Source organism: Streptomyces sp. NRRL S-31 (assembly GCF_000718775.1).
Taxonomy (GTDB): Bacteria; Actinomycetota; Actinomycetes; order Streptomycetales; family Streptomycetaceae; genus Streptomyces.
On the sequence record NZ_JOCB01000037.1, the window covers coordinates 1 to 55,133 of the forward strand.

53 protein-coding genes and 1 pseudogene (1 of these 54 running past the window's edge) are annotated in these 55,133 nt (G+C 73.0%); 34 read left to right on the forward strand and 20 right to left on the reverse strand.

The features are described 5' to 3' along the window. Positions 1 to 244: 244 nt before the first annotated feature. On the reverse strand, positions 245 to 1,132 hold the full coding sequence (locus IF37_RS0116500) for a LysR family transcriptional regulator (RefSeq protein WP_253915782.1): 888 nt from the start codon (positions 1,130 to 1,132) through the stop codon (positions 245 to 247). Between the two features lie 531 nt (positions 1,133 to 1,663). Between IF37_RS0116500 and IF37_RS0116505 the strand changes: the two genes are divergently transcribed. The 13 genes and pseudogenes from IF37_RS0116505 to IF37_RS0116560 all read left to right on the forward strand — a co-directional run bounded on the left by IF37_RS0116505 (position 1,664) and on the right by IF37_RS0116560 (position 13,658). Then, positions 1,664 to 2,218, forward strand: coding sequence for a hypothetical protein (locus tag IF37_RS0116505; RefSeq protein WP_030742683.1), 555 nt, complete (start codon positions 1,664 to 1,666; stop codon positions 2,216 to 2,218). After that, a complete protein-coding gene (locus tag IF37_RS0116510; RefSeq protein WP_030742685.1) occupies positions 2,218 to 2,550 on the forward strand; it encodes a carboxymuconolactone decarboxylase family protein in 333 nt (110 codons plus the stop codon). Before IF37_RS0116505 ends, IF37_RS0116510 begins: the two co-directional genes overlap by 1 nt. A 122-nt stretch (positions 2,551 to 2,672) precedes the next feature. Beyond that, positions 2,673 to 4,025 carry an MFS transporter gene (locus tag IF37_RS0116515; protein ID WP_063886392.1) on the forward strand — a complete coding sequence of 451 codons (1,353 nt, stop codon included), beginning with the start codon at positions 2,673 to 2,675 and terminating at the stop codon, positions 4,023 to 4,025. After that, a complete protein-coding gene (locus tag IF37_RS0116520) occupies positions 4,022 to 4,531 on the forward strand; it encodes a universal stress protein (RefSeq protein WP_063886393.1) in 510 nt (169 codons plus the stop codon). Before IF37_RS0116515 ends, IF37_RS0116520 begins: the two co-directional genes overlap by 4 nt. After that, a pseudogene (locus IF37_RS45810) lies at positions 4,528 to 4,722 on the forward strand (hypothetical protein); the annotation flags it as partial. The gene IF37_RS0116520 and the pseudogene IF37_RS45810, both read left to right, overlap by 4 nt. A 233-nt stretch (positions 4,723 to 4,955) precedes the next feature. After that, positions 4,956 to 6,818, forward strand: a complete 1,863-nt coding sequence (locus IF37_RS0116525) for a gamma-glutamyltransferase family protein (RefSeq protein ID WP_030742690.1) — start codon at positions 4,956 to 4,958, stop codon at positions 6,816 to 6,818. 95 nt (positions 6,819 to 6,913) lie between these two features. Next, complete coding sequence (locus tag IF37_RS0116530) at positions 6,914 to 7,759, forward strand: inositol monophosphatase family protein (protein WP_030742693.1); 846 nt, start codon at positions 6,914 to 6,916, stop codon at positions 7,757 to 7,759. A 94-nt stretch (positions 7,760 to 7,853) separates the two neighbouring features. Then, on the forward strand, positions 7,854 to 9,263 hold the full coding sequence (locus IF37_RS0116535; RefSeq protein ID WP_030742696.1) for an NAD(P)/FAD-dependent oxidoreductase: 1,410 nt from the start codon (positions 7,854 to 7,856) through the stop codon (positions 9,261 to 9,263). Then, positions 9,260 to 9,769 carry an O-acetyl-ADP-ribose deacetylase gene (locus IF37_RS0116540; protein WP_030742699.1) on the forward strand — a complete coding sequence of 170 codons (510 nt, stop codon included), beginning with the start codon at positions 9,260 to 9,262 and terminating at the stop codon, positions 9,767 to 9,769. The genes IF37_RS0116535 and IF37_RS0116540 overlap by 4 nt, the downstream gene beginning before the upstream one ends. A 190-nt stretch (positions 9,770 to 9,959) precedes the next feature. Next, positions 9,960 to 10,412 carry a hypothetical protein gene (locus IF37_RS0116545; RefSeq protein ID WP_030742701.1) on the forward strand — a complete coding sequence of 151 codons (453 nt, stop codon included), beginning with the start codon at positions 9,960 to 9,962 and terminating at the stop codon, positions 10,410 to 10,412. A 369-nt stretch (positions 10,413 to 10,781) separates the two neighbouring features. Further along, positions 10,782 to 11,603, forward strand: coding sequence for a methylenetetrahydrofolate reductase (locus tag IF37_RS0116550; RefSeq protein ID WP_052845220.1), 822 nt, complete (start codon positions 10,782 to 10,784; stop codon positions 11,601 to 11,603). Positions 11,604 to 11,685: 82 nt separating this feature from the next. Beyond that, positions 11,686 to 13,164, forward strand: coding sequence for an AlkA N-terminal domain-containing protein (locus IF37_RS0116555; protein WP_301540335.1), 1,479 nt, complete (start codon positions 11,686 to 11,688; stop codon positions 13,162 to 13,164). An 11-nt stretch (positions 13,165 to 13,175) separates the two neighbouring features. Further along, positions 13,176 to 13,658, forward strand: a complete 483-nt coding sequence (locus tag IF37_RS0116560) for a methylated-DNA--[protein]-cysteine S-methyltransferase (RefSeq protein ID WP_030742710.1) — start codon at positions 13,176 to 13,178, stop codon at positions 13,656 to 13,658. 16 nt (positions 13,659 to 13,674) lie between these two features. Here the strand turns inward: IF37_RS0116560 and IF37_RS0116565 are convergent, their stop codons facing one another. The 5 genes from IF37_RS0116565 to IF37_RS0116585 form a co-directional block, all read right to left on the reverse strand. Continuing rightward, positions 13,675 to 14,037 (reverse strand): hypothetical protein, encoded by a 363-nt coding sequence (locus IF37_RS0116565; RefSeq protein WP_158727348.1) that lies wholly within the window; start codon positions 14,035 to 14,037, stop codon positions 13,675 to 13,677. 2 nt (positions 14,038 to 14,039) lie between these two features. Next, on the reverse strand, positions 14,040 to 14,714 hold the full coding sequence (locus IF37_RS0116570; protein WP_253915783.1) for a DUF6313 family protein: 675 nt from the start codon (positions 14,712 to 14,714) through the stop codon (positions 14,040 to 14,042). Between the two features lie 132 nt (positions 14,715 to 14,846). Beyond that, complete coding sequence (locus IF37_RS0116575; RefSeq protein ID WP_030742718.1) at positions 14,847 to 15,596, reverse strand: NAD-dependent deacylase; 750 nt, start codon at positions 15,594 to 15,596, stop codon at positions 14,847 to 14,849. A gap of 100 nt (positions 15,597 to 15,696) precedes the next feature. Then, entirely contained in the window at positions 15,697 to 16,191 is a 495-nt protein-coding gene (locus tag IF37_RS0116580) for an NUDIX hydrolase (protein WP_030742721.1), read from the reverse strand. Positions 16,192 to 16,219: 28 nt separating this feature from the next. Continuing rightward, positions 16,220 to 17,293, reverse strand: a complete 1,074-nt coding sequence (locus tag IF37_RS0116585; RefSeq protein ID WP_030742723.1) for an ADP-ribosylglycohydrolase family protein — start codon at positions 17,291 to 17,293, stop codon at positions 16,220 to 16,222. A 150-nt stretch (positions 17,294 to 17,443) separates the two neighbouring features. Here IF37_RS0116585 and IF37_RS0116590 point away from each other — a divergent pair, with 150 nt between their 5' ends. Then, complete coding sequence (locus tag IF37_RS0116590) at positions 17,444 to 18,595, forward strand: glycerate kinase (protein WP_079165774.1); 1,152 nt, start codon at positions 17,444 to 17,446, stop codon at positions 18,593 to 18,595. 110 nt (positions 18,596 to 18,705) lie between these two features. Here IF37_RS0116590 and pssA read toward each other — a convergent pair whose 3' ends face one another. The 9 genes from pssA to IF37_RS0116635 all read right to left on the reverse strand — a co-directional run bounded on the left by pssA (position 18,706) and on the right by IF37_RS0116635 (position 29,748). After that, positions 18,706 to 19,524: a CDP-diacylglycerol--serine O-phosphatidyltransferase gene (gene pssA, locus IF37_RS0116595; protein WP_030742733.1), complete on the reverse strand. Its 819-nt coding sequence runs from the start codon at positions 19,522 to 19,524 to the stop codon at positions 18,706 to 18,708. Between the two features lie 22 nt (positions 19,525 to 19,546). Further along, complete coding sequence (locus tag IF37_RS0116600; protein WP_030742735.1) at positions 19,547 to 20,203, reverse strand: phosphatidylserine decarboxylase; 657 nt, start codon at positions 20,201 to 20,203, stop codon at positions 19,547 to 19,549. 170 nt (positions 20,204 to 20,373) lie between these two features. Next, a complete protein-coding gene (locus IF37_RS0116605) occupies positions 20,374 to 21,579 on the reverse strand; it encodes an acyl-CoA dehydrogenase family protein (RefSeq protein WP_030742737.1) in 1,206 nt (401 codons plus the stop codon). 3 nt (positions 21,580 to 21,582) lie between these two features. Beyond that, a complete protein-coding gene (locus tag IF37_RS0116610) occupies positions 21,583 to 22,110 on the reverse strand; it encodes a MaoC family dehydratase (protein WP_030742739.1) in 528 nt (175 codons plus the stop codon). Between the two features lie 5 nt (positions 22,111 to 22,115). Next, positions 22,116 to 23,141, reverse strand: a complete 1,026-nt coding sequence (locus IF37_RS0116615) for a CoA ester lyase (RefSeq protein ID WP_253915784.1) — start codon at positions 23,139 to 23,141, stop codon at positions 22,116 to 22,118. Next, positions 23,138 to 25,165, reverse strand: a complete 2,028-nt coding sequence (locus IF37_RS0116620; protein WP_030742745.1) for a protein meaA — start codon at positions 25,163 to 25,165, stop codon at positions 23,138 to 23,140. The genes IF37_RS0116615 and IF37_RS0116620 overlap by 4 nt, the downstream gene beginning before the upstream one ends. A 9-nt stretch (positions 25,166 to 25,174) precedes the next feature. Continuing rightward, a complete protein-coding gene (gene ccrA / locus IF37_RS0116625) occupies positions 25,175 to 26,512 on the reverse strand; it encodes a crotonyl-CoA carboxylase/reductase (protein ID WP_030742747.1) in 1,338 nt (445 codons plus the stop codon). Positions 26,513 to 26,951: 439 nt separating this feature from the next. Further along, positions 26,952 to 27,773, reverse strand: a complete 822-nt coding sequence (locus tag IF37_RS0116630; RefSeq protein WP_216725844.1) for a TetR family transcriptional regulator — start codon at positions 27,771 to 27,773, stop codon at positions 26,952 to 26,954. A gap of 136 nt (positions 27,774 to 27,909) precedes the next feature. After that, positions 27,910 to 29,748, reverse strand: a complete 1,839-nt coding sequence (locus IF37_RS0116635; RefSeq protein WP_030742751.1) for a 3-hydroxyacyl-CoA dehydrogenase family protein — start codon at positions 29,746 to 29,748, stop codon at positions 27,910 to 27,912. Between the two features lie 388 nt (positions 29,749 to 30,136). On the opposite strand from IF37_RS0116635, the gene IF37_RS0116640 reads away from it, so the two are divergent. Further along, on the forward strand, positions 30,137 to 30,715 hold the full coding sequence (locus tag IF37_RS0116640; RefSeq protein WP_030742752.1) for an adenylosuccinate lyase: 579 nt from the start codon (positions 30,137 to 30,139) through the stop codon (positions 30,713 to 30,715). 7 nt (positions 30,716 to 30,722) lie between these two features. On the opposite strand, the gene IF37_RS0116645 is transcribed toward IF37_RS0116640, so the two are convergent. The 3 genes from IF37_RS0116645 to IF37_RS0116655 all read right to left on the reverse strand — a co-directional run bounded on the left by IF37_RS0116645 (position 30,723) and on the right by IF37_RS0116655 (position 34,107). Continuing rightward, complete coding sequence (locus IF37_RS0116645; protein ID WP_030742755.1) at positions 30,723 to 31,247, reverse strand: GNAT family N-acetyltransferase; 525 nt, start codon at positions 31,245 to 31,247, stop codon at positions 30,723 to 30,725. Between the two features lie 91 nt (positions 31,248 to 31,338). Continuing rightward, positions 31,339 to 32,898 (reverse strand): alpha/beta hydrolase, encoded by a 1,560-nt coding sequence (locus IF37_RS0116650; protein ID WP_030742760.1) that lies wholly within the window; start codon positions 32,896 to 32,898, stop codon positions 31,339 to 31,341. A gap of 165 nt (positions 32,899 to 33,063) precedes the next feature. After that, entirely contained in the window at positions 33,064 to 34,107 is a 1,044-nt protein-coding gene (locus tag IF37_RS0116655) for an Rv2578c family radical SAM protein (RefSeq protein WP_030742763.1), read from the reverse strand. A 133-nt stretch (positions 34,108 to 34,240) separates the two neighbouring features. Here IF37_RS0116655 and IF37_RS0116660 point away from each other — a divergent pair, with 133 nt between their 5' ends. From IF37_RS0116660 to IF37_RS0116700, 9 genes are all read left to right on the forward strand, one after another. After that, positions 34,241 to 34,684: an SRPBCC family protein gene (locus IF37_RS0116660; RefSeq protein ID WP_030742764.1), complete on the forward strand. Its 444-nt coding sequence runs from the start codon at positions 34,241 to 34,243 to the stop codon at positions 34,682 to 34,684. Between the two features lie 160 nt (positions 34,685 to 34,844). After that, positions 34,845 to 37,364, forward strand: a complete 2,520-nt coding sequence (locus IF37_RS0116665; RefSeq protein ID WP_079165776.1) for an MFS transporter — start codon at positions 34,845 to 34,847, stop codon at positions 37,362 to 37,364. A gap of 142 nt (positions 37,365 to 37,506) precedes the next feature. After that, positions 37,507 to 39,996 (forward strand): SpoIIE family protein phosphatase, encoded by a 2,490-nt coding sequence (locus tag IF37_RS0116670; RefSeq protein ID WP_030742770.1) that lies wholly within the window; start codon positions 37,507 to 37,509, stop codon positions 39,994 to 39,996. A gap of 78 nt (positions 39,997 to 40,074) precedes the next feature. Further along, positions 40,075 to 40,794, forward strand: a complete 720-nt coding sequence (locus tag IF37_RS0116675) for a class I SAM-dependent methyltransferase (RefSeq protein WP_030742773.1) — start codon at positions 40,075 to 40,077, stop codon at positions 40,792 to 40,794. 65 nt (positions 40,795 to 40,859) lie between these two features. Next, positions 40,860 to 41,693 carry a M55 family metallopeptidase gene (locus IF37_RS0116680; RefSeq protein ID WP_030742774.1) on the forward strand — a complete coding sequence of 278 codons (834 nt, stop codon included), beginning with the start codon at positions 40,860 to 40,862 and terminating at the stop codon, positions 41,691 to 41,693. Beyond that, positions 41,686 to 42,990, forward strand: a complete 1,305-nt coding sequence (locus IF37_RS0116685; protein ID WP_030742775.1) for a M20/M25/M40 family metallo-hydrolase — start codon at positions 41,686 to 41,688, stop codon at positions 42,988 to 42,990. Before IF37_RS0116680 ends, IF37_RS0116685 begins: the two co-directional genes overlap by 8 nt. Positions 42,991 to 43,005: 15 nt before the next feature. Beyond that, on the forward strand, positions 43,006 to 44,961 hold the full coding sequence (locus tag IF37_RS0116690) for a prolyl oligopeptidase family serine peptidase (protein ID WP_173456847.1): 1,956 nt from the start codon (positions 43,006 to 43,008) through the stop codon (positions 44,959 to 44,961). Continuing rightward, entirely contained in the window at positions 44,958 to 45,881 is a 924-nt protein-coding gene (locus IF37_RS0116695) for an LD-carboxypeptidase (protein WP_030742778.1), read from the forward strand. Before IF37_RS0116690 ends, IF37_RS0116695 begins: the two co-directional genes overlap by 4 nt. A 62-nt stretch (positions 45,882 to 45,943) precedes the next feature. Further along, positions 45,944 to 46,489 carry a GNAT family N-acetyltransferase gene (locus IF37_RS0116700; protein WP_030742782.1) on the forward strand — a complete coding sequence of 182 codons (546 nt, stop codon included), beginning with the start codon at positions 45,944 to 45,946 and terminating at the stop codon, positions 46,487 to 46,489. 5 nt (positions 46,490 to 46,494) lie between these two features. Here IF37_RS0116700 and IF37_RS0116705 read toward each other — a convergent pair whose 3' ends face one another. After that, on the reverse strand, positions 46,495 to 46,842 hold the full coding sequence (locus tag IF37_RS0116705) for a VOC family protein (RefSeq protein ID WP_030742784.1): 348 nt from the start codon (positions 46,840 to 46,842) through the stop codon (positions 46,495 to 46,497). Between the two features lie 80 nt (positions 46,843 to 46,922). On the opposite strand from IF37_RS0116705, the gene IF37_RS0116710 reads away from it, so the two are divergent. Beyond that, the gene (locus IF37_RS0116710) at positions 46,923 to 47,342 is read left to right on the forward strand and encodes a phage holin family protein (protein WP_030742786.1); all 420 of its coding nucleotides are present in this window, start codon (positions 46,923 to 46,925) and stop codon (positions 47,340 to 47,342) included. Positions 47,343 to 47,370: 28 nt separating this feature from the next. Here IF37_RS0116710 and IF37_RS0116715 read toward each other — a convergent pair whose 3' ends face one another. Next, positions 47,371 to 48,327 carry an LLM class F420-dependent oxidoreductase gene (locus IF37_RS0116715; protein WP_030742787.1) on the reverse strand — a complete coding sequence of 319 codons (957 nt, stop codon included), beginning with the start codon at positions 48,325 to 48,327 and terminating at the stop codon, positions 47,371 to 47,373. A 396-nt stretch (positions 48,328 to 48,723) separates the two neighbouring features. Between IF37_RS0116715 and IF37_RS0116720 the strand changes: the two genes are divergently transcribed. From IF37_RS0116720 to IF37_RS0116760, 9 genes are all read left to right on the forward strand, one after another. Next, a complete protein-coding gene (locus IF37_RS0116720; protein WP_030742791.1) occupies positions 48,724 to 50,571 on the forward strand; it encodes a transketolase in 1,848 nt (615 codons plus the stop codon). 343 nt (positions 50,572 to 50,914) lie between these two features. Continuing rightward, positions 50,915 to 51,313 (forward strand): gas vesicle protein, encoded by a 399-nt coding sequence (locus IF37_RS42180; protein WP_079165777.1) that lies wholly within the window; start codon positions 50,915 to 50,917, stop codon positions 51,311 to 51,313. Positions 51,314 to 51,391: 78 nt separating this feature from the next. Next, positions 51,392 to 51,814, forward strand: coding sequence for a gas vesicle structural protein GvpA (locus IF37_RS0116730; RefSeq protein WP_030742793.1), 423 nt, complete (start codon positions 51,392 to 51,394; stop codon positions 51,812 to 51,814). Next, positions 51,811 to 52,581: a GvpL/GvpF family gas vesicle protein gene (locus tag IF37_RS0116735; RefSeq protein ID WP_030742794.1), complete on the forward strand. Its 771-nt coding sequence runs from the start codon at positions 51,811 to 51,813 to the stop codon at positions 52,579 to 52,581. The genes IF37_RS0116730 and IF37_RS0116735 overlap by 4 nt, the downstream gene beginning before the upstream one ends. A 40-nt stretch (positions 52,582 to 52,621) precedes the next feature. Beyond that, positions 52,622 to 52,879, forward strand: a complete 258-nt coding sequence (locus IF37_RS0116740; protein ID WP_030742797.1) for a gas vesicle protein GvpG — start codon at positions 52,622 to 52,624, stop codon at positions 52,877 to 52,879. A gap of 2 nt (positions 52,880 to 52,881) precedes the next feature. Next, the gene (locus IF37_RS0116745) at positions 52,882 to 53,535 is read left to right on the forward strand and encodes a hypothetical protein (protein WP_030742799.1); all 654 of its coding nucleotides are present in this window, start codon (positions 52,882 to 52,884) and stop codon (positions 53,533 to 53,535) included. Further along, a complete protein-coding gene (locus tag IF37_RS0116750) occupies positions 53,532 to 54,782 on the forward strand; it encodes an SRPBCC family protein (RefSeq protein WP_030742802.1) in 1,251 nt (416 codons plus the stop codon). The genes IF37_RS0116745 and IF37_RS0116750 overlap by 4 nt, the downstream gene beginning before the upstream one ends. Beyond that, entirely contained in the window at positions 54,779 to 55,126 is a 348-nt protein-coding gene (locus IF37_RS0116755) for a gas vesicle protein (RefSeq protein WP_030742805.1), read from the forward strand. Before IF37_RS0116750 ends, IF37_RS0116755 begins: the two co-directional genes overlap by 4 nt. Beyond that, a protein-coding gene (locus IF37_RS0116760) for a GvpL/GvpF family gas vesicle protein (protein WP_030742808.1) crosses the window boundary here: on the forward strand, positions 55,123 to 55,133 show its beginning. 781 nt of this gene lie beyond the right edge of the window; the window shows 11 of its 792 coding nt (coding positions 1–11); the start codon lies at positions 55,123 to 55,125; the stop codon falls past the right edge of the window. The genes IF37_RS0116755 and IF37_RS0116760 overlap by 4 nt, the downstream gene beginning before the upstream one ends.

Consider the following 55,133-nt stretch of genomic DNA (forward strand, 5'->3'; position numbering starts at 1 on the left):
GCAAGAACCAACCCGCATCTCCAGCGGCACGAGCACCACAAACCGGCGATCTAGAAATCGCTGGATACACGGGCAGTCCTGGCGAAAACGACCTCTGAGTGGCCGTTTGCGCGCTCCAATGATCGCGTTCACCCCCCGATCGGCCAGAGCCGCTGCCGATCGTCAGGAGTGTCGCCTGCGGGAGCCGCTGTTTCACCTGTGTGCTCTGCCGGGTCGGCACCGACTGTGCCGAGGGGATACGGCGTCACGGAGCTGCGGGACCGAGGGCCAGGAGGGCCCGCAGTGGTCGGGTGGGCTGCGGTGTACCCCGCCAGATCAGTGCCTTGCGGTAGGTGAGGGAGGGGCTGACCGGGACAGCACTGACGCGGGGGTTGCCGGCGAGAGCCCGGTCGGTGCCCACCGTCAGGGAGACACCGATGCCGGCCTCCACCAGGGCGACGTGAAGGGCCGCGTCGTTGGTCGCGTACCGGGTGGCGAAGTCGATGCCGGCGGCATCGAACGCGGACCGCAACCATGGCCGCAGTCCGCTCTCCTGGCCGTAACTGATCAGGGTCTTTCCGGACAGCAGCTCGATGGGGATGCTCGTGCGACCTGCCAGCGGGGAGTCCGCCGGGACGACGGCCACGATCTCGTCTTCGAGCATGACCACACTGCGTATGCCCTGGGGCAGGGGATGCTCCGGCAGGGCCACGACGGCGGCATCCAGCTCGCCGTTCTCGACGCGCGAGATGAGTCCGGCGCTGCGCCCCTCGACGAGCTGCACGGCGACGCCCGGGTACCTGCGGTGGAAGGCTCCCAGGAGCGCGGGCAGACGGGTGTGCTGGACCCCGTCCACAGTGCCCAGGAGGAGCGTGCCGGTGACCAGCGCGGTGCGGGAGGCGAACTCCGCGATCACCCTGTCGGCATCGGCGAGGGTCTGGCCGGCCAGGGGAAGCAGCACCCGGCCGGCCTCGGTCAGGCGGACGCTGCGTGGATTGCGTTCGAAGAGTGCTTCCCCGAGTTCCTTCTCCAGGGAGCGGATCTGGTGACTCACGGCAGGCTGTGCGACGGACAGCCGGTCGGCGGCGCGGGTGAAGCTCTGCTCCTCGGCCACGGCGACGAAAAACCGCAGGGTTCTCAATTCCACAGTCATTCACCTCATTTATTGCTGGCATCGAAAAACGGTCTTTGACCTCGAAGCTATTTATCCCGACTCTAGAGGAATGGCGGATGTGAGACAGGCGTCGAAGCGCCTTGACGGGCGGCTGGACCCTGACCACCCTGGCCGCGGCAGCCCTGGCCGCGCTCGGTGCCACGCTCGCAGCCAGGGCGTAGCGAAGCGTTCGGCAGTCCTCTCAAGGTCGGGTGCAACCGCCGGAGAAAGGCACCGTACGCAGTGCGTCGCATGGATATCGGCGATGCGCTGACGGGCAATCGCCACCGGTGCACCGGTTCTAGGGTTGCGGCATCGGAAGAAACCGAACCGACGCCGTGGCACCGGTCGTCCCGATGCGGGAACCGGTGGCGACGGCCCGGCCCGCACCAATCTCTCACCCTGCCCCGTCCTGGGCCGCGATGCGGTCGACGGATGACCGAGGGCGGGCTGAACCGGCAGCGTCCGGTCGGTCTGCCCCTGCACAAGCCGGCCCGGTTCCAGCCGTGGCCCTCACTGAAAGAGCAGACAATGAGTGATCCGAAGAAGGTCCTGACCGATCTGGTGCTGTCCACCTCGACGGAGCACGCGCCGCTCGACGCGCCCTGGGACGCGATCGACATCGCTGACTGGCTGCTGAACCTGCCGGACAAGGAGTACCAGCGCTGCGCCCCGCCCGACCACAAGGCGGCGGGGTACACCACGACCGACGACGGCAGGCCGATGTCGATCAACGTGGAGATGATCGGCACCGGACTGGTGATCCAGCACTACGTCGCCGAAATCGCCGAGAAGCACCACTGCCACATGGTGTCCACCTCCGATGTGCTCACCCCGCACGGCTGGACGTCGGTCCAGGTGATCTGGGACCTGTCGGTCAAGGACAACGGCGACGGCACCGTCACCTACACCAACCAGGTCACCAGCCACCCCACCCAGGAGTTCATGGAGTTCAACGAGAAGAACGGCATCACCTTCGAGCAGGCCGTCGCCGCACGGCAGGCCGCCTCCGGTGACCACAACCGGCGGGAAACGCCGCTGTTCGCCGCGAGCATCGCGCGCCACGCCCTCGCTCGGAGCTCGTGATGACGCAGTCCCCGACACCTTCCGCGCCGTTGTCGCCGCGCGAGATGGCCCGCGCCTTCACCCCGGCCCTGACCGAGCTGGTGGAGGACCCTCTGTACAGCGAGGTCTGGGCGGATCCCGCTCTCAGCCCGCGGGACCGCAGCATCGCCACCGTCGCCGCGGTCGTGGCGCTGTACCGCCCCGAAGAACTGCCCGCGCAGTTGCGGCGCGCCGTCGACAACGGGGTGACACGGGCCGAACTCGGCGCGCTCATCACACAGATCGCGTTCTACGCGGGCTTCCCCGCGGCCATCAGCGCCTCGGCCATCGCGGCTCGCATCCTCCCGGACTGAGAACGCACACCCCGGGCCCTCGCCGAGAACGCACACCGCGGGTCTCCGGGGCCACCGCCCGTTCCCGTCTTTCCACGTACGTCGAGGACCGCAGCAGCGCGTCCCGCGCAGCAGGAGGTCCGATGACGCCAGACGAGGAACGGGCGGCCGGCCCCTTCCGGCAGTTGGCCCCCCGGCAGGCGTTCTGTCTCCAAGCCTCGGTCGTGGTCTTCTTCCTCGCCGGGGCAAGCGCGCCCACTCCGCTCTACGCCACCTACCAGCAGGAGTGGCACTTCTCGCCGATCACCACCACGGTGATCTTCGGCGTGTACGCGGTGGCGATCCTGCTCGCCCTGCTCATCGTCGGCTCGCTCTCCGACCACGTCGGACGCCGGCCGGTGATCTTCGGCTCCATAGTGGTCCAAGCGGCAGCGGTGGTCGTTTTCACCGGCGCCGACGGAGTGCCCGATCTGGTGTGCGGCCGGATTCTCCAGGGGTTCGCGACCGGCACGGTCGTGGGTGCCGTGGGCGCCGGCATGATCGACGTCAGCCGCTCGGCGGGAACCCTCGCCAACGCGGTGACGCCGGCCGCGGGTACCGCTGTGGGCGCCATGGGATCAGGGCTTCTGGTGACCTACGCGCCCCAGCCCACGCACCTCGTCTACAACGTTCTTCTGGTCGTCTACGTACTGCAGGCCGTCGGCGTGCTCCTCATGGCCGAGACTGCTGCCCGTACCCCTGGCGCGCTGCGCTCACTGCGTGTGAGCTGGACCCTGCCGGCGCGGGCACGCGGTCCGCTGCTGAGGGCTGCGCCGGTGGTGCTGGCCGTCTGGGCGCTGGCCGGTTTCTACGGCTCCCTGGGCCCGGCACTGGTCCATCGTGTCGTTCCCGGTCGGGGCGCGCTGCTGGGTGGACTCGCCCTGTTCACGCTGACGGCCTGCGGTGCCCTGACCGTCCTCGTGCTACGCGATGCCGCCCCCGCTGCCACGATGCAGGTGGGGGCCCTGGCTCTCATCGGTGGTGTGGGGATCACCCTGTTGTCTGTCGCGCTCGGCTCCGCCGGACTGTTCTTCGTGGGCACGGCGATCGCCGGTGTCGGGTTCGGGGCCGGCTTCCAGGGCGGCGTCCGCACGGTGGTACCGCTCGCCGAACCACACGAGCGGTCGGGGCTGTTGTCGGTCATGTACCTGATTTCATATCTCGGCTTCGGCCTGCCGACGATCGTTGCCGGAGTGATCGTCGTGTACGGCGGCGGGGTGGCAAGGGCTGCCTACGAGTACGGCACAACCGTGATGCTGTTCGCGGCAATGGCTTTCGCCGGCACTCTCGGACGCCGGTCCGCCCCGGCCCCATCCGCTCCCGCGGTGCCCGTGTCCAGCCGGCACGACACCGCGGTCGATGTGCGCGCCGACGGGATCAGCCCCCGTGCTGCGTCCGCTCACCGTTCCTCCTCGCACGGCGACGTTCTGGCACCCAAGGGAGACGAACAGCGATGAACCAGCCGACACCTGTCACGGCCCCGCGGATCGTCGTGGGCGTCGACGGCTCACCCCCGTCCAAACGGGCTCTGGTCTGGGGCGGTTACATGACCGCCACGATGGGAGGCGTGCTGGAGGCCGTGACCGCGTGGCAGAACCCCCCTTCCTGGACCGGCGTGGCCGACGACTGGGACCCCGCCGCCGACGCCGGCGCCATGCTGTCTGCCTGCTGCGCCGAGGTGTTCGGCGATGCCCCGCCCGGGAACCTGCGGATCACGGTTCGTGAGGGCGCCGCCGCGGCCGTCCTGCTCGGCGCGAGCGTGGGTGCCCGGATGCTCGTGCTCGGCAGCAGGGGCCACGGCGGTTTCGCGGGTCTCCTGCTGGGATCGGTCAGTGCCGCATGCGCCGAGCACGCCCCCTGTCCAGCCTTGGTCATCCACGGCGACGGCCTGCCGCCGGCTGCCGCCGTCGCGTTCGGCACGGGTCGGAACACCCCCGCAGCGACGACGGAGGGAACACGATGACTGCACACGAAGAAGCCCGGAGCGGGAGGAAAGCCCCGGAGTCCAGCCCCTACCGGCACCCCGCAGCCGGATGGGGCGCGGCGAAGAGTGTCGCGCAGTTCCTCGTGCGCGAGCCCGGCCCGGTGTCCGGTACACGTGCCATCCAGCGCATGAACCACGAGAACGGCGGATTCGACTGTCCGGGAATCGCGTCCATCACGGCCGTGAACCGGGTGCAGTCGTTGGTGCTCCCGACGGTGACGGTGAAGGCGATATGCCCACTTCGTGCCGGAGGCGGGGAAGAAGGGGCGTACGGCGATCGATAGCCTTCCGGGGGAGTGGGAGAAGGGGGCCGCCGGCGCGAACTCCCCGGATTCTCCCCAGGACCCGTCCTGAGCGCCCACCACCTGGGCCGCGGCACGTAAACAGCGAGGTGAGAGGCCCCATGTTCACGACCCGTCCCACCCTCCAGGGCACCTTCGGCATGGTCTCCTCCACCCATTGGCTGGCCTCGCAGTCGGCGATGGCGGTCCTGGAGGACGGCGGCAACGCCTTCGACGCGGCCGTGGCCGGCGCCTTCGTGCTGCACGTCGTCGAGCCGCACCTGAACGGGCCGGCCGGCGAGGTGCCGATCCTGCTCGCCCCGGCGGGCGGCGCCGTACGCGTGCTGTGCGGGCAGGGCGTGGCCCCGGCGGGCGCCTCGGCCGCCCACTACCGGGGGCTCGGGCTGGACCTCGTCCCCGGCACCGGACCGCTCGCCGCCGCCGTGCCCGGCGCCTTCGACGCCTGGCTCCTCCTCCTGCGCGACCACGGCACCAAGTCCCTTGAGGACGTGCTGAAGTACGCCATCGGGTACGCCGAGCACGGGCACGCTCCCGTGGAGAACGTCGGCGCGACCGTCGCGAGCGTGCGGCGGCTGTTCGAGACCGAGTGGACCTCGTCGGCCGAGGTGTACCTGCCGGGCGGCAGGCCGCCCCGGCCCGGCACGCTGCTGCGCAACCCCGCGCTCGCCGCCACCTGGAAGCGGCTGCTGGCCGAGACCGCGCGCGCGGGCGGCCGGGAGGCCCGGATCGACGCCGCGCGCGAGGTGTGGCGCTCCGGCTTCATCGCCGAGGCCCTGGTACGGCAGTCCGGGCGGCCCACCATGGACACCAGCGGTGAACGGCACACCGGCACGCTCACCGGGGCCGACCTGGCCGGCTGGTCGGCCGGCTACGAGGCGCCGGTGACGTACGACCGGGACGGCTGGACCGTGTGCAAGGCCGGACCCTGGAGCCAGGGCCCCGTGCTGCTCCAGCAACTCGCCCTGCTCCCGCCCGAACTGCCCGCGTACGGCGGTGCCGACTACGTCCACCTGCTGATCGAGGGCTGCAAGCTCGCCATGGCCGACCGCGAGGCATGGTACGGCGACGCCGCCGAGGTCCCCCTCGCAGAGCTGCTGTCGGACGGCTACAACGCGCGGCGGCGGACCCTGATCGGCGATGCGGCCTCCTACGAGCTGCGCCCCGGCAGCCCCGGCGGACGCACCCCGCGGCTGCCCGCACACGCGCACGCGCGCGTACCGGCCGGTCCGGTGCCCGGCTTCGACCCGATGGGCGCCGGCGAGCCGACCGTCGCGCCGCTGCCCGGCGCGCCGACCCTCGCGGAGGCGACCGGGGAGGCGCAGGTGACCGGGGAGGCCGAGGTGGCCGCCGACGGCACCACCCGCGGCGACACCTGCCACCTGGACGTCGTCGACCGCTGGGGCAACATGATCGCGGCCACGCCCAGCGGCGGCTGGCTCCAGTCCAACCCCGTCGTCCCCGAACTCGGCTTCCCGCTCGGCACACGCCTCCAGATGACCTGGCTGGAGGAGGGCCTGCCCGGCTCCCTCACCCCCGGCCGCCGCCCCCGCACCACCCTCACCCCGTCGCTGGCGCTCCGTGACGGCGTGCCGGTCATGGCGTTCGGCACGCCCGGCGGCGACCAGCAGGACCAGTGGCAGCTGCACTTCTTCCTCGCCGCCACCCTGCGCGCCCCGGTCCGCGGCGGCCTCGACCTCCAGGGCGCCATCGACGCCCCCAACTGGCACAACGACAGCTTCCCCAGCTCCTTCCACCCGCGCCGCCGGCGCCCCGGCAGCGTGACCGTGGAGTCCCGTACGGACCCGGCGGTGATCGCGGAACTGCGGCGGCGCGGCCATGACGTCACCGTCGGCCCCGCCTGGTCCGAGGGGCGGCTGTGCGCGGTGGCCCGGGACCCGGAGACCGGCATCCTGTCGGCGGCGGCGAACCCGCGCGGCATGCAGGGGTACGCCGTCGGCCGCTGACGGCCCGGCCGGCGGCACCCGCTGTTCCGTCCGATTCCACCCCGGGTTCACCCGCGGGGCGGGGATTGTCAGAGGGACGTGCTGTGATGGGACACATGATCGAAGAGACGGAAACCATCGAGGAGTTTCTCGCCCGCCGCTCGGCCGACGTGGAGACGGCGGTCCGCGAGGCCGCCGCGGCCGAGATCCTGCCCCGCTTCCGCCGCCTCGCCGCGCACGAGGTGGACCAGAAGAGCGGCCCGCACGACCTGGTGACGGACGCCGACCGCCTCGCCGAGGCACGGCTCACCGCGGACCTCCGCGCCCTGCTGCCCGGCTCGGTCGTCGTCGGCGAGGAAGCGGTGCACGCCGACCCGGCGGTGTACGGGGCGCTCCAGGGCGACGCGCCGGTCTGGATCGTCGACCCGGTCGACGGCACCCGCCAGTTCGTCCACGGCGACGACGGCTTCTGCACCCTGGTGGCGCTCGCCCACCGGGGCACCGTGCTCGCCTCCTGGACCTACGCCGCGGCGCGCGGCGCCTTCGCCACCGCCGTCCGCGGCAAGGGCGCCTTCCTGGACGGCGAGCGGCTGTTCGCCGGTCCGCCCGGGCCCGGCCGGGACCTCGTCGTCGCCACCTCCCACCCGGACTACACCACCGACGACCAGAAGCGCGCGCTGCGCGCCCTGTGGACCGACGGCCTCGCCCCGCGCGCGTGCGGCTCCGCGGGCCTGGAGTACCTCGCCGTCGCCCGGGGCGAGGTGGACGCCGTCGCGTTCTCCTGGGAGGCCGCCTGGGACCACGCGGCGGGACTGCTCCTGGTCGAGGAGGCGGGCGGCGCGCACCTCACCCTGACCGGCGAGCCCTTCCGCGTCACCGGCGGCAACGCCCTGCCGTTCACCGCCGCCCGGGACGCTGCCACCGCCCGCCGGGTGGCCGGCCTGCTGCGCGCCGGGTCCTGAACCCCGGCCACCCGGGCCGGGTCGGCGCCGGTCCCGCGGCATATGCTGGCCCCCACTGGCCGTCGGCTGACGAAGGGGTCCGAAGGTGCCGTCGATGCTCGATGCGGTCGTGGTGGGAGCGGGACCGAACGGACTGACCGCTGCCGTGGAGCTGGCCCGCCGCGGCTTCTCCGTGGCCCTGTTCGAGGCGCGGCCCACCGTGGGCGGCGGCGCCGGCACCGAGGAACTGACCCTGCCCGGTTTCCGGCACGACCCGTGTTCGGCCGCCCACCCCCTCGGCGTCAACTCGCCCGCGTTCCGGGCCCTGCCGCTCGACCGGTACGGGCTCGAATGGCTGCACGCCCCGCTGCCCATGGCCCACCCGTTCCCGGACGGCAGCGCGGCCGTGCTCTCCCGCTCCGTCGCCGAGACCGCCGCCTCCTTCGGACCGCGGGACGCGGGCCCGTACCGCAGACTGGTCGAGCCGCTGCTCGCCCACTGGGACACCCTCGTACGGGACTTCATGTCCCTGCCGTCGACCGCGCTGCCGCGCGACCCCGTCACCCTGGCCCGCTTCGGCCTGGCCGGGCTCCCGCCGTCCACGTGGCTGATGCGCCGCTTCAGGGACGAGCGGGTCAAGACCCTCTTCGCCGGACTCGTCGCCCATGTGATGGCACCGCTGGGCGGTCTGGCCACCAGCGCGATCGGGCTGGTCTTCGCCCTCTCCGCGCACGCCCGCGGCTGGCCGGTGGCCCGCGGCGGCTCCCAGGCCATCTCCGACGCCCTCGCCGCCTACCTGACCGACCTCGGCGGTGCGGTGCACACCGACTACGAGGTCAAGCGCCTGGACGACCTGCCGCCCGCGCGCGCGTACGTCTTCGACACCTCGCCCACCGCGCTCGCCCGCATCGCCGGCTTCGGCGACCACTACGCGAACTACCGCTACGGCCCCAGCGTCTTCAAGATCGACTACGCGCTGGACGGCCCCGTCCCCTGGACCGCGCCCGAGGCCCGCACCGCCGGCACCGTCCAGATCGGCGCGGACCACACCGAGATCCGCGACGCACTGCACGCCGCCGCCCGCGCGGGCCGCGCCCCGGAGCGGCCCTTCATGATCACCGTGCAGCCGAGCGTGGCGGACCCCACCCGCGCCCCCGAGGGCAAGCACGTCTTCTGGGCGTACGGCCATGTGCCGAACAACTGGTCCGGGGACCTCACCGAGGCCATAGAACGCCAGCTGGAGCGGTTCGCGCCCGGCTTCCGCGACCGTGTGCTCGCCCGCGCCACCGCCGGGCCCGCCGAGATGGCCGCCCGCAACGCGAACTACGTCGGCGGGGACATCGCCTGCGGCGCGGCCTCTGGACTCCAGCTGCTGCTGCGCCCCAAAATCTCCCTCTTCCCCTACCACACCCCCCACCCGGCCGTCTTCATCTGCTCCTCGGCCACCCCGCCGGGGCCCGGGGTCCACGGGATGTCGGGCCACAACGCGGCCAAGGCCGTCTGGCGGAGACTGAGGCAGAGATGACCACCATCACCCTCGCCCGGGGCGACATCACGCGGCAGCGCGTCGACGCCGTCGTCAACGCGGCCAACTCCTCCCTCCTCGGCGGCGGGGGAGTGGACGGCGCGATCCACCGCCGCGGCGGCCCCGCCGTCCTGAGGGAGTGCCGTGCCCTGCGCGCCTCCCGGTACGGCAAGGGCCTGCCCACCGGCCAGGCGGTCGCCACCACGGCCGGCGACCTCGACGCCCGCTGGGTGATCCACACCGTGGGCCCGGTCTGGTCCGCCACCGAGGACCGCTCGGACCTGCTCGCCTCCTGCTACCGCGAGTCCCTGCGCGTCGCCGGTGAACTCGGCGCCCGCAGCGTGGCGTTCCCGGCCGTCTCCACCGGCGTCTACCGCTGGCCGATGGAGGACGCGGCCAGGATCGCGGTAGCCGCGGTGCGGAGCACGCCGACGGCCGTCGAGGAGGTCCGGTTCGTGCTCTTCGACGAGCGGGCGTACGAGGCGTTCGCCCGGCAGGTCGGCTGACGGCCACACCGCCACCCGCCACGCCGCCGCCCATCGCACCGCCCCCGGACGATCACCCGAAACGGATGTTCACCCGAACGGCGTAATCCATGGTGCGTCCGAAAGCTGTCTGGCCAACGCTCGGAGTGCCGGTGCGCCCTCGGGAGGACCGTGCGCACCGCTCACGCGGGGGAGGCAGAAAGGAACGCCCATGAGCCAGGCAGCGCACCCCACCGGACCGAACGCCTCGGGCGACGCATGGCCGCCACGGCAGTCCACGGCCCGCGGCAGCGGCTGGGTCACCGGCGGCGTCGTCTTCGCCGGAGTACTCATGCTGTGCAGCGGCATCCTCGCCATCTTCCAGGGCATCGCCGCGATCGCCGGGAACGACGTCTACGTCCGCATCGGTGCCTACGTCTACAAGATGAACCTCACCGGCTGGGGCACGATCCACATCGTCCTCGGCGCGCTGGTCCTGCTGACCGGCATCGGGCTGCTCAAGGACATGACCTGGGCCCGCTTCGTCGGACTGTTCCTGGTCTCGCTCAGCCTCATCGCCCAGTTCCTGTTCCTGCCCTACTCGCCCCTCTGGTCGGTGATCCTGATGGCGATCGACGTCTTCGTGATCTGGGCCCTGGCGTCCCGGCAGGAAGCGGTGAGCTAGGGGCTTTCCCGTACGAGGCCCGGACGAGGCCCGTACGAGGCCCGTAAGGCCCGTACGACGCCCGGACCGGGCCCGGCGGATCGGCGTGGCCCCGCGCACGGGGCCGCGCCGCGCTGTGCGACCCCCTCACACCGGTGCGCGAGGCCGCCGGCGGCGCCCCCGCACCCCGGCTCCCGCGGCCCGCGTGGCATCATCGGCCGGGGTCAGGACCGCAGCCGTACGAGGAGCCCGATGAACCCCGCTCTCACCGAGTCACCCGAGGCCGGTGCGCCGCGCCCGTCCGGCGCCGGGAGCGCGGGGCCGGGCGCCTCGCCGACGGGCGGCGTCCCGCTGCCGCGCGCCCGCCTGCTGGACGACTTCTCCCTGGAGATGACCGGCAAGGACGTGGCCAGGCTGGAGGAGGCGGGCGCCGGCATCCCGCCGGGCACCCGGATCAACATCACGTTCCTGGCCGGCGAGGACACCGCCACCCGGCTGACGGCCGCCCGCGCGGTCAAGCGCCTCGGCTTCGTCCCCGTACCGCACATCTCCGCCCGCCGGCTGCCCTCCCGCTCCGCGCTGGAGGAGTTCCTCGCCGGGCTCGCCGCCGACGGCACCGGCGACAACGTGTTCGTCGTCGGCGGCGACCCCGCCCGGCCCGAGGGCCCCTACCCGGACGCCCTCGCCGTCCTGCGCACCGGACTGCTCCGCCGCCACGGCGTCCGGCACGTCGGCATCACCGGCTACCCCGAGGGCCACCCCGGCATAGCCGGCCCGGACCTGTGGTCGGCGCTCACCGACAAGGCCGCGGCCATCGGCGCCGACCGGTTCGACGGCGACGTCATCACCCAGTTCGGCTTCGACGCCGAACCCGTCCTCGACTGGCTGGAGACCCTCCGCGCCCGGGGCGTGCGCCTGCCCGTCCGCGTCGGCGTGCCCGGCCCCGCGGGCGTGCGCCGGCTGCTGGGCTACGCCACCCGGTTCGGCGTCGGCACCAGCGCCTCCGTCGCCCGCAAGTACGGCTTCTCGCTGACCAACCTCATGGGCACCACGGGCCCGGACCGCTTCCTGCACGCGCTGGCCCGCGACTACGACCCGGCCCGGCACGGCACGGTGAAGGTGCACTTCTACACGTTCGGCGGGCTGCGCGCCACCGCCGAGTGGATCAACCGGTTCCGGCAGCGGGACACCTCGGCGGCCCCGGCCGGGTGAAAGGGCCGGACCGCCGGTCAGGCGCACGTACGTGTCGGATTTCCGCCAGCGACCGGGGCGGGCGGTGGCCGATGCTGGACCCATGCGAACAGGGATGCACCTCGACCGGGACCACTGCGTACGCGCCGTGCGGTCCAAGGACGCGCGGTTCGACGGATGGTTCTACACGGCCGTGCTGACCACCCGGATCTACTGCCGGCCGAGCTGCCCGGTGGTGCCGCCCAAGCCGGAGAACATGACGTTCCACCCGAGCGCCGCCGCCTGCCAGCAGGCCGGGTTCAGGGCCTGCAAGCGCTGCCGGCCCGACACCAGCCCCGGCTCCCCGGAGTGGAACCGGCGCGCCGACCTGGTGGCCCGGGCCATGCGGCTGATCGCCGACGGTGTCGTGGACCGCGACGGCGTGCCCGGACTGGCCGCCCGGCTCGGCTACAGCACCCGGCAGGTGGAGCGCCAGCTCGTCGCCGAACTGGGCGCCGGCCCCCTCGCCCTGGCCCGCGCCCAGCGCGCCCAGACCGCACGGCTGCTCATCGAGACCACCCCGCTGCCCATGGCGGAGATCGCCTTCGCGGCCGGCTTCGCCTCCGTCCGCGCCTTCAACGACACCGTCCGCGAGGTCTTCGCGCTGTCCCCGAGCGCACTGCGCGCCCGGGTGCCGGCGAGCGGCGCGGGCACCCCCGGCACGCTCACCCTGCGGCTGCCGTTCCGCGCCCCGCTCCACCCGTCCAACCTCTTCGGCCACCTCGCCGCCACCGCCGTACCCGGCGTGGAGGAGTGGCGGGACGGCGCCTACCGAAGGACCCTGCGGCTGCCGTACGGGCACGGCATCGTCGCCCTCGCCCCCCGCCCCGACCACATCGCCTGCCGGCTCACCCTGAGCGACCTGCGGGACCTGACCGTGGCCATCAGCCGCTGCCGCCGCCTGCTCGACCTGGACGCCGACCCGGTCGCCGTCGACGACCGGCTGCGCGCCGACCCGCTGCTCGCGCCGCTGGTCGAGCGGGCGCCGGGCCGCCGGGTACCGCGCACGGTCGACGAGGCCGAGTTCGCCGTCCGGGCCGTCCTCGGCCAGCAGGTGTCCACCGCCGCCGCCCGCACCCACGCGGCCCGCCTGGTCACCGCGCACGGCGAACCCCTGGAGGACCCCGAGGGCGGCCTCACCCACCTGTTCCCGCCGCCCGGGGCGCTGGCCGCCGTCGACCCCGGCACCCTGGCGGTGCCCCGCACCCGGCGCACCACCTTCACCACCCTCGTCCGCCGGCTGGCCGACGGGGAGCTGCACCTGGGAGTGGACGCAGACTGGGCCCGGACCCGCGCCCGGCTCCTCGCCCTGCCCGGCATCGGACCCTGGACCGCGGACGTCATCGCCATGCGCGCCCTCGGCGACCCCGACGCGTTCCTCCCCACCGACCTCGGCATCCGGCGCGCCGCCGGGACACTGGGCCTGCCGTCCACCCCGGCCGCGCTCACCGCCCGCGCGGAGAGCTGGCGGCCCTGGCGGGCGTACGCGGTGCAGTACCTGTGGGCGACCGACAGCCACCCGATCAACCTCCTGCCCGCGTGAGGACCCCCGACATGAAGCAGCACACCGTCATCGACAGCCCCTACGGCCCGCTCACCCTCGTCGCCGACGACGGCGTCCTGTGCGGCCTCTACATGACCGACCAGCGCCACCGCCCGCCGCAGGAGACCTTCGGCGCACGCGACGACGGCCTCTGCGGCGCGGCGCGGGAACAGCTCTCGGCCTACTTCGAGGGCGAGCTGACGGAGTTCACGCTCGACGTCCGCCTGCACGGCACCCCGTTCCAGCGCCTCGTCTGGGAGCGGCTGACCCGCATCCCCTACGGGGAGACCCGTACCTACGGCCAACTCGCCGACGAACTGGGCAATCCCAGGGCGTCCCGCGCCGTCGGGCTCGCCAACGGCAGGAACCCGGTCGGCATCATCGTGCCCTGCCACCGGGTGATCGGCGCGGGCGGCGGCCTCACCGGCTACGGCGGCGGCCTGGACCGCAAGCGCCGCCTGCTGGACTTCGAACGCGGCACCGCCCTCTTCTGACCCGCCCGGCGGCGGGTCAGCCGGCGGAGGTGTCGGGGCGGCGGCGCCGGGGCGGCGGTTCGCCGTCGTCGGGGCCCGGCGGGCGGTGCCGGAACGGGAAGTCGTCCCCGGCCTCCTCCGGCCTCGACCAGGTGCGGAAGCGGGCCGGCTGGGCGCCCGCCTCCCACTCGGGGTCGGCCGGGACGAGGCCCATGCCCACGACCCCCATCAGATCCAGCAGCATCCGCCGGGTCAGGGCCTGGTCGAGGTGGTCCGCCACCCCTTCGGACCCCCATTGGACGACGAGTTCCGCGGCCTTGGAGAGCCCTTCCACCGACGCGCCGGGGAAGGCCAGGGCGAGGGAGGCGCGTACGACCTCCACGGCGTCTTCGGACCGCACGGTCACCGCCTCCTCTCACAGACGATGCACAGACCCGCCTGTGCCGTGAGGACGAGCGTCAGATGGGCGGTGTCCCGGGCCTGCCGCAGGCACTCGTGCCGGTCCAGATGAGCGTACTGCTGGGTGGAGGCCATGTCGCGGATGAAGACCTCCCAGTGGTCCTGGGCCCGTTCCCAGTCGTTGCGGTGGGCGACCCGCACCCAGGAGTCGACGAAGTTCTGCTGGGCGTGGGAGCCGTGGAAGTACGTCCGCAGGTCCGGGATGAGGCCGGGGGGCCGCAGCCGCTGGCCCCAGGTGCGCCGGCGGAACAGCGTCTCGGTGGAGACCGCCTTCACGCTGCTGATGCGCTGGGCGATGACGTGACCCGCCACCCCACCGATGATGGCGGGAACCAGCAGCCAGCCGACGACGGACGGCAGCCAGAGCGCGAAGCCCTCCGGCGGGTCGAGGAGCGTGAACGCCCGGTACACGTGACTGGGCGAGGTGGTGCGCGCGGCGTAGAGGTAGAGCGCCAGCGCGCCGGCGGTGAGCGGCAGCCCCCAGTCTATGAGCCACTGGGTGACTCCCTTGAGCGCCTTGCGTGACCGCCACGCCCGGCGCAGCCGCCGCCGCAGTCGGTTCCCGGCCGGCGCCAGCTTCAGGTCCGGCGGGATCGGGATGGGTCCCCCAGCCAACATGGCCCCCCTTCGTGGATCGCTGAGCGCATGCTCGCACAGAGCCCGGCGGTGCCCCGGCGCGGGGGCGGGACTCCGGCCCGCGCCCGACGGGCCTTGCCACGGCGGGAGTTCGGCCCGGCGGCCCGCTCGGGCTCAGCTCCCGGGGCTTTCGGCACCCCCGGCACGGACGCGGTCCAGCAGCGCGGGCAGCGCGGTGCCGATGGGCTCCCGGACGATCTCGTGCGCGCGCTCGTCGTACGGGGTCGGTTCGGCGTTGACGATGACCAGGCGGGCGCCGTGGTCGGCGGCGACCCCGACCAGTCCGGCGGCGGGGTGCACCTGGAGGCTGCTGCCGACGGCGACGAACACCGTGCACGCCTTGCTGACCGCGAGGGCGTCGCCGAGGACCACCGGGTCCAGCGGCTGGCCGAACATCACGGTCGCCGGCTTCAGGACGCCCCCGCACGTCCGGCAGGCCGGGTCCTCCTCGCCAGCCGCCACCCGGGCCAGCGCTTCCTCCATCGGCCCCCGCGCACCGCACCCGGTGCACACCACGCTCCGCGCGCTGCCGTGCAGTTCGAGCACCTTGCGGGCGGGCACCCCGGCCCGCTGGTGCAGCCCGTCCACGTTCTGCGTGATCACCCGCACCGGCACGCCGGACCGTTCCAGCTCGGCGACGGCCCGGTGCGCCGCGTTCGGCTCGGCCCCGAGCGCCTGGGTCTCGTACCGCATCCGCCAGGACCGCCGCCGGATCTTAGGATCGGCCATGTAGTACTCGTAGGTCACGAGCTTCTCGGCCTCCGGGTCGCGCCGCCACAGCCCGTTCGGCCCGCGGTAGTCGGGGATGCCGGAGTCGGTGGAGATGCCGGCTCCGCTGAACAGGGCGACGAGGGGCTTGGCCATGGCACCGAGGGTAGGCGCGGCCCGCGGGCCGCCGCGAACGGATTTGCGTGACGCCCCGCCGTGGAGCCGGTCGTCCCGGACCGCGCGCGGGGCCGGGCCCTCACGCCGCGCGGTGGCCGTTCTCCAGCTCCGCCGTGCCGGAGCCGTCCGCCAGGACGTCCAGGGCGACCAGCACCCGGCGGCCGAGCGCGCCCGGCAGATGGGCGGTGATCTCCTCGCGCGGGACCAGGCGCCAGGACAGCAGCTCCTCCTCCTGGAGGCGGATGGCCTTCAGCTCGGTCTCGGTGAGGACACCGCCGTCGTACAGGTACGCCACCAGCGGCGGCCGGCCCACGCCGTGCGCCCAGTCCACCGCCAGCAGCCGGCCCAGCGGCCGGTCGAGCCCGATCTCCTCCAGCGTCTCCCGGCGGGCGCCCTGGCGCGGCGTCTCCCCGGTGTCGGACTCGACGGTTCCGCCCGGAAGCGCCCAGCCGTCGCGGTAGTTGGGCTCCACGAGCAGCACCCGGCCCGCGGCGTCCCGGAAGAGCGCGGCGGCACCGGCGAGGATGCGGGGCAGGCTCGCGATGTAGGCGGCGAAGTCATCACTGGTGGTCATCCAGGAAGGGTAACCACCCGGCCCGCCCCTATGACCCGCTCGCCGCCAGGCGCAGGGTGCGTTCGGCCAGCGCGCTGATCCGCACCCCGTCGAAGCCGAACACCGCGCTGCGGACCGTGTCCCGCAGCGGCTCCCGCCACTGGGCCGGAATGGCCCGCGCCCCGGTGCGGACGCCGGCCACCGAGCCGGCCGTCGCCCCGTTGGAGTCGGTGTCCAGCCCGCCGCGCACGGTCAGGGCGAGGGTCCGGGTGAAGTCGCCGTCGCCGTAGAGCAGCCCGGCGGTGAGGACGGCGGCGTTCGGGACGGTGTGGATCCAGCCGAGTCCGGCGGTCTCCGCGGAGACCGTGGCCAGGGTCTCCTCCCAGGGCAGCCGCGCCTCGTGCAGGCCCGCCACCCGCCGCACGGTCCGGGCCAGGCGACTGCTCGCCGGGACGACCGTCAGCGCGGTGTCCACGGCGTCCCGGACGGTCGGGGCGGTGAACGCCGCCGCGATCAGGGCGGCGGCCCACATGGCGCCGTAGACGCCGTTGCCGGTGTGCGAGAGGACCGCGTCCCGGCGGGCCAGTCCGGCGGCGCGCGGCGGGTCACCGGGGCAGGTCCAGCCGTAGACGTCGGCGCGGATCAGCGCGCCGATCCACTCCTGGTACGGGTTGTCGTACGTCGCCGTCAGCGGCGGCCGCATCCCGGTCGCCAGGTTGCGGTACGCCGCCCGTTCCGCCGTGAACGTCTGGAGGTACGGCAGCCGGAGCAGCCACAGGTCGCCGACCTGCTCGGTGCTGAAGCCGAAGCCGTGGGTCTCCAGCAGGTGCAGGCCGAGGATGGCGTAGTCGACGTCGTCGTCCCGGCAGCTGCCGTCGATCCGGCCGCGCACGCACCGGCGCCACTCCGGGCGCAGCGCGGCGGCCTCGTCCGGGTCGGCGGGTTCGGGGAGGTAGTCGGTCAGCGGCAGGGCGGCGGCCCGGCGGAGGTAGCGGTCGATGCGGTCGCGGGTCCACACCTCGCCCTGTTCCACCGGCTTGCCGAGCATGTTGCCGGCGATCCGGCCGAGCCAGCCGCCGTGGATGCGGTCGGCGAGGTCCGGCCCGGTGTGCTGGGTGCTCATGGCAGGGGTGTACCCGCTCCGCCGGCCGGCTCCCCGCGGCCTTCCCAGGGTTCGGGCGGGGCATGACGGCGGGGGTGTCCTGCGGTTATGGTCGCAGCGGCGCGACTGGCCCCGCCCTGCGCGGGGCCCGGAGAGCAAGGGGAAGACAAGGTGGCGGACGCTGTAGGGAACGAGACCCGTCGGGTGCTCATCGCCGCGGACAAGTTCAAGGGCTCGCTGACGGCCGTGCAGGTCGCCGAGCGGGTGACGGCCGGGTTGCGCCGGGTCGTGCCGGATCTCCGGATCGAGGCGCTCCCCGTGGCCGACGGCGGCGACGGGACCGTGGACGCGGCGGTCGCGGCCGGCTTCGAGCGCCGCGAGGTACGGGTCACCGGTCCGCTGGGCCGGGAGGTGACGGCCGCGTTCGCGCTGCGCGACGGCACCGCGGTGGTGGAGATGGCCGAGGCGAGCGGCCTCCAGCGGCTCCCGGCGGGCGTCTTCGCCCCGCTCACCGCCTCCACGTACGGCTCCGGGGAGCTGCTGCGGGCCGCGCTGGACGCTGGCGCCCGGACGATCGTGTTCGGCGTGGGCGGCAGCGCCACCACGGACGGCGGCGCGGGCATGCTGGCGGCGCTGGGCGCCCGGTTCCTGACCGAGGACGGCGAGCCGGTGCCCCCGGGCGGCGGCGGCCTGGCGGAGCTGGCCCGCGCGGACCTCTCCGGCCTGGACCCCCGGCTGTCCTCGGTGGAGCTGGTGCTGGCCAGCGACGTCGACAACCCGCTGACCGGTCCGAAGGGCGCCCCCGCCGTCTACGGCCCGCAGAAGGGTGCCTCCCCCGAGGACGTGGCGGCCCTGGACGCGGCGCTCGCCCACTTCGCGAAGGTGCTGGAGGCAGAGGCCGGGCCGCGGGCCGCCGAGTACGCGGCGTCGCCGGGCGCGGGCGCGGCGGGCGGCATCGGCTACGGCGCGCTCCTGCTCGGCGCGCGCTTCCGGCCCGGCATCGAGGTCATGCTGGACGTGCTGGGCTTCGCCCCCGCCCTGGAGCGGGCCTCGCTGGTCATCACCGGGGAGGGCTCCCTGGACGAGCAGACCCTGCACGGGAAGGCGCCGGCGGGCGTGGCCGCGGCCGCCCGGGCCGCGGGCAAGGAGGTCGTGGCGGTGTGCGGACGGCTCGCCCTGTCCGCCGAGGCCCTCGCCGGGGCCGGGATCGGCGCGGCCTACCCCCTCACCTCGGTCGAGCCGGACGTGTCGAAGTGCATCGCGGACGCGGGGCCGATCCTCGAGCGGGTCGCCGCGCGCATCGCCGAGACCCGCCTGGGCTGAGCCCCCCCGGGGGCGCGGCCCGGGCCGCGCCCCCGGCCCCGGACAGCGGAGTGCCCCGGACAGCAGAGTGCCCCGGACCCGACCGGGTCCGGGGCACTCGGGGCGGAGCGCTACGGGAGCTGCGCCGCCCGCGCCTCGCGGCGGTTGTCACGGAAGGTGTTCACCCGGCGGGCCGTGGCGAACAGCGGGATCACCGCGCCCATCACCAGCTGGAGCGCGCAGCCCGTCTGGAGGAGCAGCTGGCCGCTGGGGGCGTCGAACGCCCAGGCGGCCAGGAGGCCCATGGACAGGACGATCCAGGAGAGCATGGCGCCGGCGAGGCGGCCCCGCGGCTTCGGGTACTCCACGCGGCTCACCATCAGCCACGCCGTCCCCAGGATGGCCAGCAGCGTCGCCACGAAGGGCAGCTCCAGCAGCACGATCGACACGACCGTCAGCGCGCCGAACGGCGAGGGCATGCCCTGGAACATGCCGTCCTTCAGCGTCACGCAGGAGAAGCGGGCCAGTCTCAGGACCACCGCCAGCAGCACCACGATCGCGCCCACCGCCGCCACCCGCTGGTGCGCGTCGTCGGCGACCATGCCGTAGACGAGCACGAAGTACGCGGGGGCGAGGCCGAAGCTGATCAGGTCCGACAGGTTGTCCAGTTCGGCGCCCATCGGCGACGAGCGCAGCTTGCGCGCCACCAGGCCGTCGAACAGGTCGAAGACCGCCGCGCAGAGCATCAGGATGACCGCCGTGGCCGCGCTGTGGCGGGCCATGCCGGACTCCTGGCTGCCGGTGAGGTGCGGGATCAGGATGCCGGTGGTGGTGAAGTACACCGCCATGAAGCCGCACGTCGCGTTGCCCAGCGTGAGGGTGTCCGCTATCGAGAGGCGGAGAGAGAGGGGCATCTCCTCCTCTTCGTCCACCTCGTCCGCCTCGGGCACCCAGCCCGCCTGGGTCTCCGGATCAATCACGGTCAATGCGAGTCACCCCAGCCACGGTCTTCTGACCGACCTCGACCGCGACCTCCACGCCCTCGGGCAGGTAGAGGTCGACACGCGAGCCGAAGCGGATCAGACCGATGCGGTCGCCCTGCTCGACCTTCGTGCCTTCCGGGAGGTAGGGCACGATGCGGCGGGCCACCGCGCCGGCGATCTGGATCATCTCGATGTCGCCGAGTTCGGTGTCGAAATGCCAGACTACGCGCTCGTTGTTCTCGCTCTCCTTGTTGAAAGCCGGAACAAAGCCGCCGGGGATGTGCTCGACCGACGTCACGGTGCCCGCCAGGGGCGCCCGGTTCACGTGCACGTTGAGCGGGCTCATGAAGATCGCGACGCGGGTGCGCCCGTCCTTCCACGGCATGATGCTCTGCACCACACCGTCGGCGGGCGAGATGACGCGGCCCGGGGCGATCTCACGCTCGGGGTCGCGGAAGAACCACAGCATGCCCGCCGCGAGCGCGGTGGCGGGTACGGCGACGGCCTTGGCGACGCCCGAGCGACGGGCGCGGGCCAGGCTGAGGGCTGCGGTGGCGACGGTCGGGAGAAGCCACGGCGATGCTCCGCGCGCGAGGCGTGCGCCTACCAGGCGGTCGCGGTGTGCAGAGGTTTGGCTGTGGGGCATGGATGACCTTCGTAGCGGATGATGCCGCGCTCTGAACGGGGGACGGCGGCTTTCTCGGATCGTACCGGTCGCGGGCCACAACTCGGCAAGCCAGGAAGCCGAGTCGGCGGCCGAAGAGCGTCTACGGGGTGTGATCTTCTTCTCGAAGAAAACACCCCGTATTCGGACAATCAGCCCTGGAATCGATACTCTTCGAGCAGTCGGCGCCCGATGATCATTTTCTGGATCTCGGCGGTACCTTCACCGATGAGCAGCATCGGGGCCTCGCGGTAGAGGCGCTCGATCTCGTACTCCTTGGAGAAACCGTAGCCGCCGTGGATCCGGAAGGCGTCCTCCACGACCTCCTTGCAGTACTCGGAGGCCAGGTACTTCGCCATGCCGGCCTCCAGGTCGTTGCGCTGCCCCGAGTCCTTCTTGCGGGCGGCGTTGACCATCAGCGCGTGCGCGGCCTCGACCTTCGTGGCCATCTCCGCCAGCTTGAACTGGATGGCCTGGTGCTGGGCGATCGGCTTGCCGAAGGTGTGCCGCTGCTGGGCGTACCCGACCCCCAGTTCGAAGGCGCGCTGTGCGACGCCGCAGCCGCGCGCGGCCACGTTGACCCGGCCGACCTCGACGCCGTCCATCATTTGGTAAAAACCTCGGCCGGTGACCCCGCCGAGCACCCGGTCGGCCGGTACGCGCAGGCCGTCCATGATCAACTCGGTGGTGTCGACGCCCTTGTAGCCCATCTTCTCGATCTTGCCGGGGATGGTCAGACCGGGACGGACCTCACCGAAACCCGGCTCCTTCTCGACCAGGAAGGTGGTCATCGACTTGTGGGGTGCCGTGCCCTCGGGGTGTCCTTCGTCACTGCGGACCAGGACGGCCACGAGCGAGGACGTGCCGCCGTTCGTCAGCCACATCTTCTGGCCGTTCAGGACGTACTCGTCGCCGTCCCGGACCGCCTTGGACGTGATGGCCGACACGTCGGAGCCCAGGCCCGGCTCCGACATCGAGAAGGCGCCCCGGATGTCACCGGCGGCCATACGGGGCAGGAAGTACTCCTTCTGCTCCCGCGTGCCGTGCTGCTTGAGCATGTACGCGACGATGAAGTGCGTGTTGATGATGCCGGACACCGACATCCAGCCACGGGCGATCTCCTCCACGCACAGCGCGTAGGTGAGCAGCGACTCGCCCAGGCCCCCGTACTCCTCGGGGATCATCAGACCGAAGAGGCCGAGTTCCTTCAGCCCGTCCACGATCGCTTGCGGGTACTCGTCGCGGTGCTCCAGCCCGGTCGCGACCGGAATGATCTCTTTGTCGACAAAGTCCCGGACGGTGGAGAGGATCTCCTGCTGGACGTCCGTGAGACCGGCGGTCTGGGCGAGACGGGCCATGGCCTACTTCTCCGTGTTCTTGTCCGCGGGGGCGACGGGTTCCGGGCGGCCCGGCTGCTCGCCGCCGCGCTCCTTGATGTACGTCTCGGTGGGCACCATGACCTTGCGGCGGAAGACGCACACCAGGGTGCCGTCCTGCTTGTAGCCCCTGGTCTCCACGTGGACGATCCCGCGGTCGTCCTTCGACTTGGACGGCCACTTGTCCAGCACCGTCGTCTCGCCGTAGAGCGTGTCGCCGTGGAAGGTCGGCGCCACGTGCCGGAGCGACTCGATCTCCAGGTTGGCGATCGCCTTGCCGGAGACGTCCGCCACCGACATGCCGAGCAGCAGCGAGTAGACGTAGTTGCCCACGACGACGTTCCTGCCGAAGTCGGTCGTCCGCTCGGCGTAGTTGGCGTCCAGGTGGAGCGGGTGGTGGTTCATGGTGAGGAGACAGAACAGGTGGTCGTCGTACTCCGTGACCGTCTTGCCCGGCCAGTGCTTGTACACCGCCCCGACCTCGAACTCCTCGTAGGTACGGCCGAACTGCATCGCGCTCAGGCTCCTCGGTTGTCGGGGGTCTCGAAGTTCGACGTGCGGCGCAGGCCGGCCGCGCGTCCCTTGCCCGCGATGACCAGGGCCATCTTGCGGCTGGCCTCGTCGATCATCTCGTCGCCGAGCATCGCGGAGCCCTTCTTGCCGCCCGCCTCGGACGTGTAGTAGTCGTACGCGTCCAGGATCAGCTCGGCGTGGTCGTAGTCCTCCTGCGAGGGCGAGAACACCTCGTTCGCGGCGTCCACCTGACCCGGGTGCAGCACCCACTTGCCGTCGAAGCCGAGCGCGGCGGCGCGGCCGGCCACCTCGCGGAAGCCGTCGACGTTGCGGATCTGGAGGTAGGGGCCGTCGATCGCCTGGAGGTTGTTGGCGCGGGCCGCCATCAGGATCTTCATCAGGATGTAGTGGTAGGCGTCCGCCGGGTAGCCGGGCGGCTGCTCGCCCACGACCAGCGACTTCATATTGATGGAGGCCATGAAGTCGGCCGGGCCGAAGATGATCGTCTCGACGCGCGGCGAGGCCTGCGCGATCGCGTTGACGTTGTTCAGCCCCTGCGCGTTCTCGATCTGCGCCTCGATGCCGATCCGGCCGACCTCGAAGCCCATGGTCCTCTCGATCTGGGTCAGCAGCAGATCCAGCGCGACGACCTGCTCGGCGTTCTGCACCTTGGGCAGCATGATGCAGTCGAGGTTCGGGCCGGCGCCCTCGACCACCGTCACGACGTCCCGGTACGTCCACTCGGTCGTCCAGTCGTTGACGCGCACCACACGCGTCTTGCCCGCCCAGTCGCCCTCGTTGAGGAACTTGACGATGGTGTGCCGCGCCCCGGGCTTGGCGAGGGGCGCGCAGGCGTCCTCCAGGTCGAGGAAGACCTGGTCCGCCGGGAGGCCCTGCGCCTTCTCCAGGAAGCGCGGGTTGCTGCCCGGCACGGCCAGGCAGGAGCGTCGCGGGCGGAGGCGGTCCACGGCCGGAAGGGACGCGGCCCGGCCGCTCGTCGGAGGGGTGGCGGCGGGAGACGGGCGGGTCATGCGGGGACCTCCAGGGGGTCGAGCTTGTTCGCTTTCCGGATCTCGTCGACGATGCGGCCGATGATTCCGGTGATGTCGAAGTCCTTCGGGGTGAAGACGGCGGCCACTCCGGCGGCCCTCAGCTGCTCGGCGTCGCCGTTCGGGATGATGCCACCCGCGATCACCGGGATGTCTGTGGCACCGGCCACACGCAGCCGCCGGAGCACGTCCGGGACCAGCTGGGCGTGCGAGCCGGACAGGATCGACAGGCCGACCGCGTGCACGTCCTCGGCGAGGGCCGCCTCCACGATCTGCTCCGGGGTGAGCCGGATGCCCTGGTAGACCACCTCGAACCCGGCGTCGCGCGCGCGGACCGCGATCTGCTCGGCGCCGTTGGAGTGCCCGTCCAGGCCGGGCTTGCCGACCAGGAAGCGCAGCCGGCCGACGCCCAGCTCCCGGGCGGTGCCCTCCACCCTGGCGCGCACCTCGGCGAGGGCCGAGCCGGCCTCGGCGGGGACCGCAACCGGCGCGGAGGACACCCCGGTGGGCGCCCGGTACTCGCCGAACACCTCGCGCAGGGCCGCCGCCCACTCGCCGGTGGTGACCCCGGCCCGGGCGCACTCCAGCGTGGCCTCCATCAGGTTCTCCGTGCCCTTGGCGGCCTCCTTCAGCCGCTCCAGGGCCTTGCACGGGCGAGGGTGGTTGAAGGGCGGCTGGTAGCGGGTGTCCCGCCAGTGCCGGAGCGAGGCGACGACCCGGTTCTCGACCGCCGGGTCCACCGTCTGGATCGCGGTGTCCAGGTCGGCCGTCAGCGGGTTCGGCTCGGTGCCCTGGAAGATGTTGACGCCGACGATCTTCTCCTCGCCGGACTCGATCCGCCCCCGGCGCTCGGCGTGCGAGGCGACCAGCCGCGACTTCAGGTAGCCGGACTCCACGGCGGCCAGCGCGCCGCCCATCTCCTGGATGCGGTCGATCTCCGCGAGGGCGTCCCCGACCAGCTGGTCCACCTTCGCCTCGATCACCTTCGAGCCCTCGAAGATGTCCTCGTACTCCAGCAGGTCGCTCTCGTAGGCGAGCACCTGCTGGATGCGCAGCGACCACTGCTGGTCCCAGGGCCGGGGCAGGCCCAGCGCCTCGTTCCAGGCGGGCAGCTGCACGGCCCGCGCGCGTGCGTCCTTCGACAGCGTCACCGCGAGCATCTCCAGCACGATCCGCTGGACGTTGTTCTCCGGCTGCGCCTCGGTCAGGCCGAGCGAGTTCACCTGGACGCCGTAGCGGAACCGGCGCTGCCGGGGGTCCTCGATGCCGTACCGCTCCCGCGTGATCTGGTCCCAGATGCGGCCGAACGCCCGCATCTTGCACATCTCCTCGACGAAGCGGACGCCCGCGTTGACGAAGAAGGAGATGCGGGCGACCACGTCCCCCATGCGCTCCGGCGGCACCTGGCCGGAGTCGCGCACGGCGTCCAGGACGGCGATCGCGGTGGACATCGCGTACGCGATCTCCTGCACCGGCGTCGCCCCGGCCTCCTGGAGGTGGTAGCTGCAGATGTTGATCGGGTTCCACTTCGGGATGTGGGAGACCGTGTACGCGATCATGTCCGTCGTCAGGCGGAGGGAGGGTCCCGGCGGGAAGACGTGCGTCCCGCGGGACAGGTACTCCTTGACGATGTCGTTCTGGGTCGTGCCCTGGAGCGCGGTGACGTCCGCGCCCTGCTCCTCGGCGACGACCTGGTAGAGCGCCAGCAGCCACATGGCGGTGGCGTTGATCGTCATCGAGGTGTTCATCTGCTCCAGGGGGATGTCCCGGAACAGCCGGCGCATGTCACCCAGGTGCGCGACGGGCACGCCGACCCGGCCGACCTCGCCGCGGGCGAGGATGTGGTCGGAGTCGTAACCGGTCTGGGTGGGCAGGTCGAACGCCACCGACAGACCGGTCTGGCCCTTGGCGAGGTTGCGCCGGTACAGCTCGTTGGACGCCTCCGCGGTCGAGTGGCCCGCGTACGTCCGCATGAGCCACGGACGGTCCTTCTGACGCTCTGTCATCTGCGGCTCTCAGACGTTCCGGAAGCGGTTGATGGCGTCGATGTGCCGGGCGCGCATCTCCTCGTCGCGCACGCCCAGGCCCTCCTCGGGCGCGAGGCACAGCACGCCGACCTTGCCCTGGTGCAGGTTGCGGTGGACGTCGTAGGCGGCCTGCCCGGTGTCCGCCAGGGAGTAGACCTTCGACAGGGTCGGGTGGATCTTGCCCTTGGCGATGAGGCGGTTGGCCTCCCACGCCTCGCGGTAGTTGGCGAAGTGGGAGCCGATGATCCGCTTCAGCGACATCCACAGGTACCGGTTGTCGTACTCGTGGTGGTAGCCCGAGGTGGAGGCGCAGGTGACGATGGTGCCGCCCTTGCGGGTCACGTAGACCGAGGCGCCGAAGGTCTCGCGGCCGGGGTGCTCGAAGACGATGTCGACGTCCTCGCCGCCGGTGAGTTCGCGGATGCGCTTGCCGAAGCGCTTCCATTCCCTGGGGTCCTGGGTGTTCTCGTCCTTCCAGAACCGGTACCCCTCGGCGTTGCGGTCGATGATCAGCTCGGCGCCCATCCGCCGGGCGATCTCGGCCTTCTGCTCGCTGGAGACGACGCAGATCGGGGTGGCGCCGCCGGCGAGCGCGAACTGGGTGGCGTAGGAGCCGAGTCCGCCGCTCGCGCCCCAGATCAGGACGTTGTCGCCCTGCTTCATCTGGGCGCCGTTGCGGGAGACCAGCTGGCGGTAGGCGGTGGAGTTCACCAGGCCCGGGGCCGCGGCCTCCTCCCAGCTCAGGTGGTCCGGCTTCGGCATCAGCTGGTTGGACTTGACCAGCGCCACCTCGGCGAGGCCGCCGAAGTTCGTCTCGAAGCCCCAGATGCGCTGCTCGGGGTCGAGCATCGTGTCGTTGTGGCCGTCGGAGGACTCCAGCTCGACGGAGAGGCAGTGGGCGACGACCTCGTCACCGGGCTTCCAGGCGTTGACGCCCGGGCCGGTGCGCAGGACCACGCCGGCGAGGTCGGAGCCGATGACGTGGTACGGCAGGTCGTGCCGCTTGGTCAGCTCGCTGACCTTGCCGTAGCGCTCCAGGAACCCGAACGTGGACAGCGGCTCGAAGATCGAGGTCCACACCGAGTTGTAGTTGACCGAGGAGGCCATGACGGCCACCAGGGCTTCGCCCGGGCCCAGCTCGGGCACGGCCACCTCGTCGAGGTGGATCGACTTGCGCGGGTCCTTGTCGCGGGTCTCGAGGCCCGCGAACATCTCCGTCTCGTCCTTGTGCACGGTGATCGCGCGGTACGACTCGGGGAGCGGCAGGGCGGCGAAGTCGGCGGACGTGGCGTCCTTCGACTGGATCGCGTCCAGGATGTCCTTCACGGTCACGGTGTTGCCTCCGGCGGTGAGCGCCCTGAGGGAGGGGCGCCTGAGGGATCGTCGGTGCTCGGTGAGTGCTGCTGAGGGTCTGCGAAGGGGGTGCCGTCGGTTCGGCTCGGTGGTGCTTCGGCAGCGCTTTGTGGCGCGGGAGGTTGCCTGTGACGCAGGCGTCCGGGCGCGCAGGCCATCGGCTTGCTGGGACAGCCGGCGAGCGCGTGGTCCCTGCTCGCCGGCCGCCCGGACCTCTTCAACGTATGACACCGCGTGTCAGGTGACAAGGCACTGAGTGCCAGAACTTCGCCTCAGATGAAATCTTTACGTAACAAATGAGCGATGATCGATCGAACGGGCCCCGGAATCCTCCCGAAAACCGGCCCTGACATGGCAAAACGGCCACCCCGAAGGGTGGCCGTCGTCACAGCGGGCCGTGGCGGAGGGACGCTCAGCGCTCCTTGAGCGCCTCCTCGATGGTCCGCATCACCTCGTCCAGCGGGGCGTCGGTACGGGCGACCGTCACCAGCACCTCGCCGTGCGCCGAGGCCAGGGCCGCGCCGGTTCCGGCGGCCGGCCGGGCGGCGGAGTTCCGGCCGGCCCCGATGCCGTTGCCGAAGGTCTTGCGCACGATCGCGAAGGCGTGGTCCAGCTGGGCCTCCACGTCCCCCTGGCCGCCCGCCCGCAGCCAGCGCCTGAGGACGTGGTTGTGGGCGGTGACCACGGCGGACGCGGCGACCTCGGCCAGCAGCGGGTCGTCGTTGGCGTCGTCGGCGTGCGCGTGCTCGTCGAAGTGGCCGAGCAGGTAACGGGTGAACAGGCGCTCGTAGCGGGCCACGGAGGCGATCTCGGCCTCGCGCAGGGTGGGCACCTCGCGCGTCAGCTTGTAGCGGGCGACGGAGATCTCCGGCGCCGCCGCGTACATCCGCATGACCTCTTTGATGCCGCGGCACACGGTGTCGAGCGGATGCTCGTGCGCGGGGGCGGCGTTGAGGACCGCCTCCGCGCGGATCAGCGTGTCGTCGTGGTCCGGGAAGATCGCCTCCTCCTTGGAGCGGAAGTGGCGGAAGAAGGTGCGGCGGGCGACCCCGGCGGCGGCGGCGATCTCGTCGACGGTGGTGGCTTCGTACCCCTTGGTCGCGAACAGCTCCATGGCTGCTGCCGCCAGTTCTCGGCGCATTTTCAGCCGCTGGGCGGCGGCGCGACTGCCTGCGGCACTTTCCGGCGCGTCGGGCGTGGCTGGTGTACGTGAGGACTTGGCGGGCTGGGACATGACCCGAACGTACTGCATGTGCACAGGTCGGTGCGCGGGTCCGGGGCGCCCCCCGCCCGTGGGGGGCGGGGGGCAGCCGGCCGGGTCGAGCAGTCCGCCCCAGTCCGGCTCCGTCCGGAACCGGTCGCCGCCGCCGTCAGCGGCGGGCATACTCGCGGAAGCCGCGGCCGGTCTTGCGTCCGAGGCAGCCCGCGGCCACCAGGTGCTCCAGCAGCGGCGCCGGGGCGAGGCCCGGATCGCGGAACTCGCGGTGCAGCACCTTCTCGATGGCCAGCGAGACGTCCAGCCCGACCACGTCCAGCAGTTCGAACGGGCCCATCGGGTAGCCGCCGCCGAGCCGCATCGCCGCGTCGATGTCGTCCAGCGAGGCGTAGTGCTCCTGGACCATCTTGATCGCGTTGTTGAGGTACGGGAACAGCAGTGCGTTCACGATGAACCCGGCCCGGTCGCCGCAGTCCACGGCGTGCTTGCCGATGTCCGCGCAGACCTCGCGGACCGTCGCGTGCACATCGTCGGCGGTCAGCACCGTACGGACCACCTCGACCAGCTTCATCGCCGGCGCCGGGTTGAAGAAGTGCATGCCGATCACGTCCTGCGGGCGCGAGGTGGCGCGGGCGCAGGCGACGACCGGCAGGGACGAGGTGGTGGTGGCCAGCACCGCGCCCGGCTTGCAGACCTTGTCCAGGGTCGCGAACAGCTGCCGCTTGACCTCCAGGTCCTCGGCGATCGCCTCGACGGCCAGCTCGACGTCGGCGAAGGCGTCGTACGACCCGGCGGGGGCGACGCGCTCCAGGATCCGCGCGGCGGCCTCGGCGGTCAGCCGGCCCTTGTCGACGGAGCGCGCGAGCGACTTGCCGATCCGGGCCTTGGCCGCCTGCGCCTTCTCCTCGCTCCGGGCGGCCAGGACGACCTCGTACCCGGCCTTGGCGAACACCTCGGCGATGCCGGAGGCCATCGTGCCGGAGCCCGCCACGCCGACGGACCGGACGGGACGGCCCGCGGCCCGCACGCCGTCCCGCGCCGGGGCCGACGCGTCCGGCACCACCGTGCCGCTGCCCGGCGCCTCGTAGGTGTAGAAGCCGCGCCCGGCCTTGCGGCCGGTCAGGCCCGCCTCGCTGAGGTGCTTCAGGATCGGGGCGGGGGCGTGCAGCCGGTCCCGGGACTCGGCGTACATCGCCTCCAGGACCGTACGCGCGGTGTCGACGCCGATCAGGTCCAGCAGCGCGAGCGGACCCATGGGCAGCCCGCAGCCGAGCCGCATCGCCGCGTCGATGTCCTCCCGGGAGGCGTACCGGGCCTCGAACATCGCCGCGGCCTGGTTCAGATAGCCGAAGAGCAGCCCGTCCGCGACGAACCCCGGGCGGTCGCCGACCGCGACCGGCTCCTTGCCCAGCTCGATCGCGAGGTTGGTGACGGCGGCGACGGCCTGCGGGGCGGTCAGCACCGAGGAGACCACCTCCACCAGCCGCATGGCCGGCGCGGGGTTGAAGAAGTGCAGGCCCAGCACCCGCTCGGGCCGGGCCGAGTCGGCGGCCAGCCGGGTCACGGAGAGCGCGTTGGTGCCGGTCGCCAGGATCGTCTCCGGGCGCACGATGCCGTCCAGCTCGCGGAAGATCTGCTGCTTGACCTCGTACGACTCCGGGGCCACCTCGATGACGAGGTCGGCGTCGGCCGCCGCGCCGAGGTCGGTGGCGGTGCGCACCCGGCCCAGGGCCGCCGCACGCTCCCCGGCGGTGAGCCGGCCGCGCTCCACGGCACGGGCCGTGGCGGCCTCCAGGGCGGCGAGCGCCTTCGCGGTCTGGGCCTCGCCGACGTCGATGCCGATCACCTCGCGGCCGGCCTTCGCCAGGACCTCGGTGATGCCGGTGCCCATGGTGCCGAGGCCGACGACGGCGATCGTCTTGAACGGGGGCTGCGGGACCGGGGCGGGCGGGGACTGTGGGGACAGGGCGGGGTCGGACAGGGGAGCGGCCATCGCGGGACTCCAGGAATGAGGGGTGACGACTGGGAGCGCGCCGGGTGTGCCGGAGGGCGCACCACGGTGCGGAAAGGAGTGCGGGTGTAGCCGGGCTGCGAGCGCACACGCCCGGGGGCCGCCGGTTGCCACGGGCGCGCACACGCCCACCCGGCGGGGATGTCCGACCGGCTCTGTCCCGAAGCCGGGTCGTACTCGCGGTACGTACGGCGTACCGAACCGACGGAACTCGCTCACGACGGCCGCGTCACCAGACCGTCGCCAGCGGGAGTGCGAGGGTTACTCGCTCGTCTGAGCTTAACCGGCCGGTAACGAGCGCGCTAGTCCCCCCGTGCCAAGTGTGTGAGGGGCTCCCTCCATCGCCGTCCGCGCCTCTACGCTGGACATCGTGGACGAAGAGTTGCGATCGCTCACGGAGCGCTTACGGCAGGAGTCGGGCGGCTCGGCGGCGTTCGAGCGGCTGCTGGCCACCGGGGACGATGGACTGGCGGAGGTGCTCACCGCCCCCGGACAGCCCCTGTGGGCCAGGGAACTGGCCGCCTTCCGCCTCGGCCGGGCGGGCGACCGGCGCGCCTTCGAGGCCCTGGTGCTGCTGCTCAACCACCGCGACCCGCCGCGCTGCGCCGCCGCCGCGCACGCCCTCGCCCGCCTCGGCGACCCCCGTACGGCCCGGGCCGCCGCCGCGCTGGCCACCAACGAACTCCGCGTCGCCTACGCCCTGCACCCGGTACGGCTGCTGGTCGCCCTGCGCGCCCCGGAGGCCGTGCCCGCGCTGATCACCACGCTGGAGCGGCGGCTGCGCCCGCACGACCCCTACCGGCAGGTCGCCCTCGCCTGTGTGGAGGGCCTGGGCGCCCTCGGTGACGTCCGCGCCCGGCGCGTGCTGAGCGAGGCGCTGGCCCACCCCGCGCTCGCCGAGGCGGCGGTGCACGCGCTCGCCCGCATCCCGCAGGAGCAGCCGGGGTGACCCCCGGTCAGCCGCGCGCGACCCTGGCGTACCGCACCTCGGGCACGGACACGCCGTCCGCCTCGAAGACCTCCTCGGCCCCGTCGGCCCGGAACCCGGCCCGCTCGTAGAAGCGGCGGGCGGGGGCGTTGCCCTTGAGGACCCACAGCAGCATGCGCGGGCGGCCCGCGCACCGCTCGAGCGACGCGGCCAGCAGAGCCCGACCGATGCCGCCGCCGAGGTGCGCCGGATCGACGTAGACGGCGTACAGCTCGGCGTCCGCCGTGTGCCCCTCCCCGTCCCGGTACGGGCCGTGCGCCGCCCAGCCGACGACCCGGCCCGCCCGCTCGGCGACCAGGTTCTCCACCGGACCGTCGCCCCGCGCGAACCGGGCCCGCCGCCGCTCGGCGTCGGCCGTGACGTCGAGCCGGTCCAGGTACGGCTGCGGCACCAGTCCCCGGTAGGCGTGCCGCCAGCCGCGGACACGGATCTCGGAGACGCGCTCGCAGTCGGCGAGCGTCATGGGGCGGATGCGCGGGCGGGGGTCGTCCATGGCGCAACCCTAGGCAGTCGGTGCGGGGCACCGCCCGGCATTTCCCGGGCCCCCGGGCCACGGGCCGCGGCCGGGGACCCGGGGACCGGGCCTAGGAACGGAAGCCCAACAGGCCGTGCAGGGCCGAGCCGCGGGACGGTGTCGGGGCCGTCTTCGCCGACGGCGGCTCGGGCTCCGGTGACTTGGCGCAGACCGCGTCGACCGCGCCGTCGCCGCGCGGCAGGCTGCCGTCGGTCAGGTACGCGGCCAGGTACCCGTCCAGGCACGCGTTGCCGCTCAGCGTGACCCCGTGGTTGCCGCCGCCCCGCTCGACCACCAGGCTGGAGCGGGCCAGCAGCCGGTGGGCGGTGGCGGCGCCGGCGTAGGGGGTGGCCGCGTCCTCGGTCGCCTGGAGGAGCAGCGCCGGCGGCAACTCGGCGTTGGCGATGTTCACCCGGCCCAGCGGGGCCGTCGGCCAGAACGCGCACGGCGCGTTGTACCAGGTGTTGTTCCAGGCGATCAGGGGCGCCTTCGCGTGCACCCGCCAGGCGTCCGCCCGCCACCGGTTCCAGCCGCGCGGCCAGGAGGCGTCACGGCACTGCACCGCCGTGTAGACGCTGTAGCCGTTGTCGCCCGAGCGGTCCACGGCGCCGAAGGTCCGGTACGCCGCCACCAGCGGTCCGGTGGACCCGTCGCGCGCGTACGCGGCGAACGCCGCCGCCAGGTGGGGCCAGTAGCCGTCGTAGTAGCCGCCGGGCATGAAGGTGTCCTCCAGCTCCGCGGCGCCGACCGTGCCCCCGGCCGGCCGCTCCGCCAGGGCCGCCCGCATCGCGTACCAGCGGGCCTCGATCCGCGCCGGGTCCGTGCCGAGCCGGTAGACCGCGTCGTGCCGGGCGATCCAGGCCATCAGCGCGCGGTGGCGGTCGTCAAAGGCGTAGTCCTGGCCGAGGTTGTTCCGGTACCAGACGCCGGTCGGGTCGACGACCGAGTCCAGCACCAGGCGGTGGACCCGCTCGGGGTACAGCTTCGCGTACACCGCGCCCAGGTAGGTGCCGTAGGAGTAGCCGAAGTAGCTGATCCGCGGTGCCCCCAGGGCCCGGCGGATCACGTCCAGGTCCCGGGCCGCGCTGACGGTGTCCAGGTGGGGCAGGACGTCCGCGTACTTCCGGCCGCAGGCCGCGGCGAAGGACCGCGCGCGGTCCAGGTTCGCCCGCTCCAGCGCGGCGGTGGCCGGGACCGACGCCGGGCGGCCCGCCGCGAAGTGCCCGGGCGCGCAGGTCAGGGCGGGCGTGCTGCGGCCGACCCCGCGCGGGTCGAAGCCGATGACGTCGTACCGGTCCGCGACGCTCCTCGGCAGCGCGGAGGCGACGAACCCGGCGAGCGCCAGACCGCTGCCGCCGGGGCCGCCGGGGTTGACCAGCAGCGGTCCCTCGGAGGACCGCGCGGTGTGCGGGACGCGGGACAGGGCGAGGGTGATCCGCCGGCCCGCCGGGTCCGCGTGGTCCAGCGGCACCTGCACGGAGGCGCACTGGAGCGTGGGGTGGTCGCGGGTGCCGCACTTCTTCCAGGCGGGCCCGGGCGCGGGGGCCGCTCCGGCCCGGGCGGGAGCGGCGGTGAGCGCGCCCGCCAGCACGGCGGCGGCTGCGCACAGCGCGGCTGCGCGTGTTCTCATACGGGTCCTTCGGGGTCCTTCGGGTCCTTGCGGGACGGAGGTCTCGGCGCACCGCGAGGCGCGCGGTTCACGCCGGATCGTCCCGGTAAGCGGGCACCGGGGAACGCCTTCCCGCGATAGTTGACCCCATCGGGTCGCGCCGTGCCCCCTGATGCCCGGGCGTGCTCACATCAGGCTGAGCTGGACCGGCTCCGCAGCGGCGGGCGCCGGCTCCGGCCCGGCCGGGCGGATCCGGCGGGCCGCCGCGGCGCGCGCGGGCCCGATGCCGTACTCCCGCGCCAGCTCGTGCACCTGACGGGTGATCCGGCGCTGGTACCACGTCGGTGCGTAGGCGCCCTCCGCGTACAGCCGCTCGTACCGCCGCACCAGGTGCGGATGGTGCCGCCCGAGCCAGGCCGTGAACCACTCCCGGGCGCCCGGGCGCAGATGCAGCACCAGCGGGGTGACGGAGACGGCCCCGGCCGCCGCGATGGCCCGCACCGTCTCCCGCAGCCGGTCCGGGTGGTCGCTCAGGAAGGGGATCACCGGTGCCATCAGCACCCCGCAGCCGATGCCGTGCTCCGCGAAGGCGCGCACCACGTCCAGCCGCCGTTCGGGCGCGGGGGTGCCCGGCTCCACCGTGCGCCACAGCTCGGTGTCGAGGAAGCCGACGGAGACCGAGACGCCCACCTCCGTCACCTGGGCCGCGCGGACCAGCAGGTCCAGGTCGCGCAGGATCAGCGTGCCCTTGGTGAGGACCGAGAACGGGTTCGCGCGCTCGGTGAGCGCGGAGATGATGCCCGGCATGAGCCGGTAGCGGCCCTCGGCGCGCTGGTAGCAGTCGACGTTGGTGCCCATCGCCACGTGGTCGCCCCGCCAGCTGCGGGAGGCGAGCTGGCGGCGCAGCACCTCCGGGGCGTTCACCTTGACCACGATCTGGGTGTCGAAGCCGATGCCCGTGTCCAGGTCCAGGTAGCCGTGCGTCCGGCGGGCGAAGCAGTAGACGCACGCGTGCGAGCAGCCGCGGTAGGGGTTGACCGTCCATTCGAACGGCATGCGCGAGGCGCCCGGCACCCGGTTCAGCACCGACCGCGCGCGCACCTCGTGGAAGGTGATCCCGTTGAACTCGGGCGTGTCGAACGTGCGCGTGGCGACGGTGTCCGCGCCGAACAGCGCGGCGTCGGCGGCCCGGCCGTGTTCGCTCTCGTCCGTCAGGTTCTCCCAGCGCATGACGCCTCCTCGGTAGCGCTGGCCACAGAATAGAACATACGTTCCCATGATCGCGCGGACCCCGATTTGGGCCGCCGGGCGCCGGGGTGGTTGGCTTGCCCCAACCCCGAGAAGAAGGTCCTGGAGGAACGCAATGGCGCAGGTCGAGGCCACTACGGAGCGGGTCGTCGCGGCGGACGCGGAGAAGGTGTTCGACGCCCTCGCCGACTACCGCGGCACGCGGCAGCGGCTGCTGCCCGAGCACTTCAGCGAGTACGAGGTCCGCGAGGGCGGCGACGGCGAGGGCACCCTCGTCCACTGGAAGCTCCAGGCCACCAGCAAGCGGGTCCGCGACTGCCTGCTGGAGGTGACCGAGCCCACCGACGGCGAGCTGGTCGAGAAGGACCGCAACTCCTCCATGGTCACCACCTGGCGCGTCACCCCCGCCGGCGAGGGCGGCTCCCGGGTGGTCGTCACCACCACCTGGCAGGGTGCCGGCGGCATCGGCGGCTTCTTCGAGCGCACCTTCGCGCCCAAGGGCCTCGGCCGGATCTACGACGCCCTGCTGGCCAACCTCGCCGCCGACGTCGAGAAGTAGCCAAGTACCCACCGGTGCAAGGGTGTTGACCCCTGGTCCACCCCTTCACCGGTTCGAGTGGATCTCCGCCCCGGACCGGGACGGACCGTAACTCGCCGCAGTCGTTCGCAGTTGCCGCCTTGCGCGGGACAGGTGACGGGTGGGACGAGGGGAGCGGTCCGTGGGCGGGAAGGCTCTGGCGCGGCACGAGCCGGGCGTGGCACCGGCGACGGCGGAAGCGGCCGTACCGGAGACAGGCGGACCGGGAAAGGCCGAGTCGGAGAGGGCCGGATCGGACACGGCCGGATCGGAGCCGGCCGGGCCGGAGCCGGCCGCCGCGCCACCGCCCGCCGCGCCGGCCGCCGGACTCGGGCCCCGGCGGACCCGGCTGGTCTTCACCGGGCTGATGCTGGCACTGCTGCTGGCCGCCCTGGACCAGATGATCGTCGCCACCGCCCTGCCGAAGATCGTCGGCGAACTGCACGGCCTGGACCGGATGTCCTGGGCGATCACCGCCTACCTGCTCACCTCCACCATCGGCCTGCCGGTCTACGGCAAACTCGGCGACCTGGTCGGCCGCAAGGGCGTCTTCCAGTTCGCCATCGCCGTGTTCGTCCTCGGCTCCGCGCTCGCCGGGCGGGCCGGCGGCATGGACCAGCTGATCGCCTTCCGCGCCGTGCAGGGCGTCGGCGCGGGCGGCCTGATGATCGGCGTGCAGGCGATCATCGCCGACATCGTGCCGCCCCGGGAACGCGGCCGGTACATGGGTTTGATCGGCGCCGCCTTCGGGCTCGCCTCCGTCGCCGGCCCGCTGCTCGGCGGCTACTTCACCGACCACCTCTCCTGGCGTTGGTGCTTCTACGTCAACATCCCCTTCGGCCTGGTCACCCTGGCCGTCGTCACCGTCGCGCTGAAGCTCCCCAGGCCGCGGGTGCGCGCCCGGCTCGACGTACCCGGCTCGCTGCTCCTCGCCGCCGCCTCCACCTGCCTGGTGCTGCTCACCAGCTGGGGCGGCACGGAGTACGCCTGGGACTCCCGGCAGATCCTCGGCCTGGCCGCGGGCGCCGTCGCCGCCACCGTCCTCTTCCTGGTCGCCGAGCGCTTCGCCGCCGAACCCCTGATGCCCCTGCGGCTGTTCCGCGACTCCGTCTTCACCGTCAGCGGCCTGGTCGGACTGGTCATCGGCGTCGCCCTGTTCGGCGCCGCCAGCTACCTGCCCACCTTCCTGCAGATGGTCGACGGGGCCAGCGCCACCGAGTCCGGGCTGCTGGTGCTGCCCATGATGGCCGGGATCGTCGGCGCCTCGATCATCGGCGGACAGCTGATCAGCCGCACCGGCCGCTACAAGGCCCTCCCCGTGCTCGGCAGCGCCGTCGCCGTCGTCGGCATGTGGCTGCTGTCCCGGCTGGAGACCGACACGCCCCGGCCGCAGTACAGCGTCTGGATGGCCGTCCTCGGCGCCGGCATCGGCCTGGTGATGCCCGTCCTCGTCCTCGCCGTGCAGAACTCCGTGCGCCCGGCCGACCTCGGCAGCGCCACCAGCGCCAACAACTACTTCCGGCAGATCGGCGGCAGCGTCGGCGCCGCCGTCTTCGGCACGCTCTTCGCCGACCGGCTCGGCGACGCCCTGCGCCGCGAACCGCCCCCGCGGGCGGGCACCGGGCTGCCCGACCCCGACTCGATCACCCCGCAGCTCGTGCACACGCTGCCCGCGGCCCTGCGCGACGCCTACATCCGCGCCTACGCCGAGGCGATGCCCCGGATCTTCCTCTACCTCGTCCCGGTGCTCGCCCTCGGCCTGCTCATCGCCTTCTTCCTCAAGGAGAAACCACTGGTGTCCCACCACACCGCCGAAACGGAGCCGCAGACCGTGACCACCCCCATCCCGCCGGCACGCTCCGAGCCCCCGGCCGGCGGAAGGGCCCACCGCCCGTCCCATGCCGCCGGCATCCCGGTCTGCGGCACGGTGCAGCACCCCGACGGCACCGTGGTGCCCCGCGCGGCGCTCACCCTCATCGACGTCACCGGCCGCCAGGTCGGCCGGGGCGCCAGCGGCGAGGACGGGCGGTACGCCCTCGGCACGCCCGGCTCCGGCTCCTACGTGCTGATCGCCGCCGCCGGCGGACACCAGCCGCAGGCCGTCTCCGTCACCGTCGACGAACGCCCCGTCGAACTCGACGTGGTCCTCGGCGGCGCCGGCCGCCTCGCCGGCAGCGTGCTCACCGCCGACGGCACCCCCGTCCGGGACGCCACCGTCACCCTCACCAACGTGCACGGCGAGGTCGTCGCCACCACCCGCAGCGGACGCGAGGGAGGCTACGTCATCACCGAACTGGTCGCGGGCGAGTACACCCTCGCCGCCAGCGCCCCGGCCTTCCGGCCCGCCGCGCTCCCGGTCACCGTGCAGGCGTCCCGGGAGACCCGGCAGGACATCGAACTCGCGGGCGGCGCGGTGCTGAGGGGCATCGTCCGGGCGAGCGCCGGACGCCCCGTGGAGGACGCCCGGGTGACCCTGCTCGACGCCGCCGGCAACGTCGTCGACACCCTCACCACCGGAGCCGACGGAGCCTTCCGGTTCGTGGATCTCTCCTCCGGGGAGTACACCGTCATCGCCGCGGGCTACCCGCCGGTCGCCACGGTCTTGCAGGTCGCGGGCGGTGGCCGCACCGAACGCGATCTCCAGCTGGGCCACGAGGACTGAGCGGGGCGCGCGGCCGTGCGCCGGAGCGATCAGGCGGAGCCAATTCCAGGATTGCCGCACATCGCGACCGGCCACCGCCGTACCGTAGGGGCGGGCGGCACAGATCGTTTGCGAACAGCCGTGGGGAGAAAGGGCCTGGGCCATGGACCGTGGCAGCGAGCGGGACACGACTCCCGGGCGCGGCATCGGAGACACCTCGGCGGGCCGGATTCCACTGGCCGTGGTCGTCGTCGACCGCGCCGGCCTGGTGTCCCACTGGAGCAGCGGCGCGCGGCGGTTGTTCGGAGTGGACCGGGAGGAAGCCGTCGGCCACCCCGCGGCGGACTTGCTGCCCGTCTCCGGCGCCCTCCCCGACGAGCCGCACGACCTGCACGACCTGCACGACCCCCGCGACCCGCTGGACCGGTCGGCGCCCGACGCGTCCCCGGCGTACGACGGCACCGGCCCCGACCTGGAGACCTCGCTCGGCGGGCACACCGGGTACCCGGCGGCCGGCCGCGCCCGCCTCTGCCCGCCGCCCCCGCGCCCGCCCGGCGACGAGCGGATCGACGTGCTGTGGTGGGCCTATCCGCTGGTCGGCCCGGGCCCCTCCCGGCTGCTCGTGCTGGCCGCCGACGCCACCCGGCTGCGCGAGGAGCGCGGCTACGACGACGAGACGGCCGAACGGATCGCGCCCGGCTTCGCCCGCCACACCGAGCTGCCCGCCCCCGGCGAACTCGAACGGCGGCTCCCCGACATCCTGCCCAACATGGGCCCGGGACTCAGCGCCCGCATCGTCTCCCAGGTCCTCGAACTCGGCTACCCGGTACTGGAGTTCAGCCAGTTCGAGCGGGTGCCCGTGACCCCGTACTGGGGTGTGCCCCGCCGCCCCGGGCGCACCCGCGCCGAAGCCGCCGTACCCCGGCAGCGGACCGCCGAGGCCGTGGTCCCGGCCGGCGCCGAACAGGACCTGGAGTACGCCGCCGTCCGCGAGCGGCTGGAGTTCCTCAACGAGGTCAGCTCCCGCATCGGCTCCTCGCTGGACCTCGGCGAGACCATCCGCGAGGTCACCAGCGCCGCCGTACCCCGGTTCGCGGACTTCGCCGGCACCCATCTGCGGGCCGCGGTGCTGGCCGGCGAGGGCTTCCCGGACGGCCCGCCGGACGCCAGCACCGTGATGTTCCGGGTCTGGGTGGAGCACAACGACGAACCCGGGCGCTGGGACGACACCGTGCCGGTCGGCGAGGCCTTCGCCTTCCCCGAACACACCCCGTTCTACCGGTGCATGGTCACCGGTGAACCCGTCCTCGTCCCGCGCGTCACCGACGAACTGTCCGAGCGGATCTCCGGCGAGTTCGAGAAGCGGGACCTCCGGCCGCTCATCGGCGGCCGGTCCCTGCTGATCGTCCCGCTCAAGGCGCGCAACGTCGTCCTCGGCTTCATGGTGCTGATGCGCCGCCCCGACCGTCCGCAGTTCGACGACATGGACCGCACCACCGGCGCCGAACTCGCCGCCCGCGCCGGCCTCGTGCTCGACAACGCCCGCATGTACACCTACCAGGAGAACGTCGCCGACACCCTCCAGGACAGCATGCTGCCGCAGGTGACCCCGCGGATGGCCGGCTGCGACGTCGCCACCCGCTACCTGCCCGGCACCCGGCTCGGCCGGATCGGCGGCGACTGGTTCGACACCGTCAAACTGCCCGGCTCCCGCACCGCCCTCGTGGTCGGTGACGTCATGGGCCACGGCCTGAACTCGGCCGCGATGATGGGCCAGTTGCGGACCGCCGTGCAGACCATGGCCGCCATGGAGACACCGCCCGCCCAGCTCCTGCGCAACCTGGACGACCTGGCCCGCAGACTCGGCGACACCTACCTCGCCACCTGCCTGTACGTGGTCTACGACCCGATCCGCGGCGAGCTGACCCTCGCCAACGCCGGACACATCCCGCCCGTGCTGGTGCGCGCCGCGGACGGCGGCAGCGCGCTCCTCGAGCTGCCCACCGGAGCCCCGATCGGCGTCGGCGGCGTCCCGTTCGAGGTCGTCCGCGTCCCCGTCAGCCCCGGCGACCGGCTGGTGCTGTGCACCGACGGCCTGGTCGAGGTGCGCGGCTCCGACATCGGCGAGGGCCTGGCCGCGCTCTGCGAGTCCGCCGCGCACCCCGCCGCCTCGATGGACGACGCCTGCGACACGATCATCCGCGCGCTGAACACCCGCGGCGGACGCAAGGACGACGTCGCCCTGCTCATGGCCCGTCTCAACGGCATCCCCGACGACCACGTCGCCGAGTGGCGGCTCGACGCCGACCCGCGCGAGGTGGCCCGGGCCCGCCGCCTGGTCCGCGCCCAGCTCCTCGACTGGGGCCTGCCGCAGGCCGTGGAGACGGCCGGACTGCTGGTCAGCGAGGTCGTCACCAACGCCGTCCGGCATGCCGGGAGCGGCCCGGTCGGGCTGCGGATCGTGCGCACCGACGCGCTGCTGTTCGAGGTCACCGACGACGAGCCCGCCCTGCCCGCCATGCTCGCCGCCGGCCCCGACGACGAGTCGGGGCGCGGGCTGCGCGTGGTCAGCCGGCTGGCCCGGGAGTGGGGCGCCACCACCAGCGGGCACCGCAAGACCGTCTGGTTCGAACAGGCCCTCACCATTCCGTGAAGGTGACCTCCCAGGCCCTTGCCCCGCCCCGGGCCGTCGCGATATCCCGATCACGGAACCGAACCGTGGGGAGATCGTATGAACGTCTCGGACGACTACCGGACCAACTGGGAGAGTTACTGGAAGGAGACCTCCGACGCCCGGGGCGAGGCGATATGGGACTCCGACCCCGCCCTGAGCGCCGAACCGCACAGCGCGCTCCTCCTCCGGCACGCCGACCCCGCCCGCACGATCATCGACCTCGGCTGCGGCAACGGCACCCAGACCCGCTTCCTGGCCACCCGCTTCGCCCGCGCCATGGGCGTGGACCTCTCGCACGCGGCCGTCGAGCACGCCCGCCACGCCGCGGCCGGCGGCCCCGCCGAGTTCGAGCAGCTCGACCTCACCGACACCGAAGCCGTACACGCCCTGCACCGGCGGCTCGGCGACAGCCACGTCTACATGCGGGCCGTCATCCACCAGAGCGAACCGGCCGCGCGCCCCGCGGTGGCCGCCGCCGTGGCCCGGCTCATCGGCACCGAGGGCCGCGCGTTCGTGGTCGAGCTGACCGCCGGCTCGCGGGACGTCCTGCGGCGGGCGGCGGCCGAGCCCGGCGGGCCGGGGCCCAAGCTCCAGCGGGTCTTCCACCACGGGCTCAAGCCCGCCGACGCCGCCGACGACGAGATCCCGCGGCTGCTCGCCGAGGCCGGTCTGACGGTCCTCGCCGACGGCGAGACGGCCCTGCCGATGACCGAGTACCTGGCCGACGGCACCCGCATCGACCTGCCGGCCCGCTGGTTCGTCCTCGCGGGAGCGTGACCGGGCCCGGCGGCCCGCCGCGGGGTCATGGCCTGGGCGCCCCCCGACGCGTAACGTGACACGGCATGAAGATCCTCATCAGTGCCGACATGGAGGGGGCAACGGGCGTCACCTGGCCCGCCGACGTGCTGCCGGGGACCCCGCAGTGGGAGCGGTGCCGGTCGATGTTCACCTCGGACGTGAACGCGGCCGCGGAGGGCTTCTTCGACGGCGGAGCCGACCAGGTGGTCGTCAACGAGGCCCACTGGAGCATGCGCAACCTGCTGCTGGAGCGGCTGGACGAGCGGGTGGAGATGCTCACCGGCCGGCACAAGGCGCTGTCGATGGTGGAGGGCGTCCAGCACGGTGACGTCGACGGCGTCGCCTTCGTCGGCTACCACGCGGGCGCCGGCATGGAGGGCGTCCTCGCCCACACCTACCTCGCCAACCAGATCACCGGGGTGTGGCTGAACGACGTCCGCGCCAGCGAGGGCCTGCTCAACGCGCACGTCGTCGCCGAGTACGGCGTCCCCGTCGTCCTCGTCACCGGTGACGACGTGGCCTGCGAGGACGCCCTCGGCTACGCGCCCGAGGCACTGAAGGTGGCCGTCAAGGACCACGTCTCGCGGTACGCGGCCGTGTGCCGGACCCCGGCCCGGACCGCGGCCGGCATCCGCGCGGCGGCCAAGGAGGCGGCCCGGCTGGCGGTCCGTCACCCACCCGTGCACGCGGGGCCCTGCACCGTCGCCGTCGAGTTCGACGCCGAGCACCTGGCGCAGGCCGCCACCGTCGTGCCCGGCGTGGCGCGGACCGGCGAGCGCAAGGTGGCGTACACCAGCGCCGGCATGTACGAGGGGATCAGGACGTTCAAGGCGGTCACCACGATCGTCTCCGCCGCCGTGGAGGAGCAGTATGGCTGACCCGCAGGCCCTCGAGGAGGTCGTGGAGTTCACCTCCGGCCTGATCCGCATCGACACCACCAACCGGGGCGGCGGGGACTGCCGCGAGCGCCCCGCCGCCGAGTACGCGGCCGAACGGCTGGCCGGCGCCGGACTGGACCCCCTGCTGCTGGAGCGCACCCCCGGCCGCACCAACGTGGTGGCCCGGATCGCGGGCACCGAACCGGCCGCCGACGCGCTGCTGGTCCACGGCCACCTCGACGTGGTGCCGGCCGAGGCCGCCGACTGGCGTGTGCACCCGTTCTCCGGGGAGGTCCGGGACGGCGTGGTGTGGGGGCGGGGCGCCGTCGACATGAAGAACATGGACGCGATGATCCTCGCGGTGCTGCGGTCCTGGGCCCGGCAGGGCGTACGGCCCCGCCGCGACCTCGTCATCGCGTTCACCGCGGACGAGGAGGCCAGCGCCGAGGACGGCTCGGGGTTCCTCGCCGACCGGCACCCCGAACTCTTCGAGGGCTGCACGGAGGCCATCGGAGAGTCGGGCGCCTTCACCTTCCACGACGGTTCCGGGCGCGAGATCTACCCGATCGCCGCGGGGGAGCGGGGCACCGGCTGGCTGAAGCTCACCGCGCGCGGCCGGGCCGGGCACGGCTCCAAGGTCAACGAGGAGAACGCGGTGACCCGGCTGGCCGCCGCCGTCGCCCGCATCGGCGAACACCGGTGGCCCCTCCGGATCACCCCGACCGTACGGGCCGCCCTCACCGAACTCGCCGCGCTCTACGGCATCGACGCCGGCCTCACCGACGTGGACCGGCTGCTGGAGAAGCTCGGCCCGGCCGCCCGGCTGGTCGAGGCGACCGTCCGCAACAGCGCCAACCCGACCATGCTGAACGCCGGTTACAAGCTCAACGTCATCCCCGGCGAGGCCGTCGCCCATGTGGACGGACGCTATCTTCCGGGCACCGAGGAGGAGTTCACCGCCACCCTGGACGAGCTGACCGGCCCCGACGTGCACTGGGAGTTCGCCCACCGGGAAGCTGCCCTCCAGGCACCGGTGGACGCCCCGCTGTTCGCGAAGATGCGGTCCGCCGTGACGGAGTTCGCGCCCGGCGGGCGGGTGGTGCCGTACTGCATGTCGGGCGGCACGGACGCCAAACAGTTCTCCCGGCTCGGCATCACCGGCTATGGTTTCGCCCCGCTGAAGCTGCCCGCCGACTACGACTACCAGGCGCTGTTCCACGGCGTGGACGAGCGCGTGCCCGTCGAGGCGCTGCGCTTCGGGGTCCGCGTCCTGGACCACTTCCTGCGGACGGCCTAGACAGTGGGGGACGAGATGCGAAGAGCGCCGTACGGATCGTGGCCGTCGCCCATCGACGCCACGCTCGCCGCCGCGCACGACGGACGCCCCGACTGGGTGGGGTTCGTCGGCGACGAGATCTGGTGGACCGAGCCCCGGCCGGCCGAGGGCGGCCGGCGCGCCCTGGTGCGGCGCCGGACCGACGGCACCGAGGAATCGGTACTGCCGGCGCCCTGGAACGTACGCAGCCGGGTCATCGAGTACGGCGGCCGGCCCTGGACCGGGGTGAGCCGGGACGGCCGGCCCCTCATCGTCTTCGTGGACTTCGCCGACCAGCGGCTCCACCGCTGGGAACCCGGTGCCGAGCCCACCCCGCTCACCCCTGTGTCCCCGGTCGGCCCCGGCCTGCGCTGGGCGGAGCCCCGCGTGGACCTCGCCCGCGGTGAGGTCTGGTGCGTACTGGAGGAGTTCACCGGCGACGGCCCCGACGACGTGCGGCGGGTCCTGGCCGCCGTACCGCTGGACGGCTCGGCCGCCGACGACCGCGCCGCCGTCCGGGAACTCGCCGCGCCCCGGCACCGGTTCGTCACCGGCGCCCGGCTCTCCCCGGACGGCCGGCGGGCCGCCTGGCTGGGCTGGGACCATCCGCGGATGCCGTGGGACGGGACGGAACTGCTGGTCGCCGAGGTCGGAGCCGACGGCCGGCTGACGGACGCCCGGACGGTCGCCGGCGGACCGGAGGAGGCCGTCGCCCAGGCCGACTGGGCGGCGGACGGCAGCCTGCTGTACGTCAGCGACCGCGGCGGCTGGTGGAACCTCTATCGCGAGGGCACTGCCCTCTGCCCGCGCGAGGAGGAGTTCGGCGGGCCGCTGTGGCAGCTCGGGCTGCGCTGGTTCGCACCGCTTGACAACGGCCTGCTGGCCGTCGTGCACGGCCGCGGGGCGACCGCGCTCGGCATACTGGACCCGGAGACCGGCGAGATCGTCGACGCGGCCGGACCGTGGACGGAGTGCGCCCCCACCCTCGCCGCCCACGGCACCCGGGTCGTCACGGTCGGCGCCAGCCCGCGCACCGCCTACGAGGTCGTCGAGCTGGACACCGCCACCGGCCGCGCCCGGGTGGTCGGCGCCCGCCACCGGGACCCCGTCGACCCCGCCTGCTACCCGGAGCCGCAGATCCGCACCTTCCCCGGCCCGGACGGCCGCGAGGTGCACGCCCACGTCTATCCGCCGCACCACCCCGGACGCGCCGCACCCGACGGCGAACTGCCGCCGTACGTGATCTGGGCGCACGGCGGCCCCACCAGCCGGGCACCGCTCGTGCTGGACCTGGCCATCGCCTACTTCACCTCGCGCGGCATCGGGGTCGCCGAGGTGAACTACGCGGGCTCCACCGGATACGGCCGCGCCTACCGCGAGCGGCTGCGCGAACAGTGGGGCGTGGCCGACGTCGAGGACTGCGCGGCCGTCGCCCGCGCCCTCGCCGAGGAGGGCACCGCCGACCCCGCCCGGCTGGCGATCCGGGGCGGCAGCGCCGGCGGCTGGACCGCCGCCGCCTCCCTGACCACCACCGACGTCTACGCCTGCGGGACCATCGTCTACCCGGTGCTCGACCTCACCGCCTGGGGCCCGGGGGAGACCCACGACTTCGAGTCCCGCTACCTGGAGTCGCTGATCGGCCCGCTCGCCGAGGTGCCCGCCCGGTACGCCCAGCGTTCCCCGGCCGCGCACGCCGACCGGCTCGCCGTGCCCTTCCTGCTGCTCCAGGGCCTGGACGACGTCATCTGTCCGCCCGCCCAGTGCGAACGCTTCCTCGCCCGGGTCGCCGGCCGGGGCGTGCCGCACGCCTACCTCACGTTCGCGGGGGAGGGGCACGGGTTCCGGCGGGCCGAGACCATGGTGCGCGCCCTGGAGGCCGAACTGTCCCTGTACTCCCAGGTGTTCGGGCTGGACCCGGCACCGCCCGTACCCGAGGTGGAACTGACCCCGTGAAGGAACTCGTACGACCCCGCCGGCTGGCCCCGGGCGCCCGGGTGGCCGTCGTCGCCACCAGCGGACCGGTGCCCGAGGAGCGGTTGCAGGCGGGCCTGGACGTGCTGCGCGGCTGGGACCTCGACCCGGTCGCCGGCCCCCATGTGCTGGACCGGCACACCGAGTTCCGTTACCTGGCCGGCACGGACGCCGACCGCGCCGCCGACTTCCAGCGCGCCTGGTGCGACCCCGCCGTGGACGCCGTGCTGTGCGCCCGCGGCGGGTACGGCGCGCAGCGCATGGTCGACCTGCTCGACTGGGACGCGCTGCGGGCGGCCGGACCCAAGGTCTTCGTCGGCTTCAGCGACGTCACCGTCCTGCACGAGGCCATCGCGGCCCGGCTGGGCCTGGCCACGCTGTACGGGCCGGTGGCGGCCGGCATCGACTTCATCAAGAACGCGCGGGCCCAGGAGCACCTGCGGGCCACCCTCTTCGCACCCGAGACCGTCCGCACCCTCTCCTTCGGCGGTACGGCCCTCGTGCCCGGCCGGGCCCGGGGCGTCACCCTCGGCGGCTGTCTCTGCCTGCTCGCCGCGGAACGCGGCACCCCGCACGCCCGGCCCTCGGCGGACGGCGGACTGCTCTGCCTGGAGGACGTGGGCGAGGAGACCTACCGCCTGGACCGGTACCTCACCCAACTGCTGCGCTCCGGCTGGCTGGAGGGGGTGCGCGCAGTGCTGCTCGGCTCCTGGGAGGACTGCGCGGACCCCGCCGGGCTGCGGCCCATGCTCGCCGACCGGCTCGGCGGACTCGGGGTCCCGGTCGCCGCGGACGTCGGATTCGGGCACTGCGCGGGCGCGTTGACGGTCCCGTTCGGGGTGAGCGCCGAACTCGACGCGGACGCGGGCACGTTGACCCTGGACGAACCGGCCCTGCGCTGACGCCCGCCGCGCGGGGACCCGCGCGCACGGTGCCACGGGCGGGGACGCCGTAGGCTGGCCGGATGCCGCACCCCCCGTCCCGCCCGCTCGCCACCGGCCCCCGCGTCGCCATCCGCCCCTTCACCCCCGAGGACGGCCCCGAGTTCACCGCACGGGCCAGGGAGAGCAAGGACCTGCACCGGCCGTGGCTGTTCCCGCCGGACACCGCCGAGGCGTACGCCGACTACGCCGGCCGGCTGATCGAGGACCCGGCCCGGGCCGGTTTCCTGGTGTGCGAGCGGGAGACCGGGTCCATCGCAGGCTTCATCAACATCAACAACATCGTGCGCGGCGGCTTCCAGTGCGGCGCCCTCGGCTACGGCGCCTTCGCGCACGCGGCCGGGCGGGGCCTGATGCGCGAAGGCCTGGACCTGGTGATCGGGTACGCGTTCGGGCCGCTGGGCCTGCACCGGCTGGAGATCAACGTGCAGCCGGGGAACACCGCCTCCATCGCCCTCGCCCGGGGCGCCGGCTTCCGCCTGGAGGGTTTCTCGCCGGACATGATCTTCATCGACGGCGCCTGGCGCGATCACGAACGCTGGGCCCTCACCACCGAGATGCGCCGCTGAGCGGCTCAGCTCCGCTGGTCGACGTACTCGAAGACCGACCCGTCCGGGTGCACCGCCAGCAGATTGCGGCCCGCCGGTGTCGGCACCGGCCCCGCCACCACCTTGGCACCCAGCCCGTCCAGCAGCCGGTGGGCCTCCTCCACGTCCTCGACCGCGATCGTCGCCGTCACCTTGCGCAGGATCTCCAGCTCCGCCTCCGGACCGCTCATCAGCAGGAACGAGCCGACCGCCGCGACCTCGACGGCACCGCGACTGAAGCGCTGCGCCCTGCCGCCGGTCAGCCCCTCGTAGAAGGGGACCGTGGTGTCCAGGTCGTCGACACAGATACGCAGCGAAGCACCGAGAATGTCCATGCCCCTGAGCCTAGTTGGCGCCGGCAGGGGTGCGCACGGCCCTCGCGTTACCCGCTGTGATGGACGGGTACCCGCACGGTATGAACCGTTTTGATCACCTGGAACACCTGGACAGGAACCTCGTCGACGAGCTGGCACAGGTGGCACGCGAGACGGTACGCGACGAACTGCGGGAACAGAGCCGCAAGCGGCGCCGCACCGCCACGCTCTACGCCGCCTCGGGCGCCCTCGCCCTGTACGCCGGCGGCGCCCTGGCGCTCGCCGTGGGCCTCGCCCTGGCGATCGGTCTGCCCGGCTGGGCCGCGGCACTGATCACCGGGGCGCTCCTCGCGGTGACGGCTCATCTGCTGCGGCGTGCCGCGCACTCCGGGCACCGGCGGCAGGCCCCGCACCACGTGATCGGCGGCACCGCGCCGGCCGCCCCGCCGAGCGGTCTGGGCCTGCCCTACCCGCCGATGCCGGACACCCCGCCGGACGCCCCGCACCACAACGGGTCCTGACGGCGGCCCGTCGCCGCGCCCGCCCCCCTCATCCGGTGAGCCGCGGCAGCACCTTCGTCCGGTAGAAGTCGAAGAAGCCGCGCTGGTCCGGCCCGATCTGGTTCACGTACACCCGGTCGAACCCCGCGTCGGCGAAGGCCCGCAACGTGCCCACGTGCTGGTCGACGTCGTCCCCGCACACGACCTTCTCGCGCACCATGTCCTCGGTGACCAGCTCGTGCAGCTGCTCGAAGTGGCGCGGCGAGGGCAGCACCTGGCCCATCTCGCCGGGCAGCAGCTCGTTGTACCAGAGCCGGTGCACCGTACGGACGCACGCGTCGCGGTCCGGGCCGTAACAGACCTTCGTGCCGCCGCTGACCGGCTTGGTCCCGCCACCGCCCTCGCGGAACCGGGTCACCATCTCCTCCTCCGGCATCATCGTGATGTAGCCGTCGCCCACCCGGGCGGCCAGCGAGATCGCCTTCGGGCCGAAACCGGAGATGTCGATCGGGACGGGCTCGTCGGGGACGGTGTAGAGGCGGGCGTTCTCCACGGTGTACTGGGTGCCGTGGTGGCTGACCTCCTCGCCGGTGAACAGCCGGCGCATCACCTGGATCGCCTCCTCCAGCATCTCCAGACGCACCCGGACCGGGGGCCAGCGGTCACCGAGGATGTGCTCGTTCAGCGCCTCGCCGGTGCCGACGCCGAGCCGGAAACGGCCCCGGGTCAGTACCGCGCTGGTCGCCGCGGCCTGTGCCACGACCGCCGGGTGCATCCGCACGGTCGGACAGGTCACGGCCGTCTCGATGGGCAGCGACACGGCCTCCGACAGAGCGCCGATCACCGACCACACGAACGCGCTCTGGCCCTGCGCGTCGTTCCACGGGTGGTAGTGGTCGGAGATCCACAGCGCCTGGAAGCCGGCCTGCTCGGCCATCCGGGCCTGTTCGACGAGGGCCTTGGGGTCGTGTTCCTCGGCCGCCAGGAAGTAGCCGTACTCGGGCATGGGGAAAGACCTCCGCGCGGTGGAGCCGGTGGTTGTGTGTTCCGACCCGGCCCGGGTAACCGGGCGCGACCACGCGAAACGCCGCGCGGCGGGCGCGGGCACGGGTGGCGTTCGGGTGCCGTGACCGGCGTCCGGGTGCCCCGCCCGGCGTTTGGGCGCCCCGGCCCCGGTTACGCGGAACACCTCGGACGAGCCGGACCGCCGGAGGCACACCCCGCGAGGGATCAGCCCGGCGGTGAGCCCGCGAGGAACCAGCCCGGCGGGGAACCCGCGAAGAGCGAACCGCCACGCGGGGGCCGCGGCGCGGCGGTCCGGCCCCGCCCGCCCCGCCGCGGACGGCCCGAACGCGACGCGCCCCACCGGGCGCGACCGAGCACGAGGAGACCGAGGAGATACATGAACACCGAAGAACTCGCCGAACTGGGACAGCAGTTGCGCGTGGACAGCGTGCGGGCGTCCGCCGCCGCCGGATCCGGGCACCCCACGTCCTCGATGTCCGCCGCCGACCTGCTGGCCGTCCTGCTCGCCCACCACCTGCGCTACGACTTCGAACGCCCCGACCACCCCGCCAACGACCGCTTCGTCCTGTCCAAGGGGCACGCGTCCCCGCTGCTGTACGCCGCGTACAAGGCGGCCGGCGCGATCGAGGACGGCGAGCTGGTCACCTTCCGCAAGCTCGGCAGCCGGCTGGAGGGCCACCCGACACCCCGCAGGCTGCCGTGGGTGGAGACGGCCACCGGCTCGCTCGGCCAGGGTCTGCCGGTCGGCGTCGGCATCGCCCTCGCCGGTCAGCGGCTGGACCGCACCGATTACCGGGTCTGGGTGCTGTGCGGCGACAGCGAGCTGGCGGAGGGCTCGGTGTGGGAGGCCGCCGAACACGCCGGGTACGAGCACCTGGACAACCTCGTCGCCATCGTGGACGTCAACCGGCTCGGCCAGCGCGGCCCCACCCGGCACGGCCACGACCTGGACGCCTACGCCCGCCGCTTCCAGGCCTTCGGCTGGCACACCGTCGAGATCGACGGCCATGACGTCGACGCCATCGACCGGGCCTACGGGGAGGCGCTGTCCACCACCGGCCAGCCCACCGCGATCCTCGCCCGCACCCTCAAGGGCAAGGGCGTGGCCTCCGTCCAGGACCGCGAGGGCCTGCACGGCAAGCCGCTGCCCGAGGCGGAGGAGGCCATCGCCGAACTCGGCGGGCCGCGCGACCTGCACGTCCGGGTCGGCGAGCCGCAGGCCGCCGCCGCGCCGCGCTCCCTCACCACCGAGCCCGTCCGGCTGCCGCGCTACGACGAGGGCGACGAGGTCGCGACCAGGGACGCCTTCGGCGCGGCCCTCGCCGCGCTCGGCACCGCCCGTGGCGACGTCGTCGCGCTGGACGGCGAGGTCGGCGACTCCACCCGCACCGAGGAGTTCGCCAAGGCCCACCCCGACCGGTTCTTCGAGTGCTACATCGCCGAGCAGCAGCTCGTCGCCACCTCCGTCGGCATGGCCGCGCGCGGCTGGGTGCCGTACGCCTCCACGTTCGCCGCGTTCCTCACCCGCGCCCACGACTTCGTGCGCATGGCGTCCATCAGCGGTTCCGGGATCAACCTGGTCGGCTCGCACGCCGGTGTTTCGATCGGGCAGGACGGCCCCTCGCAGATGGGTCTGGAGGACCTCGCGATGTTCCGGTCCGTGTACGGCTCGACGGTGCTCTACCCGTGCGACGCCAACCAGACCGCGCGGCTGGTCGCGGCCATGGCCGGGCTGGACGGCATCCGCTACCTGCGCACCTCCCGGGGCAAGACCCCGGTGCTCTACGGCCCGGACGAGGAGTTCCCGGTCGGCGGCAGCAAGACCCTGCGCGGCGGCGAGGAGGACCGGCTGACGATCGTCGCGGCCGGGGTGACCGTGTTCGAGGCGCTGGCGGCGGCCGACCGGCTCGCCGAGGACGGCATCCGGGTGCGGGTGATCGACGCGTACTCGGTCAAGCCCGTCGACGCCGAGACCCTGCGCCGCGCGGCCGAGGAGACCGGCTGTCTGCTCACGGTGGAGGACCACCATCCGGAGGGCGGGCTCGGGGACGCCGTCGCCGAGGTGTTCGGGGACGGGCGGCCGGTGCCCCGCCTGGTCCGGCTGGGCGTGCGCACCATGCCGGGCTCGGCCGCGCCGGACGAGCAGCTGCACGCGGCCGGCATCGACGCCGTGGGCATCGCCGCGGCGGCCCGTCTGCTGGTCGAGGAGGCGGTGGTGCGATGAGCCGCGGGGACACCCGGACCGTCCGGGTGGGCCGCCGCACGGTGTCCGCGCCCGCCCGGGCACGCCCGTCGCGGTGCCACTAATCTGGGAGCAGGTGGACGATTTCGGACTCCGCGCCCGCCACTGGACCCTGGCCGACGCAGTGGACCGGCCGCGCCCCGGCCCCGGGGCCGGTGCGCTCGGCCGCGGCCGCTCCCCGAAGCGCGCCCCGAGCGGCCTCGCGGAGCTGCGAGGCTGCCCCACACACCCGCTGCGACCAGGCAGGACGCACTCCCGGAAGGACGCGTTCGCTCCTGAAGGTTTGGCCAAGGATGTGGCGGCCACACGCAGGGGAGAGGTGGCCATGACGAACGCAAAAGACACATCCCAGTCACAGGCTTCACGGAAATCACAAGATCCCCCCGAAACCGACGACATAGAAGAAACAGAAGAGACGCAAGAGACCCGCAGTGACACGGACAGGCCCGCGGCGAAACGTCCGCGCCCCATGGAGGTGCTGCGCGAGGCGCGCGCCCAGCTGTCCGAACTGACCGGCCTGACGCCCGAGTCGGTGTCCTCGTTCGTGCAGACGGAGGACGGGTGGGCGCTGGAGGTCGAGGTACTCGAACTGGAGAGGGTGCCCGACACGATGAGCCTCATGGCCAGCTACCAGGTGGAACTGGACCTGGACGGCCAGCTGACCGGCTACCGGAAGGTCCGCCGCTACGAGCGCGGGAGGGCCGACGCGCGCGGTGGTCACTGACCCACCGCCCGTGATCCACCCCCCGCGCGGACCCCGCACGGATCGCGTACCTACTACGCAGGAGGAGGAATCGCCGGCATGACTGTTGTTCCGGCACAGCAGACCGGAGGTGGAGGCGGCAGCAGCGGCCTCTACGACGTACTCGAGCTGGTTCTCGACCGGGGGCTCGTGATCGACGCGTTCGTCCGGGTCTCCCTGGTCGGCATCGAGATTCTCAAGATCGACGTCCGGGTCGTCGTCGCCAGCGTCGACACCTATCTGCGCTTCGCCGAGGCGTGCAACCGCCTCGACCTGGAGTCCGGCCCGCGCAAGAGCCCGGGACTGCCCGATCTGGTCGGAGAGATCACCGAATCCGGTGCCCGGGGCAAGTCCAAGGGCGCGCTGTCGGGGGCCGCGCAGACCATATCCGACGCCTTCAACCAGGCCCGCCAGGAAGGGGAGGGCGAGTCACGGCCGCGCGCCCGTAAGGCTCCGGCACGCCGGAAGGAGGAGCAGGAGTGAGCACCTACGTCTACGGGATCACCGCCCGGTCGCACCCCGCGCTGCCCGAGGGCATGACCGGTGTGGGCGAGCCGCCCCTGCCGGTGCGCATTCTCACCGCCGGCGACCTCGCCGCCGTGGTCAGCGACGCCCCCGAGGGGCTGCGGCCCAAGCGCAGGGACCTGCTCGCGCACCAGAACGTACTGGCCGAGACCGGGGCGGGCGGCTGTGTCCTGCCCATGCGCTTCGGCAGCGTCGCCACGGACGACGACGCCGTCACCCAGGTGCTCGGCGAGCGCGCGGAGCACTACGCGGAGCGACTGCGGGAGCTGGATGGCAAGGTCGAGTACAACATCAAGGCCACGCACGTCGAAGAGGCCGTCCTGCATCTGGTGATGGCCGAGAACGAGCAGGTGCGCGCCCTAGCCGAGGCCAACCGCCGCTCCGGAGGCGGAAGTTACGACGACAAGATCCGGCTGGGCGAGATGGTCGCGGCCGCCGTGCAGGCCAAGGAGGCCGAGGACGCGGGCGAGGTCCAGGGGCTGCTGGCGCCGGCCGCCGCCGCGGTCAGCATGGGTCCCGAGTCGACCGGCTGGCTGCTGAACGTGTCATACCTGGTGCCCCGGGACACCGCCGAGGAGTTCCTGGCCACCGTCGAGCAGGTCCGCAAGAGCCACCCCCATCTGGACCTGCGGATCAACGGCCCGCTGCCGCCGTACAGCTTCGTCGAGCCCGGCCCCGCCGAGCCCGCGGGCAGCAGGGCCGGCGCGGACGCCGGCGCGCACTAGCGGCACCGGCCCGGACGGACCGAGCGGAAGGGAGAACACCGTGGGACTGATCGGCGAAGTGCTGATGCTGCCGTTCGCACCGGTGCGGGGCAGCGCGTGGGCCATCAGGCAGGTGCTCCACGAGGCGGAGCGGATCTACTACGACCCCGCCACCGTACGGGCCGAACTCAAACGCCTTGAGGAGCAACTGGAGGCGGGCGAGATCACCGAGGAGGAGTTCGACCGGCGTGAGGACGAACTCCTCGACCGGCTGGAGACGACCATGCGCTCCGGCGACACCACAGGCAACGGGACGTGACGATGAACCGAACCGCACTGGGCCTCGCCGTAGGGGCCGGATACCTGCTCGGACGTACCAAGAAGCTGAAGATGGCGGTGGCGGTCGGTTCCGTGGTCGCGGGCAAGAAGCTCAACCTCAGTCCGAAGATGCTCGCCGACCTGGTGAATCAGCAGCTGAAGAACAACCCGCAGTTCAAGGAGATCGGGGACCAGCTCCGGCAGGACCTGCGGGGTGTCGGCAAGGCGGCCTCCGGCGCGATGGTCGAGCGGCAGATGAACACGCTGGCCGACCGGCTGCACGGTCGTACCGCACAGGTCCGCGACCAGCTCTCCGGAGTGGTGCCCGGCGGCTCTGCCGAGGAGTCGGACGACGAGGACGCCCGCGAGGACTCCGACGAACAGGACGAGCAGGACGACGCGGAGTCCTCGCGGTCCTCCCGATCCTCCCGGCGGGAGGGGGGCGACGGCGCCGGACAGGGGGAGGAGCGCAAGCGTGCCCCCGCCAAGAAGTCCGCCGCGAAGAAGGCACCCGGAAAGAAGACCGTCCCCGCCGGGAAGGCGGTGGCCAAGAAGACGGGCGCGGTCCGCAAGACGGCCGCGAAGAAGACGGCCGCGGCCGGCGGCGCCGCCCGCGACGTGACCGGCCGGCAGTCGAAGGGCGGCGATGACCGATGACCGACACTCTCGGATCCGCCACCTCGGCGGCAGGCAAGGCCACGGGCGCGGCCAAGGGCGGCCCGCTCGCCGACCTCGCCCACAGCGAGGCCGCCGACCGGCTCAAGGCGGAGGCACGGCAGTACCTGGCCGCGCAGGCCACCAAGATGCTGACGGGGCTCGGCCGCAAGATGGGCGAGACGACCCTCAAGCTGAACGACATAGCCGACGGCAAGAGCCCGGGCTTCGCCAAGCTGGCGCTCGAAGGCGGCCGCAAGCTCGCCGAAGGCAAAGGGCCGCTGCGCACCGCCCTGGAACTGGGGGCGGGCCGCGCCAAGGACAACGTGATGCAGGCGGTCAGAGGCCTGGGGGGCAGCAAGGGCAAGAAGGGCGGAGCGGGCAAGAAGCCCGTCGTCATCATCGAGTCCATTGACGTCGGCGTGCCGCAGCGCACCGCCTACGACCAGTGGACGCAGTACCAGAGCTTCAGCAGCTTCGCCAAGGGCGTCAAGAGCGCGAGCCGCGCCGACGACACCCACTCCGACTGGCGGGCGAAGATCTTCTGGTCCACCCGCAGCTGGAAGGCGAAGACCACCGAGCAGATACCCGACTACCGCATCCAGTGGACGTCGGAGGGCGCCAAGGGCACGACCAGGGGCGTGGTCTCCTTCCACCGGCTGGAGGACAACCTCACCCGGGTCCTGCTGGTCATCGAGTACTACCCGACCGGCCTCTTCGAGAAGACCGGCAACATCTGGCGGGCGCAGGGCCGCCGGGTCAGGCTGGACCTGAAGAACTTCGCCCGGTTCATCACCATCAAGGGGGAGGCGGAGGACGCCTGGCGCGGCGAGATCCGCGACGGCGAGCTGGTCCGCAGCCACGAGGAGGCCGTGGAGGAGGAGGAACGGGAGCGGGAGTCCGAGGGCCAGGAGCCCGAGGAGGAGTCCGAAGAGGAACCCGAGGAGCCCGAAGAGGGGGCTGAGGAGCCCGAAGAGGGGGCTGAGGAGTCCGAGGAGGGGGCCGAGGAGCCCGAAGAGGGCGAAGAGGGCGAGGGGGAGCCCGCCGAGGACCAGGCGGACGCCTACGAGGACGAGGAGGAAGGCGAGGAAGAGGAGCCCTACGAGGGCGATGAGGAGGGTTACGAGGACGAGGCCGAGCCCGAGGAGGGTGAGGAGCCGGAGGAGGAAGAGGAGCCCGAGGAGGGCGAGGAGGAGGCCGAGTACGAGGACGAGGAACCCGAGTACGCCGAGCGCGGGAGTCGTCGATGACGACACCCGGCCGCTTCCCCGAGCCCTACGGACAGCAGGGCTCGGGGGCGAACCTTGCCGACATCCTCGAGCGCGTGCTCGACAAGGGCGTCGTCATCGCGGGTGACATCAGGATCAACCTGCTCGACATCGAACTGCTCACCATCAAGCTGCGGCTCATCGTCGCCTCGGTGGACAAGGCCAAGGAGATGGGCATCGACTGGTGGGAGACCGATCCCGCCCTCTCCTCCCGGGCCCGCCGGGACGAGCTGGCCCGGGAGAACGCCGAACTGCGAGAACGGCTGGCCCGGCTGGAGGAGCTGGAGCTGGAACCGGGCCGCACCCCGAAGAAGGAGGCACCATGACCGGACT

What these genes read in the sequence shown, in the direction of transcription:
- IF37_RS0116500 (WP_253915782.1), bottom strand. Translation starts at nt 1,132, where the DNA reads ATGACTGTGGAATTGAGAACCCTGCGGTTTTTCGTCGCCGTGGCCGAG.
- IF37_RS0116505 (WP_030742683.1), top strand. Translation starts at nt 1,664, where the DNA reads ATGAGTGATCCGAAGAAGGTCCTGACCGATCTGGTGCTGTCCACCTCG.
- IF37_RS0116510 (WP_030742685.1), top strand. Translation starts at nt 2,218, where the DNA reads ATGACGCAGTCCCCGACACCTTCCGCGCCGTTGTCGCCGCGCGAGATG.
- IF37_RS0116515 (WP_063886392.1), top strand. Translation starts at nt 2,673, where the DNA reads ATGACGCCAGACGAGGAACGGGCGGCCGGCCCCTTCCGGCAGTTGGCC.
- IF37_RS0116520 (WP_063886393.1), top strand. Translation starts at nt 4,022, where the DNA reads ATGAACCAGCCGACACCTGTCACGGCCCCGCGGATCGTCGTGGGCGTC.
- IF37_RS0116525 (WP_030742690.1), top strand. Translation starts at nt 4,956, where the DNA reads ATGTTCACGACCCGTCCCACCCTCCAGGGCACCTTCGGCATGGTCTCC.
- IF37_RS0116530 (WP_030742693.1), top strand. Translation starts at nt 6,914, where the DNA reads ATGATCGAAGAGACGGAAACCATCGAGGAGTTTCTCGCCCGCCGCTCG.
- IF37_RS0116535 (WP_030742696.1), top strand. Translation starts at nt 7,854, where the DNA reads ATGCTCGATGCGGTCGTGGTGGGAGCGGGACCGAACGGACTGACCGCT.
- IF37_RS0116540 (WP_030742699.1), top strand. Translation starts at nt 9,260, where the DNA reads ATGACCACCATCACCCTCGCCCGGGGCGACATCACGCGGCAGCGCGTC.
- IF37_RS0116545 (WP_030742701.1), top strand. Translation starts at nt 9,960, where the DNA reads ATGAGCCAGGCAGCGCACCCCACCGGACCGAACGCCTCGGGCGACGCA.
- IF37_RS0116550 (WP_052845220.1), top strand. Translation starts at nt 10,782, where the DNA reads ATGACCGGCAAGGACGTGGCCAGGCTGGAGGAGGCGGGCGCCGGCATC.
- IF37_RS0116555 (WP_301540335.1), top strand. Translation starts at nt 11,686, where the DNA reads ATGCGAACAGGGATGCACCTCGACCGGGACCACTGCGTACGCGCCGTG.
- IF37_RS0116560 (WP_030742710.1), top strand. Translation starts at nt 13,176, where the DNA reads ATGAAGCAGCACACCGTCATCGACAGCCCCTACGGCCCGCTCACCCTC.
- IF37_RS0116570 (WP_253915783.1), bottom strand. Translation starts at nt 14,714, where the DNA reads ATGTTGGCTGGGGGACCCATCCCGATCCCGCCGGACCTGAAGCTGGCG.
- IF37_RS0116575 (WP_030742718.1), bottom strand. Translation starts at nt 15,596, where the DNA reads ATGGCCAAGCCCCTCGTCGCCCTGTTCAGCGGAGCCGGCATCTCCACC.
- IF37_RS0116580 (WP_030742721.1), bottom strand. Translation starts at nt 16,191, where the DNA reads ATGACCACCAGTGATGACTTCGCCGCCTACATCGCGAGCCTGCCCCGC.
- IF37_RS0116585 (WP_030742723.1), bottom strand. Translation starts at nt 17,293, where the DNA reads ATGAGCACCCAGCACACCGGGCCGGACCTCGCCGACCGCATCCACGGC.
- IF37_RS0116600 (WP_030742735.1), bottom strand. Translation starts at nt 20,203, where the DNA reads ATGCCCCACAGCCAAACCTCTGCACACCGCGACCGCCTGGTAGGCGCA.
- IF37_RS0116605 (WP_030742737.1), bottom strand. Translation starts at nt 21,579, where the DNA reads ATGGCCCGTCTCGCCCAGACCGCCGGTCTCACGGACGTCCAGCAGGAG.
- IF37_RS0116610 (WP_030742739.1), bottom strand. Translation starts at nt 22,110, where the DNA reads ATGCAGTTCGGCCGTACCTACGAGGAGTTCGAGGTCGGGGCGGTGTAC.
- IF37_RS0116615 (WP_253915784.1), bottom strand. Translation starts at nt 23,141, where the DNA reads ATGACCCGCCCGTCTCCCGCCGCCACCCCTCCGACGAGCGGCCGGGCC.
- IF37_RS0116620 (WP_030742745.1), bottom strand. Translation starts at nt 25,165, where the DNA reads ATGACAGAGCGTCAGAAGGACCGTCCGTGGCTCATGCGGACGTACGCG.
- IF37_RS0116630 (WP_216725844.1), bottom strand. Translation starts at nt 27,773, where the DNA reads ATGTCCCAGCCCGCCAAGTCCTCACGTACACCAGCCACGCCCGACGCG.
- IF37_RS0116635 (WP_030742751.1), bottom strand. Translation starts at nt 29,748, where the DNA reads ATGGCCGCTCCCCTGTCCGACCCCGCCCTGTCCCCACAGTCCCCGCCC.
- IF37_RS0116645 (WP_030742755.1), bottom strand. Translation starts at nt 31,247, where the DNA reads ATGGACGACCCCCGCCCGCGCATCCGCCCCATGACGCTCGCCGACTGC.
- IF37_RS0116650 (WP_030742760.1), bottom strand. Translation starts at nt 32,898, where the DNA reads ATGAGAACACGCGCAGCCGCGCTGTGCGCAGCCGCCGCCGTGCTGGCG.
- IF37_RS0116655 (WP_030742763.1), bottom strand. Translation starts at nt 34,107, where the DNA reads ATGCGCTGGGAGAACCTGACGGACGAGAGCGAACACGGCCGGGCCGCC.
- IF37_RS0116660 (WP_030742764.1), top strand. Translation starts at nt 34,241, where the DNA reads ATGGCGCAGGTCGAGGCCACTACGGAGCGGGTCGTCGCGGCGGACGCG.
- IF37_RS0116670 (WP_030742770.1), top strand. Translation starts at nt 37,507, where the DNA reads ATGGACCGTGGCAGCGAGCGGGACACGACTCCCGGGCGCGGCATCGGA.
- IF37_RS0116675 (WP_030742773.1), top strand. Translation starts at nt 40,075, where the DNA reads ATGAACGTCTCGGACGACTACCGGACCAACTGGGAGAGTTACTGGAAG.
- IF37_RS0116680 (WP_030742774.1), top strand. Translation starts at nt 40,860, where the DNA reads ATGAAGATCCTCATCAGTGCCGACATGGAGGGGGCAACGGGCGTCACC.
- IF37_RS0116685 (WP_030742775.1), top strand. Translation starts at nt 41,686, where the DNA reads ATGGCTGACCCGCAGGCCCTCGAGGAGGTCGTGGAGTTCACCTCCGGC.
- IF37_RS0116690 (WP_173456847.1), top strand. Translation starts at nt 43,006, where the DNA reads ATGCGAAGAGCGCCGTACGGATCGTGGCCGTCGCCCATCGACGCCACG.
- IF37_RS0116700 (WP_030742782.1), top strand. Translation starts at nt 45,944, where the DNA reads ATGCCGCACCCCCCGTCCCGCCCGCTCGCCACCGGCCCCCGCGTCGCC.
- IF37_RS0116705 (WP_030742784.1), bottom strand. Translation starts at nt 46,842, where the DNA reads ATGGACATTCTCGGTGCTTCGCTGCGTATCTGTGTCGACGACCTGGAC.
- IF37_RS0116710 (WP_030742786.1), top strand. Translation starts at nt 46,923, where the DNA reads ATGAACCGTTTTGATCACCTGGAACACCTGGACAGGAACCTCGTCGAC.
- IF37_RS0116715 (WP_030742787.1), bottom strand. Translation starts at nt 48,327, where the DNA reads ATGCCCGAGTACGGCTACTTCCTGGCGGCCGAGGAACACGACCCCAAG.
- IF37_RS0116720 (WP_030742791.1), top strand. Translation starts at nt 48,724, where the DNA reads ATGAACACCGAAGAACTCGCCGAACTGGGACAGCAGTTGCGCGTGGAC.
- IF37_RS42180 (WP_079165777.1), top strand. Translation starts at nt 50,915, where the DNA reads ATGACGAACGCAAAAGACACATCCCAGTCACAGGCTTCACGGAAATCA.
- IF37_RS0116730 (WP_030742793.1), top strand. Translation starts at nt 51,392, where the DNA reads ATGACTGTTGTTCCGGCACAGCAGACCGGAGGTGGAGGCGGCAGCAGC.
- IF37_RS0116745 (WP_030742799.1), top strand. Translation starts at nt 52,882, where the DNA reads ATGAACCGAACCGCACTGGGCCTCGCCGTAGGGGCCGGATACCTGCTC.
- IF37_RS0116750 (WP_030742802.1), top strand. Translation starts at nt 53,532, where the DNA reads ATGACCGACACTCTCGGATCCGCCACCTCGGCGGCAGGCAAGGCCACG.
- IF37_RS0116755 (WP_030742805.1), top strand. Translation starts at nt 54,779, where the DNA reads ATGACGACACCCGGCCGCTTCCCCGAGCCCTACGGACAGCAGGGCTCG.